Origin of the sequence: Pseudolactococcus reticulitermitis, from assembly GCF_002260845.1 — a bacterium.
In the GTDB taxonomy this organism is placed as follows: Bacteria; Bacillota; Bacilli; order Lactobacillales; family Streptococcaceae; genus Pseudolactococcus; species Pseudolactococcus reticulitermitis.
On sequence record NZ_BEDT01000001.1, the window covers coordinates 634,388 to 692,058 of the forward strand.

Below are 57,671 nucleotides of genomic sequence, written 5' to 3' on the forward strand. Positions count from 1 at the left end.
GTACGTGGCTTTTGTGTTGTCATTGTCGTGGTATGCCGTGTTAAATCTTGTTTCCTGAGATTAACCCGTTCTTCCAATTCACGTGCCGGAATCCGCATCGCACCTTGTGAAAAAATCACCCATTGTTCCGCCAAATCACTGGTTGCGACATAGACGGTTGTGAGGGCGTTAGTACATTTACCAGCCAACTTTTCGATATAACTGTCTGCTGTTTCATCTTCTTTGGTAAAAATCACAAGCACATTATGCACTTGAAACTTACTCGTCACACCTGGGACAAACTGGGCATCAAAAACGCAGATGATTTCCAATCCCTCAAAGCCGGCATAATCTGACAATTTTTTAAGCAACAAATCTCGCGCTTGTTCCAAATCATTGTTTTGAAAAAGCTGATGGGTCTCTTGCCAAGCGCCAATCATGTTATAGCCGTCAACAATTAACAGTTGTTTTTTCATAGCTGTCCGCCTTTAATTAATTTGATTGACCGAAATTCCTGGCCCACTCATACATGAGAATTCCCGCAGCAACACCCGCATTTAAACTCTGAACATGCCCCTTCATCGGAATCGTAATCATCTCATCGACTTGCTTTTTAATGTTTGACGTAATCCCCGCGCCCTCCGCGCCGATAATCAAGGCGATTTTACCTTGCGTCTGCCATTTGGCATGCGGCGTCCCATTCATATCCGTACCAAAGACCCAAAAACCTGCAGTCTTCAGCTTGTCCAAGGTTTGCGACAAATTGGTCACCCGTGCGATTGGCACATGGTTAATGGCGCCAGTGGATGTTTTAACGACAACCGGCGTCACGCCGACCGAGCGATGCTTAGGGATAATAACGCCCGAAACACCAGTCGCGTCAGCCGTTCTAAGAATACTCCCTAAATTATGGGGATCTGTCAGCCCATCAATCACGATGAGCAAGGGATTTTCAGCATCTTCTGTCAGGGCTAGTAAATCCGACAATTCCTTATAAGCATAAGCGCTTGTTTTGAGGACAAAGCCTTGATGAACCCCGCCATCTGCCATCTCTTTCAATTTTTCTTTGCTGACAAAAGAAATGCCGACTTTTTTCTCACTCGCCAGCGCCTTGATTTTATCGACATTCTTACCACGTAAATCATCTTGAATATAGAGTTTATTACCTAAGTTTTCGGTCAATGAATCAACGACAGCATGGACGCCATAAATCGTATCGTTGATGTGTTCTGTCTCATTAAAGTTTTCCTGATTTTTTTTCATAATGCTATTATAGCAAAAAGTAAGAGGTTTTAGGAAATGCTAAACTAGCAACGTTTCCCGACTTTTGACTTTAAAACTTTCAAGTTATCTGATTTCCGTCACAAACTATTATCAAAAAGCACTAACCCAAGTTTGATAATGACCGCATCACCAAGTCAATATCTTGATTTTCTAATTCCTGAATAATATGCAAATAAGTTTTTTGCGTCGTCGTCATACTTGCATGTCCCAATCGTCTTGCAACACTAGCGATTGATACGCCCGCAAATAAAAGCAAAGATGCATGAGTATGCCTCAGACCATGTATGGTAATTATTGGAATCCCCGCTGATTTACAATGTCGCTCTAAATGACTGTTTACGGTAGAATTAAAGATTTTACCTTTTACAAAAATTGGTGCATCTTCTGAGATATTTTTGACTAATTCCGAAAATTGGATAATCAGTTGCCAATCCATCTGAATTTTTCTAATGGAAGAACGATTTTTTGTTGGTAAAAAACCGCCTTTTCCTTTGTAGTTCCATGTTTTATTGATTGATAATGTCTGTCTTGAAAAATCAAAATCTTTCGATGTTAGTGCAAGAGCCTCAGAAAATCGAATCCCTGTCTTAGCAATGAGTAAAATCAGCCAATCCCAACTTATCTCTGCACCTAAATTTAAGTCTGTGATAAGTGCATGTAACTCAAATTGATTCAAAAATTTCTGTTTTTTTAATCGTGGTGTCTTCCCTTTAATAATCGCTTTACGTGTCGGATCGCGGTTGATCATTCCTTCGTCTAAGGCATCTAAAATTGCACCTTTAAGTTGATGATGAAAATCCATCACAGTTTGGCGTTCGTGATAAATAGCATAATCGTTCAATAATTTTTGATATACTAATCTATCCATTTCCTCAACTTTTACAGTTGGAATTATTTTCTTTAGCCACTCCTCAGTCATTTTATACTTTCTCATTGTAACTTCACGAATAGCACCTTCTTTATAGATTTGAACCCACCGACCATAATACACGTGAAAAAGCTCCGTTTTGTCATTAAAATTGTACATACTTGACTCCTTTTTATTTATAAAATATATTTCCTAAATATTGCATTCAGGCATATTTATTTTACAAAAAACCTTACGCTGATGAAGGGTGATGAGGTTATCCAGTTGCGAGAAGAACGCACCGATTTTCTTCTGTTCATCAGATGATGGAGCTAAATATTTGTAATCTCGTATCTTACTAAGTCCCAAAAACTTCTGTGTATTACCTGCATATTCATTCCTAATATATTCGGCAAATATTGGTGACTTTAACAATTGGATTAAAAATGAACTTGGCACTTCGCCATTCTTAATTAGTGCAACATTTTTTATTGCAAAGTCATCTCTATCAAGGACTACTGGATTTCCAATAGTTCCAATCATCCCGAAAATTATATCGCCAACATCAACTTTTGAACGCTTGTTTATTGCTTCAAAATCTTCATCTGAAATCAAAGAAACACCGGTCATATCAAGTCCAGAGTTTGATAAGTTTTTGGATGTTACTAATGGATGACCTACACTATGATACTTAGGAGAATCATGTGTTCCGTCACGTACATCGTTGGTTTCCGAAAGTTTACGCTGTTCCCAAGGATAAGGTATTAAAAATAAATCTGATAGAAACTCACCCTTGGGAACAGCGTAAGGTCAAAGACTTATTCAAAGTTACCCGTGGTTATGTGCTTGCTGCACCCGAAACAAGTGAAAATAGAACGCCTGAACACCCTTATCCAGTCTATTCCTCTCAAACAAAAAACGACGGGCTGATGGGATATTACAAGGAATATCTTTACGCTGATGCAATTACATGGACAACTGATGGTGCGAATGCCGGAACTGTGCGATTGAGACCGGGAAAATTCTATTGTACCAACGTATGTGGGGTTTTGCTGTCCGATGATGGCTACGCCAACAAAGCCGTTACCGAGGCGTTGAACAACATTGCCTGGAAGCATGTCTCTCATGTTGGTAACCCAAAATTGATGAACAACGTCATAAGTGAAATTGCCATTTCAGCGCCACGTAGCCTTGAAGAACAGCAGCGTATTTCTGAACTGCTCGCATCAATAGACAACCTTATCACCCTTCATCAGCGTAAGCAAAAAGAGCCCGAAATCGGACTCTTTCACTCAATTTTTAAATATATCAAGAAATTGTTGTAATTCGGCTTGTGTTTCATCATCAGTACCACTCAAATCAGCCATCATCTCAAATAATTTTTGAGTAGAGGTGTCAATTTCAGTTTGAACTTCTTTAAGCTCTTTCGCCACTTCAGCTAACGAGATAGGTTCTTCTTCCTCGAAAGTATCAACATATCTTGGAATATTTAAGTTATACTCATTTTCCTTTATTTCGTCCAAAGTAGCAACATAAGCAGATTTATCAACATTTTCACGGTTTTTATATTTCTCAACAATATGATTAATTTGCTCATCCGAAAGAATATTTTGATTTTTTCCTTTTTCGAATTCTTTTGATGCGTCAATAAATAAAATATCTTTCGTTTGTCTCGCTTCTCGCCCTTTAAAGACCAATACACATGTTGGTATACTTGTACCATAGAATAAATTAGCAGGTAAGCCAATCACAGCGTCAAGCAAATTATTATCAATGATGTTTTGACGGATTTTGCCTTCTGAACCACCACGGAATAACACACCATGTGGCAGTACAATGGCCATTGTACCCGATTTTTCTAAGTGATACAGGCCATGCAAAATGAATGCATAATCTGCTTTTGAAGCTGGTGCAACACCATAACCCTTGAAGCGATTATCTTTTGTACGATCCATTTCCTTAATATCCCAATTTTGTGAATAGGGCGGATTGGCAACGACGGCATCAAACTTTAAGGGAATTTGAATGCCATCTTTTTCCGCAAAAGGCCAATCTGCATTTAGGGTATTAGCACGTCGCAAATCCATGTTCCGATAATTGACATCATGCATCATCAAGTTCATTCGCGCCATATTGTAGGTCGTTGTATTCAACTCTTGACCGTAAAACCAAACACTCCCTGTTTTATTACCATCCGGCAATTCTTTTTGAACCGTAAGCAATAAAGAACCTGAACCCATTGTCGGGTCATATACACGAAATTGCTCATCACGTTGCGTAACTGATGCTGTAACAATTTTAGATAAAATCTTACTTACTGCATGAGGCGTATAAAATTCTCCACCTTTTTTTCCTGCACTAGCCGCAAATTTCTCAATCAATTCTTGGTAAACATCACCTAAAATATCCCGTCCTGATTCATCTTTAAATTCAAAGTTATTAATCATCAACACAATATCATTTAAAGCTTTGGCACGTTCATTCGTTCCATTTCCAAGTCTTGTATCTCCAAGATTGACATCTGAAAAAACATAGGCGAAATCTTCTGCTGTCGTTGGATTACGTTTACTATTGATACTAAATGAATCAAACATATCTTGAAAATCACTTGCTTTAATCTTATGATTTTCAATTTTTGAAACTAATTTTATCCAAGTGTATTCCGGATCAATCGCATAACCAATACCCTTAGCAATTTCTTCGAGATAATCTTCTTTATCCTCGTTGTCATCTGTCAAATCAAGGAAATCTTCTAAATCATTCTTAATCAAATAATCATTTTGATTTTCTGATAAATAGCGATAGAACATAAAAGGCAAAATATAGTTTTTATACTCATTAGCATCCATCGTGCCACGCAGACGGTTCGCCATTTCCCAAAGTTTACCGCTTATATCATTAACAATACTCATTATGTATCTCCTATTTTATTTATTAATTAACTAAATTTATATTTTCATTAGATAAACATCTTTTGCAACAATGATTTTTTCATGTCTTGCAAAGCCTTTAACTTACGCTGATGAAGGGTGATGGTGTGGTCTAGCTCAATAAAAAATCCACCAATCTCTTGTTGTTCGTCGTTATTAGGTGGAATCAGTAATCCTGTATCAAAGAAATCAACAGCAGTAATATTCAATAATCCATGATTTCTTGCCCCTTCAGCAGCTCGTATAGCAACTTCCTTATGCCATCCATCTGTTTCATAATACGAAACAAGAAAATCGCTATTTACTTTGAAGGGGCGAAAAGCAATATAAAGAGTTGATAGAACGCCTTCATCATACATATCAAGCCGCTTTATAGCTCCCCATGGAAAATCTTTAGAGTAACTTTTATTGTATGCAAATTCCCCTTTTTGGAGTAGATAATATCCAGACACATCCTTACTAGCAATCTGTTTATTAAAAAAAGTTATCTGGTCTACCAGTCCATATTGTGCAGATATTGTTAATGGTAATGTTGACTCCAAATTTTTGTTTTTTCTCGTAACTCGATTCACAATATCTTTCAACTTACGCTGTTCCCATGCGTATGGATTTTCAGAATTTTGTCCTCCGCCATTTTCTTCAAACAATTTTTTAAACTCAGTAAATCGAATTTCAGGATTTTGTTCTCCATTTTTTGGAAATAATTTTTGAAGATACGATTTTTTCATTTTTTCAAGCGTTTTTAACTTACGCTGATGAAGGGTAATGGTGGTATCGAGTAATCTTAAATAGCCTCCAATTTTCTTCTGTTCATCTAAATTTTCAGGATAAGAAACGATAGTTTTCTTTAGATTGATCTTACTAATTGACGATACTTTTGTACCTTGCATTAATTTCAAAAGTTGGCTGTGATAAATATTGGAATTGATATAATAACCAATAAAAAAATCCGCCATCTTTTCCATTGGTCGTGCAACAATTGTATGGAGCCCTGAAACAAGATTTTTATCACTTAACCCATTAACTTCAACTGCTTTACCAACAGTGTCGTCTTCAGCAGCATCTGCAAAAATTACATCACCATTCTTTAATAAATTCGGTTTATACTTATCCAATAGTCCATCAGTTATGAATGGAATTTTATCTGTTTCAACATCAAGAATTGAGCCATAATTTACAAGAATATCACCATAGTGAACATTTTTAATTTCTCCTTTATCATAGTTAAGTTGCGAGCGAGATAAAGAGTTGGTAGAAACCGAAAAATCAAAAACTTCCCCCAGTTTACGCTGTTCCCACGCGTATGGATTTTCAGAATTTTGTTCACCACCATTTTCTTCAAAAGCTTTTTCAAACTCACTAAATCTTATTTTAGGATAATTTTTATTCATTTATTTTCCATTTCTATCACTGTACAAAAAGGGCTCTACAACTGTAGAACCCTTTCCTCATTTGACCCGACTTGGCGCACGCACTTCATCGAGCGGACATTTACGTCCCTTTCATTACCTAATATCTTATCATTTTTTGACACATTTTGTCAAATGAAAGATTTATAGATAGTGTACCAATGCTGAGAAAATATGATAGAGATCTACAAGATTTTGATTTTCTTGATATCTATCTGAATATCGCAAGCAGCGTTGAAGTAACTCATTGCCACGTTCTCTACGATATCCCAAAAGTTCTGCCGAGGCGTACTCTTTTTCCAATGCAAATAGCGAAATTAAATCATTTACCTTTTTAGAAGTTACAAATTTCCGTTCAACCCCAATACTTCTGGCATAATCTTGAACTGCTGCAGATGGATATTTTTTTAGCTGATTTTTTCTGCCAAAGAAATTAATCATTAAGACGTTGTTATGCGCACAAGCATTTCGGATATATTTTGCGCTGATGCAAAGATTATTCATTTTCTTTAAACGTCGATTATCATATTTTTGATAGTAAAATTGCACAAAATCAACGAGTGAGCCAAAATCCATCAACTCAATCAACGTCCATACTGGAATATGCGCATGTCGTTTATCAAACATATCATTTTGATATCGACTTCGCTCAAACTGACCATAAAATTTATTGTAAGAAAACGGATAAGACGCTGAAAACTCTTGGACAAGCGTATAACCATCTTCTTTTTCATTTTCTGTTATCAGTCGCATTAGCTGAGTTTTTATCGAATGCTCAATATCTAAAGAAATTTCCATCAAAAAATATCTGATTTGCATATCTATCGAGGCCAAATCTACTAGATTGGCAAAGTCTAATTGAAAATATCTGCCATCTTTTTTGTAAAAGTTTTTCCGAAAAGCTGAGATTTTATAGTAATAATTCTTGTTCTGCAAAACATAGATTGCCTGAGATTTCGCCATCTCTTCAAACGTCACACCTCGCACATCAAGACTGGCAATTAATTCCGAAAAAGATAATTTACCTTTGCCATCCGTCATCTCTACTCTCCTTTTTTCATCTCATCTGCCATTTCATAAAAAGCTTTACGGAACTCTATGCGATATTTCACCCAAGACAAAGCTGCAACTTCATCAGAGGCAAGCTCTTTATAATCTGATTTGGCTACATTCATCATATCTGTCATTTCATTTTGCTTATCCAAGTCTTCTTGTCCAAATTTATGTTTTTGAATCAACGTTTCAAGATGACGTGGTGTTGCCGTATTGTCAAGCCCCCATTTTTGGATAAATGCTCTTAAAATTTTGATATTGCTATCCTTTTGAGATTTTTCCATCGCTTGATTCATTTCTTCCACATTGGTAGGCGCCGGATATTTTTCAAATTCAAATTCTTTGGCAAAAATTTTCTCAATAAAATCAGATATTTTTGCTTTCTCATGCTCATTTTCAGATTTTGCAATCTCAAAATGAATTTCTTCTCGAGTTTCTTCGGCGTCTACCATCTTATCTTCATGGACTGCATCAGCCATTTTAGCAATCAAATCAACCAAATAATCATAGTCAATCTTAATATCATGAATATGAATCATCTCAAGATTAACTTGTGAAATATCAATATTTTCACTTTTGGCACGACGTTCCTTCAACTCACCAGCAATTACTGTGGTAAGAATGACTTCTTCATCTTCAGTAATCCCAATTCGTTTATAGAAATCCTCAGCATTATCGTAAGCAGAAACCGGATTGTCATCATCATCAACGGCATACTGTTTAAGCTGTGAAAGCAAACGGTTATAGTCCCTTAAAAGCTCAAATGCATCATCCTGCGCTTTTTCACTGTCAGGCACTTTAATAAACTCATCCGTCAAAATTGATAACTTTTCAACAACCTCTTTCACTTCTGCTTGTACTTGACTAAAAGGTTTAGAGATAATGCCTGAATCTTCATTGAGTTCTTTCAACTCATCTAGCGAAAGTTGCTCATCAGCGGAGGCACGGTTAGAATAAATTCCAAACGCCTCATTCATTTCACGTTCATTTTGTTTAGGCCAACGATAATTCACCACATTACCTCTTGGTTTTTCAATCATATTGTGCATGCGATTCGTCCGAGAATAGGCTTGAATTAAACTTCCACCTTTCAAAGTACGGTCAATATAAAGCGTGTTAAGTTCAGGCGCATCAAATCCTGTCAAAAGCTGTTCAACCACAATAACTAAATCTAAATAGTTGCCATCATCAGCAGTTTTATTCAGTCTACTTGTTAAATCCTCTGTGTATGCCTTAACCGTCTTCATATCATATGGCGCATTCGTTTTCCCAAAGAACATTTGATTATAATGTTGAATCGCCCGATGTAAATTTTCATTCGTTTTAAGTTGATTTGCACCATTTGAAGTATCATCTGAAAAACTTACCGCAACTTTTAGCCGGTCCTGTTCAGGGAGTGTTTCGTTTTTCTTTACAAACGCATCAAAATATGCCATCGCTCGTGGTGTACTGGGTTTATTGCCTCCCACATGAACTGTAAACAAGGCGTTATATTTTCGATTATTTGAGCGCTGTTTCCAATTTTCAAAAATATCTTCAACGACAAGCGCCACGTGTTCTTCGCTGGTATCGTAAACACTTCCCTTGATGCTATCATCAATTTCTTCATCTGATGGGTTTTCTGGGGCTTTAATTGTATTTTTAAACTGCACATTAAATCCAAGAACATTTCTATCTGCGATAGCCTCTTTAATCGTATAGGCGTGAAGGATATCCCCAAAAATCTCTCTCGTTTCTGGAAATTTGGGCGTTCCTGTATAACCGACCCAAGCAGAATTAGGAATCGCATCTCGAATGTTTTTCAGCATTGGAACTTTCTCTTTTCCTCCTTTACGGCTCACTGTTTCACTGGTCGAGCGATGCGCCTCATCAACGATAAATAAGATGTTTTGATTGAGCGATTTAAAATCTTCTCGAACAACATAACGAGACATTTTTTGAATGCTTGTTACAATAATATTGTTATCACTTTTTTTCGTCAGTTTTCTATGAAGATCAGAAATATTAGCCGTATCGCTAATCACTCCTGTTTTCCCCTCAAAACCAGCGACTGGATCATATGCTCGATAAGCGTCAGAAGTTTGATTGGTTAAAGCCACGCGGTCAACTAGAAAAACAACTTTATCTACATTAGGTAGCCGGCTTGAAAGCCAAGCAGTCTTAAAACTTGTAATCGTTTTTCCTGAACCCGTCGTATGCCAAATATAGCCTAGTTTCCCATCATCATATTTAAAATCAAACTTTTGAACTTCATCTATGACACGTCTTGTCGCATAAACTTGATAAGGACGCATCACTTTGATACTCTCTTTATTTTTGGTGCCATCAAGAATCATATAGCGTGTTGCCAAATCGTGCGCCATAGGAATTGATAACACTTCATCTGAAAAATTTTTCCATGAACGAACTGGCTTTGCGTCCTTTTCATATTGCCAATTAAATGCAAAAGCACGATTAAAGCCAGTCAAAGGTGTATTCGCCATATATCGAATATCATGTGGCGTCATGGCAACCAAAATTTGAACTGTTGAAAAAATATCCGAATATTGTTTCTCAGCGATATACTGTTCCATTTGGTTAAGGGATTCTGCCGTCGTATGAAGCGCCTTTTTTAACTCAATCTGAACAATCGGAAGACCATTAATCAACAAGGTAATATCAAACCGACGATCCTTTTTACCATCAATAATTTTTGGACGCCGAATTTGATTAGCAATTTGATAAACTGTATCGCCACCCCCAACTTGAGCTTGATCGAAAACAGTCAAAAAAACGTGCTTGCCATTATCTAAATCAACTTCAATTTCAGAAACACCATTGACACCATAAAGAAATTGCCCAGCTTTATAAGGCGTTTGAATACTTGAAATAACTTTTTTAACTTGATTAAATTCAGTAATCGACAGAGGATTATCTAAGCGCGCTTGATTATTTTGCTCTAAAATTCTTTTAAAATTTTCCCAAAGTCGATCTGTCGTTGTAATTTCTGGTCGATATTCCCATTGTTTCACACCTCCGATATTCGCGAGATGATCAATGACTTCCTTTTCAAATGCAAGTTCTGATTTCGTCTTATTTTCACTCATAGCTAAATATCCTTCATATTTTTTTCAAGCATTTCATTTGTAAGTTGGTTGATTAAATTGGATTTTCTTTTCAACGCCATTTGTAACTTTAAAGATTCAATATAAATCCCGCCAATTTGTTTCTGTTTTTCAAGGTTAGGTAATGGTATAACCATGTCATTCAAGGCTTTAATCGGGATTCGTTGAATCGTCAACCCCATTTTTTCTCTCTCTTTTTGCTTTTGAACATCTCGAAAAATATTAAATAGATAGAGAAAATAGTTTTTATCAAGCTTATCACTTATAAATCGAACTTCTGTAAAATTAAGAGAGAGGATTTTCCCTGCATTTAAACTGCCAACTTTAGTCGCGAGTTGAACTGAGTTACTGATGAGAACAGTCCCCTCTACAAGAGAGTTAGCGTTTTGCTTGATATCAGTCATTTCAGTATCTCTGTCATTTACTAAATAGTCACTATCTAAGTTAAAAGCATTTTGATCATAATAATTAATTTCTTGATTTTCATTTTGTTCTTTCGCTCTTGTCGGATTTATCCCGGGAACCAGAAGGACTAAATCACTTAGTTTAATTTTTTTCATCTCTCTCCTTCTTTTATATTTTTATGAAATACATCTATATTTCATATTATATTCTTTCTTTTTCAACAAGTCAAACATTTTTTGAAATATTTTTTTATTTCAAAAAAACGAGATATTCCATCTCGGTTTTTCAATATACATATTTAATATCACATAAAATTCTGCGGTTCATTGTCAATGACGATGCGTAAATTTTTATTGTCAGACACTTGGGTCAAGTCTAGGACTTGGTTGAGTGCCTGTGCTAAATTATCTTCAAAACGGTATTTGATGAGCAGTTGATAGTGATATAAATTATGCGTCCGGGCGATGGGTTTGGGAATGGGTCCCAAAATACGTGCCTGATCTGACAAATTTGCTTTGAGGAGCGACATGATTTCATAGGATTTTTTAACGACTTCATCTTCATCCTGATGAGACATGACGAGCTGCACCGTATAAAAATAAGGCGGATAATTCAACTTTCGTCTAAAGGCCATCTCTAGTTGATAAAAGCCTTCATAATCATGCGCTTGCGCTAAACGAATGGCGTAGTGGTCAGGGTTAAAGGTCTGAATCAAGACTTCGCCTTTTTTATCGGCACGACCAGCACGACCTGCCACCTGTGTCAGGAGTTGAAAAGTGCGTTCTGATGCGCGGAAATCTGGTAAATTCAGCGCCGTATCCGCGTTGATGACGCCAACCAAGGTAACATTTGGAAAATCAAGGCCTTTGGCAATCATCTGCGTGCCCAAAAGAATATCCGCCTCACCAGCCCCAAAACTTGACAAAATGCGCTCATGGGCGCCCTTTTTCTTGGTCGTATCGACATCCATCCGTAAAATTCGCGCATCAGGTATCAACTCTGATAATTCTTCCTCAACCTTTTGCGTGCCGCTACCGTAGTACCTGATTTTTTTGCTTTGACAGTTAGGGCAAGTATGGGGAATCCCTGTCGTGTACCCACAATAATGACAATTCAGCGTTTTCGTGTCCATGTGCAAGGTCAACGAAATGTCGCAGTTGGGACATTCTGGCACGAAACCACAATCCCGACACATGATAAATGAGGAATAACCACGGCGATTGAGCATGAGGACAACTTGCTCTCGTTTAGCTATTTTTTCAGAAATTTTATCCAGCAAACTTTCCGAAAATGAGGCTGATTTATCATTCAAGTGCTTGCGCATATCGAGAATGGTGACCTCAGGAATTTCAGCCTGAGCACTCGCACGCTGGGTCAAACGCAGAATCTGATAAACGTTTTGCTGCGCGCGTGCGCGGGTCTCTAAACTTGGTGTTGCAGAGCCTAGAACCAGCGCAGCCCCATGATATTTTGCCCGCCATATGGCAACATCTCGCGCATGATAGCGCGGATTGCTGTCCTGTTTATAACTGGTTTCGTGCTCTTCATCGATAATAATCGCACCGATATTGTCCAAAGGCGCAAAAATTGCTGACCTCGCCCCGACGACGACTTTAGCTTTCCCAGATTTAATTTTGCGCCATTCATCATACTTTTCACCATCGGACAAACCCGAGTGCATGATGGCCACATGCTCGCCGAAACGGGCGATAAACCGATTGGTCATGAGTGGTGTCAGAGAAATTTCAGGCACCAGCATAATCGCTGTTTTGCCCTGCTCGATAGCATGGGCGATGACTTGCAAGTAGACTTCTGTTTTGCCAGAACCAGTCACCCCTTCGAGAAGAAACGGTTTCTCCTGACTGTCAATAATCGCCTGATAAGCGGTTTCTTGCTCAGCATTTAAAACCTTGTGCTCGTCTGAGACAATGGTGTCAAAATAGGCTTGAGCACGAGAAACCTCGATTTCTGACAAGCTCAAAACACCTTCTGACACGAAAAACTTGACGACATCGCGAGAAAAAAGCTTAACCAACGTCGTGTAATCCCATGCGTTTTCCCCTGCATGGTGCTGTTCTTGTAGAAAGCTTTGTAGCGCCAAGCGCTTTTTAGCACGTGCAGTCATCGACAACTCATCTAACTTGATGTCATCAGCCAACGTTAGCCGTTTCTTAGTCTTGATCGTTGCTTTAGACTGGGCAACATACTGGACTGAAATTTTTCCCTCACGATGGAATTTCATCATCAAGGCTTGTTCTTTTTCGTCCAAAGAAGAGAAATGCAAGGCTTGCGTCTCACCAAAATACTGCTGAGCGATGACTGCATCCTCTGTCGTTAAAATTTTATCGTAAGACGAATTCAGCAAATTAGGCAACATGGCTTTGAGGAGCGAAATTTTATAGGAAAACACCGTTTCTCGCATAGCATCTGCTAACATCAGTTGCTCTGCATTTAACACGGGGTCAAAATCTAAAACTTCCGCAATTGATTTCAAGTTTTGCCCTGCCGTCGCTTGTGACTTAGCATCTCCAAAACCGACAACAAAACCTTGCATCAAGCGGTTGCCCCGTCCAAAAGGCACATGAACACGCATCCCAATTTGAATCAAATCAGCAAGTTCTTCTGGTATGAGGTAAGAAAATGGTTTGTCCGTCTGCATCGTCGGCACATCGACAATGACTTGCGCAATTTTTTGAGACATCGCAACTCCTTTATGGCACAAATACAGGTGAAGTAAAATAAAAAACTGCCAAAGCAGTTTTTATACTCATTTAAGTAAAAATGTTCACTTTATTTGCTTAATTGAGTATCTGTTACTCAGCAGCGTCTGCTTCAACTGCAACAGGCACTTCTGGTGTTTCGACTGCCGCTGCAACTGGCGCTTCAGGCACGCCTTTATCTTTGCGTTGTTTCGCTTCTTCTTCAGCTTGTTCTTTGGCGATTTGTTCTTTGATTTTACGTTCTTCGTCAATTTTACGCAAACGTTCTAATTCGCGTTTTTCTTTCAAAGCTGTGCGTTTAGCTTCTGGTGCTGGATGAATGCTGACGTTCCCATCTGCTAATTCTTCCAAGGCTTGCAAAGTCGGTTTTACAGATGAAAATGATTGCGTCGCTTTTTCGCCATCACGTAATTCATGGGCACGTTTGGCTTCCAAAACAACGAGTGAGTATTTTGAATCGACTTTGTCTAATAAAACATCGATTGACGGTTTTAACATCATATTTTGATAACCTCTTTATCATTTAATTCTAGTTTTTCAGCTGTCTTGATAAGAACAGACAACTGAGTGACATTAGGTACAATAATAGCTTACTTAATCTTTTGCGTTGCGGCATCTAGCATCGATTGATAACGACCAATCACACGATCCACACGGAAATGCTCTGCCTCTACGATTTTTTTCACGCGCGCAACAGCGAGCGGAACTTCATCGTTGACAACAGCATAATCATATTCACTCATGAGCTTGATTTCTTCACGCGCTTTTGCCATGCGCTCATTGATCACTTCAAGACTATCTGTGCCACGCCCGCTGAGACGGTCGCGTAATTCATCTAAATCAGGCGGGGTCAAGAAAATAAAGACACCATCTGGCACTTTTTCCTTGACTTGTAAGGCACCTTGGACTTCAATTTCAAGGAAGACATCCTTGCCTTCATCCAAAGTTTGATTGACATATTCTAGGGGCGTGCCGTAGTAGTTGCCGACATACTCCGCATACTCAAGCATTTGACCCGCCTTGATTCTTTCCTCAAACGCCTCACGCGTGCTGAAAAAATAATCCTTGCCATCGATTTCGCCTGGTCGTTGCTGGCGTGTCGTCATGGACACAGAATATTCAAATTGATGTTGGCTCGACTCAAAAATCGCCGCCCGTACTGTTCCTTTCCCGACCCCAGAAGGCCCAGAAAAAACGATTAGTAGTCCACGTTCTGGCATGTTTGCACTCTTTCTTTCAGAGGACATCGGCAAAAGTTTATTTTCTTTTCCCTACGCCCATTCAGTTATTTTTACATTTTACCATAATTTCTTTACTTTGAAAAGGTGCTTGCAACATCGAAACTGAGTAAAATGTGTTTTTTTGACTGCTAGTTGCTTGATTATTGACAAAATAAAAAAGCGCCACCTCTCAAGAGGTGACACTCATTTTATTTGGCGTAGTCAATCGCCCGTGTTTCACGGATGACGGTTACTTTGATATTTCCTGGGTAGTCCATATCATTTTCGATTTTTTCTTTGATGTCATGGGCGAGCACTGTCATCTTATCATCAGACAATTTCGCTGGATTGACCATGACGCGAATTTCACGACCAGCTTGTAAGGCAAATGATGTCTCAACGCCATCAAAGCCATTTGAAATTTCTTCCAAGTTTTGGAGGCGTTTGATGTAGTTTTCAATCGATTCACGACGGGCACCTGGACGGGCTGCGGATAAAGCATCTGCTGCTGCGACCAAGACTGAGATATTATTCGTCGGCTCAGTATCACCGTGGTGACTGGCAATCGCATTGATCACGACTGGATTTTCCTTATACTTCTTGGCCAATTCAGTTCCGATTTCAACGTGACTCCCTTCAATTTCATGGTCTAGCGCTTTACCGATGTCATGTAGGAAACCGGCACGTTTAGCCAGGGTTACATTTTCACCCATCTCACCGGCAAGATTACCAGCGAGATTAGCGACTTCAATCGAGTGATTGAGGACATTTTGACCATAAGAGGTTCTGAAATGCAAACGACCCATGATTTTCATGAGATCAGGATGCAGGGTGTGCGCGCCAACTTCAAAGGCGGCTTGTTCGCCATATTCACGAATTTTACGATCCAAATCTTTACGATTTTTTTCAACCAATTCTTCGATACGTGCGGGATGGATGCGACCATCTTGAACCAGCTGTTCCAAGGTTAAGCGCGCAATTTCACGGCGAATGGGATCAAAGCCAGACAAGATAACGGCTTCTGGTGTATCGTCGATGATTACGTCAATCCCTGTCAGGGCTTCGAAAGTTCGGATATTCCGACCTTCACGACCGATAATCCGACCTTTCATGCCATCATCAGGCAGTGTGACAACGCTCACCGTCTGCTCGCTGACGAAGTCTCCTGATACCCGTTGCATCGCCAAGGTAATAATATTCTTGGCTTTTTTATCCGCCTCGGCCATCGCTTTGTCTTCGCTCGTGCGAATCAGTTGTGCCATTTCCTTGGACAAAGATTCTTTAGTTTGATTCAGGACAATTTCTTTTGCTTCATCATGGCTGAGGCTTGCAATTCGTGCAAGCTCTGCGGCTTTTTCTGTTTCAACTTGTGACAATGCTTCTTCGCGCTTGTTGAGCGTGTTAGTTTTGTTTGATAGATTTTCTTCTTTCGAATCTAGAGATTGTTCTTTACGCGTTAAAGTATCATCCTTACGGTCAAGGATTTCTTCACGTTGTTTCAGACGTTTCTCAGTTTCTTTTAACTCAGTCCGAGTTTCTGTAAATTCATTTTCTATCGACTCACGACGTTTTTGACCTTCTTCTTTCAGCTCTAAAATCTTTTCTTTTCTCAGATTTTCGGCTTCTTTTTTCAGGTTTTCAGCCTCGACCTTAGCCTGTCTTGTGAGTTCATTCGCCTTGTTTTCAGCAGTTTCAATCAGGCTCTGGCTATCTGCCTGAGCGCTTTTTAATTGAGCATTGCGGAAAACAAAGCCAATTCCTAATCCAATCAACAAGGCAATGATGATGCCAGCAATAAGTGCTCCAATCATTGTTTTCCTCATTTATTCTAATATCAGATCATCGTTAAAATTTCTATCTCAAAACATGTTTAAAATTCAATTTATCCGTCATGCCTATCAGCTGAAGTATCCTTCAAAACCTTGACAGACCTGACTTGTTATCAATTTTTAAACATCTTCGATACCATAGCAATTTTAAGGATGCCTAAAAAATTCGTATGTGGTAAGTCAAAAACTTACCGCATACGAATTTATTATATCATATTATCAAATATTTCACAAAAGCGATTGCAGAATGTCAACTTTATCTAATCTTTCCCATGGCAAATCGACATCAGTTCGACCAAAATGACCATAAGCAGCTGTGGCACGGTAAATTGGGCGTTTAAGGTCTAACATCTTAATAATCCCAGCAGGACGTAAATCGAAATGCTCACGAATGGCTGTGATTAAGCGTTCTGACGAGATTTTCCCAGTACCAAATGTCTCCACATGAATCGAAATCGGATGCGCCACACCAATCGCATAGCTGAGCTGAATCTCAGCTTTATCAGCAAGACCAGCAGCCACAATGTTTTTAGCAATGTAACGCGCCGCATAAGAAGCTGAACGATCAACTTTCGTCGCATCTTTCCCTGAGAAAGCACCGCCACCATGGTGGGCATAGCCACCGTAAGTATCGACGATAATTTTACGACCTGTCAAGCCAGAATCCCCTTGAGGCCCACCGATAACAAAACGGCCTGTTGGATTGATGAAATATTTGGTTTTATCGTCTAATAACTCAGCCGGAATGACTGCTTTGATGACTTTTCCGATGACATCTGCATGAATTTGATCATTGGTCGCCTCAGGTGCATGCTGAGTCGAGATGACAATGGTATCAATGCGTTTAGCGACGTCATTTTCGTCATATTCAACCGTAACTTGACTTTTGGCATCTGGACGTAGGTAAGCAAGCTCGCCTGATTTACGCAAATCAGCTAATTTTTTAACAAGTTGATGCGAGAGTGAAATGGCAAGTGGCATATATTCTGGCGTTTCCTTGCTGGCAAAACCAAACATTAAGCCTTGGTCACCTGCCCCAATCAAATCCAGCTCGTCTTGATTTTCAGTTCCACGAACTTCAATCGCTTCATTAACCCCCTGGGCAATATCTGGCGACTGCTCCACGATAGATGGATGAACACCGACTGTCTTGTAGTCAAAGCCAAAGTTCGCATCGGTATAACCGATTTCTTTAATCGTATTTCTGACAATCTCGTCAATATTGACATAAGCAGTCGTTGAAATTTCACCAAAGACATGGACAGAACCTGTGTAAACCACCGTTTCAGCGGCAACATGGGCATCTGGATCCTGCGCCAAAATGGCATCCAAAATCGCATCCGAAATTTGATCGGCGATTTTATCTGGATGTCCTTCTGAGACGCTTTCGCTGGTAAATAGATTTTTTTCTGACATAATTTTTCCCCTACTTTTCTAGTTTTTCGGTTACAGGAAACGGTTTTTGGAAAAATAAAAACCACCTTCGGAAAGTAACACTCCTATTCTACCACGACCTCACATTTTTCGCCATCATTTCTGACTAATTCCGTGATATAATTTAAGCATGCTAAAAAAAGAAACCATTCTGGCGCAAAATCCTTGGCTGACAGATGTCTCTGTCGTGGCTGAAACCACCTCGACACAACTTGACGCCAAAAACGACCTCGTCGACAAAAAATTGTTCATCGCTGAGATGCAGACCCAAACTCGCGGGCGTTTCGGTCGGCAATATTTTGCCGTCAATAGTGGTGGCATCTATATGTCGCTTGTTCTTAACATATCGGAAGACGTCAAAGACTATACGATATTAACAGCAGCAGCCGTGCTAACAGCGATTGAAAATTTAACGACAAAAAAACCACTGGTCAAGTGGGTCAATGATATTTATCTGGACAATAAAAAAATCTGTGGCATTTTAGTCGAGCATTTGCTATCAAGTAACGCCATTATTATCGGTATCGGTCTGAACTTTAATATCGCCGACTTTCCTATTGAATTAAGAGAAAAAGCAGGCTCACTCTTTACACATGAAACACCAACTATTACACGAGATACCTTGATTGCTGAAATCTGGGCACAATTTAACCGATTAAGCGCCAATCAAGACTTTTTCGACATTTACAAATCACATTCTTTCATCCTCGGTAAAACAGTTGAATTCGAAGAAAATGGTCGTACGATTATCGGTACAGCGACTGATTTGACAGAAACCGGCGAATTAATTGTCAATTCTGACGGCTTAGTCAAGGTGCTATCCTCAGGCGAAATTTCCCTAAAAAAATGGCTCTGATACCGATTAATGGTGTCAGAGCTTTTTTTCAAGGCTTGCTTATTTACGATTTAAACGAATCCATTTGTCGGCGAGGTAGGCAACTCTCAATTTTCGGAATAACAAAAAACTCCAAAATCCCATCAAGAAAACACGACCTGTTAGCAGCGCATCCGCGAAAAACCAGGCGTAAATGATGGTCACAAATATAAACATATAAAATTGTTCTTTTATCATATAATTCTATTCTAACAAATTCCCGCAAAATTTCAATTCTGAAGTATTTTTCTAGCGTTCTTAGCCCGAAACAAACTCCAAAATATCTGAACAAATTGAGTCCAAGACAAAATACTTGCACTATTTTCCAAAAAGGCTTATTATGAACTTATGAATAAAGTTTACAAACGTAAACAAACCAATTATCACTGATTTTTGATTTAATATTTTAAGAAAATAGGAGCTTACCAACATGAAAGATTCAACGATTGAAATTGATCCACGTTACCCACTCGGCGGCATTCACCATGTCACTGCCATTAGTTCCAGCGCCCAACATATTTATGATTTCTTTACCAATATTTTAGGCTTACGTCTCGCCAAATTAACCGTCAACCAAGACGATTACGAAACGTATCACCTTTACTTCACTGATGAAGATGGCAATGCGGGCACTGATATGACCTTCTTCGACTTCCCCGGTATTCCTAAGGGGACCAAAGGCACGAACAATATCGACCGTGCATCATTCCGCGTCCCTACTGATACTTCACTGACCTACTGGTTATCACGTTTCGACCAAGCTGAAGTCACTCACGGCGAGATTGCAACACGTTTTGGTAAGAAATATGTCGAATTCGAAGATTTCGACGGGCAACACTATCAACTCATTTCAGATGAAACAAATGTCGGTGTCCCTGCTGGTCAACCTTGGCAATTGTCAAATGTCCCTGATGAACACGCTATCGTCGGTCTTGGCCCAGTATTTGTCAAAGTTGCCAATTACGAACACATGGACTTAGTACTGGATAAAGTATTAGGTTTTCGTAAAACAGGTGATGAGGGTGCCTTTCATCAATATGAACTTGCTGAAGGTGGCAATGGTGCAACTTTGATTATCGAAGATGCACCAGATGAAGGCGTTGCTTGGCAAGGTTTCGGTAACATTCACCACTTGGCACTTCGGGTGAAAGACCCAGAAAGTCTCAGCTACTGGATTGAGCGCATCAAATCCTTCCGTTTCCCTGATTCTGGATTGGTCGATCGTTTCTACTTCTCAAGCGAATATTTCCGTGTCGCACCACAAGTGCTATTTGAATTGGCAACAGACACACCGGGGATTGGTGCCCTTGATATGGCGAAATCTGGTGCTGGCAAGGTTGATTCCTATGAAGAAGCCTTGATAACAAGCGGTTTCTGGATTGACGAAACCAAAGCAGAAGCCGGTCTTGATCTCAGCTTGCCACCACATCTTTTCCCTGGTGATGAAGCGGTCAAAGCGGCGACTGCTGCTCGTCTTCGCCCACTGGACACATCAGATGCCCACGACAAACGTGATGACAAGGACATCTGGACAATTTCACGAATTTTAGCACATAATCCGCAAGCTGTTCACAACGATAATCAATAATACAAACTTTGAAAATGACGGCTGATGTCGTCGTTTTCGTTAGTAAAGGAAAATTTCATGAAAAATTTCACCACTGATGAATTAAATCAACTCAATCCCTTTCTAGCTTATAAATTGCTTTCAGGTAGTGTCATTCCCCGCCCGATTGCTTGGGTGACCACCCAGTCAGTCGATGGTGTCGTCAATGCTGCACCGTTTAGTTTTTTCAACGTTGTCAGTAGCCAGCCACCATTGGTCAGCATCTCTATGCTAGGGCAAAAAGATTCCGTCAACAACTTACTTGAAACAGGAGAGGCTGTCATTCACTTTATCTCGCCTGATAATGTCGAAGCCATGAATAGGACAGCGGCTAGTTTGCCAAGCCAAATGAGTGAAATTGAGACTTTTGGCATTCCGACTGAGCCGTCTCAAACTGTCAGCGTCCCGTCAATCATTGATGCACCGATTAGATTTGAAGCAAAATTATTTAAACACATTCCAATCGAAACCAATGGTTATGTGGTCAGCAATCTCATGTTGCTTGAAATTACTAATTTTGCCTTTTCAGATACCGTGTTTGATGCTGAGAAATTTTATGTCAAACCTGATGCCTTTCAACCGATTGCAAGATTGGCAGGCAATACCTATGCTGAATTAGGGGATTTGTTTGACTTAGAACGCCCGCAATAATTACAAAAAGCGATGCCAGTTTTTCAACTGACATCGTTTTTTTGATACCTTGATTAAGCCCCAATATGCTCTTTTTCGTCCTCCAACCAGTGTTCCAATAATTCCGCAAAGTTTTCATACATAATGTGTTTGGTTTGGGCAATTTCAGCACGGTGAAATTCTTGATTACCGATAAAAATTTCAGCAATTTTGGCTTGATTATGACCGAGTTGCTTGAGTTTGTAGACCATTTGTTCTTTGTTCATACCTTCTCTCCATTTCTAGTTGCAAATCTTTTTCGTAAGCGTTTTCTTTATGTCTTCATTATAACATAAAAACGCCCAAATGAGCGTTTAAAGTATTGCTTCGATGTCTTGGGCGATATTTTCAGGTTTCTTGGCTGAACCATAGCGTTTCACGACTTTTCCTGTTTTATCGACTAGGAATTTCGTAAAATTCCATTTGATGTCAGAAGTCACAGCACCGCCTTGCTCACCTTTTAAGTAAGTATAAAGTGGCTCAGCGTTTGCACCATTGACCTCAATTTTCGCAAATTGTGGGAAAGTCGTGTGGTAGCGCAATTCACAAAATTCAGCGATTTCTTCGGCACTGCCCGGGGCTTGACCGCCAAACTGATTAGACGGAAAATCTAAAATCGTGAAGCCTTGCGCTTTGTAAGTGTCGTAGAGGGCTTGCAAGCCTTTGTATTGCGGGATAAAACCACAGCCAGTCGCCGTATTGACGATTAAAAGAGTTTGCCCCTCATAGTCAGATAGCGAGACGAGTTCGCCTTTATTGTTTTTTACTTTAAAATCATAGATTGTCATACTTTTATTATACACCTATTTTGTCAAATCTAGGCGTTTCGAAATTTGGGAAATGATGACCGCGCCAATTAAAAGCGAGAGCAACTCTCCCAAGCCAGTCGTCAACCACGTGATGAAAAACGGCGCTTGAAACATGATGTTAAGCTCGGCAGCAATCGTGACCATTGAGAGTGAAAAGAAGATGGCAAAGTAGATAAAAGCTTTGTTGGTGAGACCTTTAAGCACATCTGTGTTCATATATTTTTGGAACAGATACACACCTAGGCTAACAAAAATCAGGGTAGATAGACCACCAACGATGACATCGACAATTCCGAAGACCATATAATTTGAAATCATACAGCCAATGGTGACAGCCCAGATGTATTTTTTATTGTAGAAGGCGAGGAAGTTAAATAACTCAGACAGCCTAAACTGCACGGCGCCAGAACCTAGCGGTCCTAAGACGACTGTGATTACGACGTAGAGGGCGACGACAATGGCGATTTGCACCAAGTCAAGTACTTTAAAGTTTTTCATAAAATCTCCTTTATCGCATCAGCGATTGTAATATGCTCTGTCAAAGCGAGAAAGTACAGAGGGCTTGAAATAGGCAACACATGAGGCTTATTTCAAGCAAGTACAAGTATAGCAAATTTCCCTCAAAAATGATATACTTTCAGGTATGAAAACTACAATTAACAAAATCATAACCAACCAGATTTTTAAATATCTGCTAGCTGGTGTTGCGACAACTATTGTCTTTTTTATCTTTAAAATGCTGAGTTTCTCGGCTTTGCAAAACGGTGTGGCTTCTGAAATCATTGCGCAAGCCATTTCTATCCTATTTGCTTTTGTGACCAATAAATTTTGGGTCTTTGAGCGGACGACAAATTCACTGCTACAAGAATTTATCAAATTTGTCACTAGCCGAATCTTTGTCATGCTTTTGTCTGTTTTGGCTAACTGGTACTTCATTGATACACATCCAAGTATCCTCATGAATGCCTTGCATCTCACGCTTGATCAAAGTGTGTTCTTCCTTACGCTCTTTCTTCAAGTCTTAACCATTGTCTTAAACTATATTTTCTCTAAATTTTTAATTTTCACTAAGAAATAAAGCCAGATCAATTTGATCTGGCTTTTTCTTCTAACTTCTTACTATTCACATTTTTGATGATGGCGACAATTTCGCCTCGTCTGGTTTCGATGTCCCCATGGCGTTTCAGATAGACCGCATTGAGTATGGCGCCGAATATCAGCACTTTGGCGATAAAGATAAACCAAAGCATCAAAGCGAAGACGACCAAACTGCCGACGGTTTTCAAGTCTGCCATCATATCTGTCGTGCGCCCGATATATTTCCCTAGGACATTGGTCAAGAAAACCAAGACGACGGTGGAAAAAACGGTACCCGGTAGCACATACTTCATCTTGCGAATTTTAACATTTGGCATGATGAAGTAGAGCAGGGCTAGGGCGCAAAAAACGGTGATGGCGACCGCTGGAATGGTCATGTTATGCAGGGTCGCATAAAGATGCGGGTCAAACTTGATATGCTTGTAGATATTGGCTAGCACTGCCTGACCAAATGTCGACAGGAGCACGGCAACAAACAAGAAAAGGATAATCGCAAAACTGGCAATGATTGAAAAGAATTGACTGACGAGAAAATCGCGATGATCACTAACTTCATAAGCTTTATTCATCGCCATTTGCAGACTGGTCATGGCTTTGGAAAAGGTCCAAAATCCCGTCAAAACTGAGACAGACAGCAAACCTGTACTGGGTCTAGATAAAATACTATCGACAATATTAGCAATCGTGGCATAGAGTTGGCGTGGCAAATTATCCTTTAAAAAGTCAAGAATCATCGCCGTATCCAGATGGAGAAAGGGCAGGATATTGCCGACAATCATCAGGACTGGAAAGAGAGATAAAAGCAGATAGTATGCCACCGCAATGCTCGACAAATTCATCTCAGCTGATTTGTAAAAGAACAGAAAATCATTGAGACGTCTGGAGGCTAGAATTTTTTCAATTAAATGTTTCATGCCATCCTTTCCTTTATCCTTAACGCTAACTCCGCTTAATACGTCCCTTCTTCACCTTGGCTCGTTAAAATAACTGGTCCATTTTTTGTGACGACAAATTGATGTTCATATTGACAAGAAAGACTGCCATCAAGCGTTGTGTAGCCCCGTTCATTACTTGGATGATCAATTTCCCAATCACCTGTATTAATCATCGGCTCAATCGTCAAGACCATGCCTTCGCGCAAGCGAAGCCCTTTTCCTGGTGTGCCATAATGCGGCACGAGTGGATCTTCGTGCATGGTTGGGCCAACGCCATGACCAACCAAATCACGGACAACACCGTAGCCAAAACTTTCAGCGTAGGATTGGATAGCGTGGCCAATATCGCCAATGCGATTACCAACTTGAGCCGCTTCAATCCCACGGTAGAGGCTTTCTTTCGTGACAGTCATGAGCTGTTTGACCTCGTCAGAGACTTCCCCAACTGCGTAGGCCCAGCACGAATCCGCAACGCCACCGGTGAAATTATCCGCCAGAGCCTTCATCGCCATGCCATCATCAAAATTAGCCTTGCTCATGTCAATACCACCGCCCGTGCCAATGACCATGTCGACCTTAATCAAATCGCCTGATTTTAAGATGTGACCTTTACGCGGAAAACTGTGGGCAACTTCGTCATTAAGGCAGCAGCAAGTCGCATAAGGGTAGGGATTGACATTGCCTTCATCAACGCCGATTTGCAGAGGAATGGCGTTTTTTTCCTTACAGATGCGGCGCACATAGCTTTCGATTTCCCACATGTCAATGCCCGGTTTGATAATATCGCGAAGCCCAATATGGATGCCTGCTAAGACGTCTGAAGCCTCTTGCATCATGGCAATTTCGCGTGGTGATTTAAGTGTAATCATGAATAAAATATCCTTCTCGTTTTTTAGTCTATTTTTAGTCTATGTCTATTTTATCAAATTTCTGCTAGCTTTAGGGAATTTATTGACAGGAGATGTCTTTCTGTCGTTAAAAAGTAGCAACTGCTTGCATTTTTCTAAAAAGTCAAAAAACTTGATTTTTTAACGTATTTTGGTATAATTTTCTTATTATAAAAATGTAAATTGGAGATTATTATGGCTTTGGCTAAGATTGTATATGCTAGCATGACGGGGAATACTGAAGAGATTGCTGACATCGTTGCGGAAAAACTTGAGGCACTTGGTCTCGACGTTGATATTGATGAGTGTACGACCGTTGACGCATCTGACTTTGAAGATGCTGACATCGCTATTGTCGCTTCTTACACCTACGGTGACGGCGAGTTGCCTGACGAAATCGTTGATTTCTACGACGATTTGCAAGATTTAGACCTTTCCGGTAAAATCTTCGGTGTCATTGGTTCTGGCGATACGTTCTACGATGAATTTTGTAAATCGGTTGATGATTTTGAAGCTGCTTTTGAAAAAACATCAGCTGAAAAAGGCGCTGACAGTGTCAAAGTTGACTTGGCTGCTGAAGAAGATGACATCGTGAAACTCGAATCATTCGCTGAAACACTTGCCGCTAAATTTAGCTAATCTAAGCTGAATCAAAAATAAACTGCACGAGAATATCCTCGTGCAGTTTTTATATGTCGATTTGCGATAAATAAGCATAAGAAAAAAGTCCACATCACAGGACTTTTTTGCAACCTATCAACTAGCATCAAACAGTCAAAAGTTCTTCTTCTTTATTGGCAGTGTGCTGGTCGATTTCTTTGACCGCATCATCTGTCACTTTTTGAATGTCTTTTTCAAGTGTTTTCAACTCGTCTTCAGTGATTTCTTTGGCTTTTTCAGATTTTTTAGCGTCATTCATGGCATCTTTACGGATGTTCCGAATAGCGACTTTCCCACCTTCAGCAGTTTTCTTCACTTCTTTTGCCAATTCTTTCCGGCGTTCTTCGGTCAGCGCTGGAATGACCAGACGAATGACATTGCCGTCAGATTGGGGATTAATGCCCAAATCGCTAGCGTTCAAAGCAGCTTCAATGTCTTTAATGACTGTTTTGTCAAAGGGTGTGATCAAAAGCACACGCGCCTCTGGTACAGAAATCCCAGCTAATTGGTTCAAGGGTGTTGGCGCCCCATAATAGTCCACAGTGATGCGGTCAAGCAAGCTCGCATTGGCACGGCCAGCACGAATGCTGCCAAATTCACGTTGCAAGCTGTCAATAGAATTTTTCATACGGTCTTGAGCCGTGGTTACGATGGTATTTGTCATTTGATTCTCTATCTCCTACTTCAATAATGTTAATAATTTTTGAGTCATGTCAGCATTTTGCCCTTGATGATTTAAAATAATCGTCGGATAATGGTAATCTTGCGTTTTGATGAGCAAAAATGGTTTATCATGCGTATGAACGATAAAAAGTCTTTTCTTATCTTTCAAAAAGACACCCGCCAGATAATTCGGCGCATTGACCCCATATAGTTTGGCAAATAAATGAGGCAACTCACTTTTATCCGTCGACAATTCTGCAGAAACGATTTTGTCAAGCGGCACAATAAGTCGACGTCTAAAGCCAGTTGCAAAGACTTCTAATCTCGAAAACGTGATGACTAAGTCATTATCTGCTACCATGATTTTCATGATGGCTACCCCCTAAGTTTGGCTCAATCAGTTGCTGACGGTTGTGCCAATCTGCTCACCCAGAACGACACGTTTGATATTGCCTGTTTCATTGAGATTAAAGACGACGAGGTCGATATTGTTATCCATTGACAAGCTTGATGCCGTCGAATCCATAATTTTCAACCCTTGTTTCAACACTTCGATGTGCGTCAATTCGTCAAATTTAATGGCTGCTGCATTGGTACGTGGGTCGTCGTTATAAACCCCATCAACCCCATTTTTCGCCATGAGAATGGCATCAGCACCAATTTCAGCGGCTCTGAGCGCAGCCGTCGTATCCGTTGAGAAATACGGCGAACCAGTCCCAGCAGCGAAGATGACGATACGTTCTTTTTCAAGATGACGCAAAGCCCGTCCCCGAACATAAGGTTCTGCCAACTGTTGCATGTTAATGGCTGTTTGTACACGCGTCGTCACTCCCGCACGCTCAAGCGCATCTGCCATAACCAACGCATTCATGACCGTCCCTAGCATGCCGGTGTAGTCAGCTGGCACACGCTCCATCCCTGCGGCTGCGGCAGCCTCGCCTCGCCACAAGTTACCACCACCGATGACCAAGGCGATTTCAATCCCTAAATCATGAACTTCTTTTAGTTCACTCGCAATTTCTTCAACCGTCGCAATATCAATGCCGACACCACGTTCGCCAGCCAATGCTTCTCCAGAAAGTTTGATCAGGACGCGTTTATATTTTACTTGAGACATAATTCACCTTTCATACTGTTCGATTCATATTTTATCTTATCCATTTTACCACAAAATTGAAGAATTTTAAAAAATCTCTGTCAGATTTCTTGGTTAATTGAAAGATAGCACTATCAGCCCTATTTAAGCAATCGTAACACACTTAAAACAAGAAAAAATCCCGACACCATAGCATCAAGGAAGTTTTCACGCATATTTAAGCTTGCGCCTTAAATTTTTCAACATCACGCGCGATGACCAATTCTTCATCTGTCGGAATGACAAGGACTTTCACCTTAGCCTCTGGTGTTGAGATGATGCCATCTGCCCCAAAAACGTTTTTACTTTCATCAATGTCCAAACCGAACCATGACAAGCCATCAACGACAGCTTGACGAACGACATCTGAATTTTCACCGATACCTGCAGTAAAGATAAGGGCATCTGCACCATTCAAGACAGCCAAATATTGACCGATAAATTTTTGAATGCGATTCACAAACATATCAAAAGCAAGGCTAGCTTTTTCATCACCGGCGTCGCGAGCAGAAATAATGTCCCGCATATCTGATGACATTTCAGAAACGCCTGCTAAGCCAGATTTTTTGTTAAAGATGTCGATGACTTCAGCCACATCCGTAATCCCCGTTTTGGCCATGATATAAGGAATGATAGAGGCATCTAATTCACCCGTCCGCGTGCCCATCATGACACCAGCGAGCGGTGTGAAGCCCATTGAGGTATCAACGGATTGCCCGCCATCAATGGCAGTCAAGCTCACGCCATTACCGATATGCGCTGTGATCAGTTTAAGGTCTTCTGGTGCCTTACCAAGATAGTCAGCCGCTTTTTGTGCCACATACATGTGACTTGTCCCATGCGCCCCATACTTGCGGACTGCATATTTATCGTAGTAGTCATTTGGCATAGGATAACGGTAAGCAACCGCTGGCATCGTTGCGTGAAAGGCCGTGTCAAAGACAGCGACATGCGTTGCTTCTGGCAATAAAGCACAGAAAGCATAGATACCTGCAACATTGGCAGGGTTATGCAAGGGTGCTAAATCAGATAAATCTTCGATTTGTTTGGCAACCTCATTGGTAATCAAAACTGATGCTTTGAACAGCTCCCCACCAGCAACGACACGGTGACCAGTGCCTGTGATTTCTGAAAAGTGCGCAATAATGTTCAGATTTTTAAGGTCGTTCATCAAAATCGCCACGGCCTCTGTATGGTTGTGAATATTTTTAACGGTCACATGTTTATCACCATCAAAACTAACTGTCGAAACTGACTCCGGCAAGCCAATCCGCTCAATCAGTCCTTTAGCTATCACTGTTTCTTCTGGCATTTGGTAAAGCTGCCATTTAAGACTTGAGCTACCCGCATTAATCGCAATTGTTTTTGACATTTTTTTCCATTCTCCTAGTATAAGATGTTGAGGCGACGGTTTTGAGGCTATGAAAAATAGGAAAAGGCGTAAACGAACGAAGTTCGTGCGCACTTTTATCTATTTTCCTAACACCAAGGAGCCGAAACTCAATTCATTAAGATATTGAGGCGACTGTTCTGCTTGCGATAATTTAAAATCATCTCGCAGACACCCAGTCGCCCAAACGCTTTCAAATCACACATCAGATATCGTTTGTTGCGTAAATACAGACGTTTTGAAAACGTTTTCCTTTAAATTATATCACATTTTCACAAAATTGCGTCATAAAATTTTGCACAATTTCAGGATTGGTCAGGCTGGTCAAAGGAAAAACAAAGGGCGCTTTACCTTGTGCAGACTTCTGTAAAACAAAGATTGCCTTGGCATTGTTTTCAGTGGCAATATCTTCTGGCAAGGTAATCACAGCAGCGATGCGGGCATAATCCTGCAACCATTTTTTTAATAAATCAGCTTGCGGACTGGATAATAAATCACTCGGTGCGACAAAAATGGCATAGCCATCTGCTTTAAGATACTTGAACCCTTGCGCCATCAGCAGGTGATGCGCATAGGTGTGGTCTTGCGGACTGCCGACAACTGACCGGCGTGCAATCGCATCATCAGGATAATAACCGACCGGCAAATCTGACACCAAAATATCTACAGGCTCAATGACTTGCGGGCGCACGGCATCAATCTGCAAAAATTGAGCTGACGTTTGCATGACATCCGCGATACTGGCAGATAAATCAATCATCAAGTCATCGACTTCGAACCCTGTATAAGTCAGCGTTTTATCTGGCATGCCAGTCAATAAAGTCTCGGCAAGATTGCCCGTTCCAGAACCTAATTCCAAAACAGACAAGCTCGTTTCAGGAAACAAGGTCTCAAGCATAAAACTGATGATATAGCCAATCGCATCTGGTGTCAACTGATGATTGGCTTGCAGGTGCATCTCTTTCGCACCTTTGATTAAGGCAAACTGATAGACTTTTTGCCACTCTTTTTTTGTCAGCTTGAGCGCTCGTAATTGGTCATTGCGTTGCTGCAAGTCTTCTGAGACAGCTTTACCGAGATAGCTGACATTTTGCTCAATCAGGGCGTCATAAAAATGCGTTGCCAAACGTGTTTCAAGTTGCTGAACATTAGCCAGTAATAGGCCAAATGCCGTTTCGATTTTTTCCATCTTCATACCTTTTATTATACCATAAACCTATTCTTGAACTTTAAGCATTGGTTTAAGGTTCCTTTAAGCTTGTTTGGTTATACTTGAGTCATTCCTAAAATATTTTTTCATAATAACTCTCTAAAAAAACTCGTTGGCTTGGATAGCCTGCGAGTTTTTTATGTTTTAAGCTTGATTTTCCCAAACCATATCATACCAGACAGCACCACCATGTACCGATTGTGATTTGCCATCATTCATAAAACCATTTTTTTCATAGTAGGGAATCAAATAATCGTGGCAGGTCAGCGTAATCCCCTCACGCTTTTGCGCGCGGGCTAACTCTTTTAAAGCTGCGATTAATTTTACACCAACAGCCTGACCTTGAAAATCATCTGCGACAGACAGACTGGTCACGGCGATATAGCCACCTGTTTCTGGATTTGCCACAACCGTTTGAAATAAGTCATCCGTCAAATGACGCGCTTGTATCACGGGACCTTCGATATAGCCTGCGACTTGACCGTCAATTTCTGCCACTAAAAAAGTATCTGGAATTTGAGCAATGCGAGCCTGTATCGCCTCAAAACTTGCAGCTTCGGCTGGTGAAAAATTGGCGATTTCGATACTGTAAGCGACTTCTAAGTCTGCCGGTGTAACTTGTCTGATTTTCATTTTTTACCTTATTCTATGATGAGACAAACGCCAATTTCAAAATAAAATTGGCGTTTGTCATTATTTTTTATATTTATTGGACATTACTTGTCAGCTGTGACAAGAGTGTCTCGAAGGCGTACTCATATTTTTGAATGTCGCCTGCCCCCATGAAGACATAGACAGCATTATCATGGTCAAGCAAAGGTGAGACATTATCGACAGTGATGACTTTAGCTGGTTTTTCGATTTTGACAGCCAAGTCTTCGACTTTGACATCACCGTGATCGACTTCACGCGCTGAGCCATAAATTTGTGCCAGATACACAGCGTCAGCCTGATTCAAGCTTGTCGCAAATTCATCAATCAGGGCAATCGTCCGTGTGAAAGTATGCGGCTGAAAGACAGCGACAATTTCTTTATCCGGATATTTTTGGCGCGCTGCGTCCACCGTCGCTTCAATTTCGGTCGGATGGTGGGCAAAATCATCAATAATGACTTGATCGCCAATCTGTTTTTCAGTGAAGCGACGTTTAACCCCACCAAACGTTGCCATATATTTGGCCACTTCTTTGGCATCAAAGCCATCTTGATGGGTCACGGCAACAACGGCCAAGGCATTCAAGATATTGTGTTTGCCATAAGTCGGCACAACAAATTCTCCGATTTTTTCATCGTGGAAATAAGCGGTAAATTTCGAACCACTTGTCGTCCGTGTCACGTCTTTGGCGATATAGTCATCGCTATCAGAGAAACCGTAACGGTAAATCGGCACATTGGCTGTCAATTTTTGGAGATATTTATCATCGCCATAAACGAAGATGCCTTTAGTGATTTGATTGGCATAAGTCTGGAAGGCATCGAAAACGTCATCAATGCCTGTAAAATAATCAGGATGGTCAAAATCGACATTGGTGATAATCGTATATTCAGGATGGTAAGGCAAGAAATGACGCTCATACTCGTCAGATTCGAAAACGAAGAATTTAGAATCCGCTGAGCCACGACCCGTTCCGTCCCCAATCAGATAAGACGTATCGGTCACCTGGCGCATCACGTGTGCTAAAAGACCAGTCGTAGAGGTTTTACCATGCGCACCGGCAACACCAATAGAGGTAAAGTTAGTCATAAATTGACCCAAAAACTCATGATAGCGAACGTAATCATAGCCGTTTTTGTTGGCGTAAGCCAGTTCGATATTATTATCATCTCGGAAGGCGTTACCCGCAATGATTGCAACATCTGGTGTGATATTTTTCGTGTCAAATGGCAAGAGCGGAATACCTGCTTGCTCTAGGCCACGCTGGGTAAAGTAGTAATCTGTTGAGTCAGACCCCTGAACCTTATGCCCCATTTGGTGTAGCATGAGGGCAAGGGCTGACATACCTGACCCTTTGATTCCGATAAAATGATAAGTTTTTTGTGACATGTGTCTACTCTTTTTAAGTTGGGTTGGGCAATGGTGCAGATGATGAAACATTTCTTGATATTTTCATCATCTCTAACCTAACGAAACTCTCTTCCTTTCTAAAATTACAACGATTTGTCCTGCCTATGACCGCCTTGATAAACCTGAATTAGTCGACTGTATCAAAACCATCTCGGTGCTGATGTTTACTCACAAAATAGTCTTGTTTTGGTGCGTCAAATAAAGAGCCGTTCGACTGACGCGCCGCTGTTTTATCAAAACCCGAGACTGGTTTACCTAATGAATGCTGCGATTGAACAACTTTTTTATTCGCCAGACCTTTGATACCTAGTTCATCTGATGTTGCCCGTTCCAATGGATTGACATAAGGTTTAACAGGTTTAGGTGCCACTGCATTTTCAAGCGCACGCTTTCTCGCCTCCTCAACCAAGGTTGATTTTTTCTTAGGCGGCGCCACAGTCGAAACCTTAAAATTCTTGCTGAGTGGTCGTTTGCCATTGACCGTCGGCGTTTGACGACGCATCTCAAAAGAGCCAGCTGCTTCATTCGTTGACTCTGACATCACGCCTGATGAACCAGCTGCCTGATTTTTAGTAGATGCACCAAAATGCTCCATGGTCATATCAGGATTTCTGGTTAAAAGTTGTTGATTGGTCATAATCACCCGATTATCTGGTGTCAACACCGCATCGTCGGGCATAATCGGAAAGGTAATTTTATTTTTAGGATACAAATTTTCCATAGGTGGCCTTACTTTCACTTGAGTTAAAAAATGTAGTGATAACAACTGTCGGTTAAACACGTATCCGACAAAAGATACTCTATCCATTGTACCAAAAATTTGAGGAATAGTCTCGGTTTATGCGAAATTCCAGCTATCAAATCCCTAAAATAACCTTCATCTCATCTTTGGAAATGGCGCTATCGTCTGCCCCACCATCTAGCACCGTCGAGACCATATCACGCTTACTATCCTGCAGCGCCATGATTTTCTCCTCAATCGTGCCACGTGTAATCAAACGAATGACTTCCACCGTTTTCGTTTGGCCCATGCGGTGTGCCCGCGAAATGGCTTGTTCTTCGACCGATGGATTCCACCATAAGTCTATCAAAATGACGACATCAGCAGACGTTAAGTTAAGGCCAGTCCCGCCAGCCTTGAGTGAAATCAAAAACGCATCTCGTGAGCCAGCATTAAAGGCCTTAACCATTTTCATTCGATCTCTAATCGGTGTTGACCCTGTCAACTGATAACTCGAAATTCCCGCTTCCTCCAATTGTTTCTCGATATGCGGAAACATTTTTCGGAACTGTGAAAAAATGAGTGGTCTGTGCCCAGCATCTTTGATTTGCTGCAAAAGCTCTGCCAAACTTTTGAGTTTGCCAGAGGTGCCTGTGTAATCCGGCATAAATAAAGCAGGCGTATCACAAATTTGACGTAAGCGTGTAATGCCCGCCAGAATTTCTATCTTCGAGCGTGAAAACTCATAGTCATTCATATTTCTCACGCGATTTTGAATGGCTTCAAGCTGCGCCAGATAGATAATTTTTTGCGACTCCTCAAGTTCACTGTACTGAATCATTTCAAGCTTGTCTGGCAATTCCAGTAGGACATCTTCCTTGCGACGACGCATGACAAAGGGTTGAATCATCCGAGCAATTGCATCGTGTTTCAGTTTACGGAATTTCTTACGCTCGCCTAAAATACCCGGCATGATGATTTGGAAAATCGCCCAAATTTCATCGATCCGATTTTCAATCGGCGTGCCTGATAAGGCAAAAATATGGTCGACTTTAAGCTGAGACAGTGCTTTATTGGTCTTAGAATTAAAGTTTTTAACCGTTTGTGCTTCATCAATCAATAAATAATTCAAATCAAACGATTGATAAGTCGTCACATCTTTCAAAAAGCTACCGTAACTGGTGATAAAAATCTGCGTTTGTGGATTTCTTAACAGGGTAGAACGTTCTTGCTTGGTGCCATCCACGACGACCACTTCAAGGTCTGGCGCAAACTTGGCAAACTCACTCGACCAGTTATAAATCAGACTAGAGGGTGAGACAATCAAAGCAGTATCGCCTTGAACGAGATTGCTTGCCAGATAAGTGATGGACTGCAAAGTCTTGCCTAACCCCATATCATCTGCCAACACACCACCCATGTGATAACTGCTCAGCATATTCATCCAACGCACACCGTCTTCCTGATAGGGGCGCAATGTCGCCTTAATCTGGTCTGGTTTTTGATAGGGAAAAGCGTGTGGATTGGTCAAATTATCATATAAGGCTTCAAATTTTTTGGAAAATGACACCCCATCTTGATCGCCAAAAATTTTAGAAAGTTGGAAAGTTTTAAATGTCGGGACAGCAATTTTACCTGCGCCAACCTGCACAGCATCTGACATATCGGTCAAGACTTGCTTGACTGCATCAAACTGCTCGTCTAGTAAAATGAGCTGACCTGATTCGGTCACATAATAACCCGCATTCTCTTGCAGTCGTGCCACGAGTTTTGAAAATTCTTGCTCAGGGACATGGGGGAGGCTAAAATTAATTTCTAATAAGCCACCATTTTGATTTATGTCAATATCAAAATTCTCTGTGACTTGTAAGTCTTGAATGCTTGGCGAGAGGGTAACAGCACCTAATTTGGCAAATTGCGGGAGAATTTCCGTGAAAAATTCATAGATTGCCTCGCCTTTAGGTGGTACTGTCTGTGTTTCAAAGCCAACTGGAAAACCAGAACGTTTGACCAAATCAAAAATGCGTTTTTCTAACCGTAAATGTCGTGAAAAATCTAGGGTGTCTAAATCTCTAAAACTTGTGATTTGAAAATCGCCATAGTCAAAAGCGATTTGTAAGGTCAAGAAACGATCCAAGTCAAAGCTAAATAGCGGTTTAAATGGTCGAATTTTGAACGCACTAGGCGCATCAACATAACCCAATTTTTCAAATATTTGTAAGGCCTGAGCTAATTTATCCTTGTCATCATAGTCAAAATAAATCATTCTTAATCCGTCAGATGCCATGGGCACCTTGGATAAGAGGTTTAAAATCTCTAACTGCTCAGCGTCCAACTGATAGAAAACATGATCCCGATAGACGATTTCGCCCTCAAAGAAGGACTGATGTGGCATTTCTTTTATCGTGAGCTCAATCACGTCATCCAGAGGTTTGACCTCGAAATGGTACACATCACCCTCATCATCTAAGGGTAAAACACTAAAATATCTAACAGGTTTTTCCGAAATTTTCATCGAAAAATCAAGCGCTGCAGTCAGCGCCAACAATTCTGGGAGCAGACCAGCATGAGGGACAAAATAGCGACCGAGTTTACGAAATAGATTGGTCAGAGCCATTTCTTCCTGGCTCGGCGTGATTTTCAATAGATAGTTTAAAAAATCTTGGCTGGCTTGATCAAAATGTGACAGTATCAGCGTGACATAGTGCGAGCTCCCAAGCAAATAAGTACCACCTTTTCGGAGCAAGGTAATAAAATGTGGCATATCTTTCACGATATAAGCCCGAGACATGGTCGATAAGCGAATTCTGAGCGTAAAGGCCAAGAAGTTGCCACTATAGTAAAAGGATTCGAGTAATTTCGGATCTGAAACTTCGACTTCTAAGGTCAATTTTTCTGACTGATTTGCCCATTTATCATCGTTGACTTTGGCTAGAAAATCAGACGATATTTGCAATTCTTTTGATTTTTCGACCTCGGCTTCGTAGGCTTTTTTTTCTTCCTCAACTGCTTCAGTATCTGCTTTTTTTAGATATTCTTCGACCGCTGCGATATGTTGGCAATAGCGTTTAGTGCGTTGGAAGACATCACAAAAACACAAGTCATTTTGACCGTCTAAGTCATAAACGACTTGCTCCCCATCAACATCAGCCGACAATTTCATGCCATTGATTGACACATCGGTCATCTGGCCTTTATCAAAAAGTTCCGCACCCTCGGCACGGATACGCGCTGGCATCATTCGACTCATATCATTTGTCCCATCTTCAAAGCATTTTCTAAAAGGCTAATACTCAAAATGCCCTATCTTTATTTTTAGTCGGCAATGTCACTTCATCTGCTTGATTTTTCTTCTATTTTCTTTGCCAACTGTGCTTAAATTTTGGCACTATTATACCATATTTTCTGGAAAATTTCAGGAATTTTCTTTTGCTGCCATCATTTTTAAAAAGGCCTGAATTAAAACATCTCGGTCAATCAGCCATTGCTTGCGCTCATCACGCAAATGAACCCGATTGGACAGAAAAATCACGGCTTGCTGTGTTTGTTAGTTCAACAAGATAAAAGTGCCAGTGTAGCCTGTGTGTAGCAACCATTGTCCCATACGGGTTTGCCTGGTGCCTTTAAGTCCAACTAAATCCCAAGCCAGACTGCGAGGCTTATCTGCCTGCGCATAGTCCTGCAATAAAGTGAGATAGGCGGGATTGGCGAAATAGGCTTGTGCAAAGGCAATCAAGTCGTCTAAATCAGAAAACAGCCCTGCTGAACCCGTATGTCGCCCAAAAACCTGTGCTTTGGGATCATGAACAACACCTTTGGGCAGATCCCAAGCTGTCGCGACGGTGCTATCGGGCGCTACAAATCCTGTGTGCTGCATGTTGAATGGCGTAAAGACTTGTACTTGTAAAATATCTGCCAAATCTTGATGATAGATCGCTTCTAACATGAAACCGAGTAAAATAAAATTCACATCTGAATAATGAAAGCTTTTATCTGCCGTCACCGTAACGTGGTTGAGCGCCTCCCGAAGTTCCGTATAGGCTAAACGATTGCGATTTTTGATAAATGGGTCAATCCCTGAGGTATGCGTCAAAAGTTGGCGAATGGTCAGTAGCTCCCTGCCTGGGCCTTGAAACTCTGGATAGTGCATCATTAACAAATCATCCAGCCCGATTTCCCCCGACAGAATTAAATTAATCATCAGGGTGCCCGTCCCAACTACCTTTGAGACACTCGCTAAATCGTAAGCCATATCAGCTTCTAGCAGAACAGGTTCAGGCTTCAAGCGGTTATACCCCTTGACATATTTTTGGATAGCCGAGCCGTTGACAAGCGCAAAAGACGCACCTGGAAAAATGCCAGATGCGACGTATGCTGCCACCAGTTCAAAAGGATTGTCCGGCATCGCGTCAATCATTTCGTGAACCAAATTTCGATATTTTGACCATCTGTTAACGTCAAAATTTTACCTTTTTTATCCACATAATAGCCCAGACCTAAGTCGTCTAATTGTGCCGCGATTTGATGTAAATCAACTTCTGGGCAGACTTCAAATTCAATAATCTCAAGATCCCAGACCTCTTCTGGATTGGTCAATAAATCTGGTCCTTGCGCGTCAAAATACGAGATTTTACCAAATGGCAGTTGAACAACGTGATTGTTTTCAGTTAAACCGAAACCGTCAACATAAAAAGCCAAAACATCCTCTAAATGACTGGCATTGAGCTGAATATCAATAATCTTAATATCCTGTGTCCCAGACTGACTTGGGACAATCTCAAAAACATCGCCTTCTGGTGAGGTCGCTTCAAACCCTTCTGTAAATTCTGGGCTTTCAATCACAATTTTGCGCAATTTTTTAACGCCATCTACCGTCCGTGTCCGCATACTTGGTGATTCTTCCAGAATTAATCGGGTATCTGTGCGTGTTTTAGCAGACTTGCCACCAAGCATCGCCCAAGCATTTTCTTCTGAGATGACTTTCAAACCTAGCGTTTCTTTATAAAACGCCAGATTGAGATCACGATTATTGACACGGATGACGGGTACGGCTCTCTTGATGTTATCAAAAACTGTCTTCATTTTCTCTCTTTTTCTATTTTTTCACGTTGTTAAAATCATTTCAGATCCTAGGTCAGAAGCAATTTTACAATTAAGTCTTTACTAATATCTCTATTATAGTCAACTCTAGCAAATTTTACAAAAATTTATCATTTTTTATGGGAATTTAATGACTGACACGAAACATGACACACCCTAGGATGATTATTTTCAGGTAAATCATTGTGAAAACTTATAAAATATGTTATCTTATAAACATGAATTATTTAGAAATCGCTCAAAAAAATGCGAAGCAACAGCCTATACTGTCTCCTCACGAGCCCTCTCATCAAACTTGGAAGACACGTCTCACTTTCATTTGGGCTTTGGTTTTATGGCAAGTCTCATCAGCCTTACCTGCGATTGCTATGAATCGCCAGGGCCATTTCGAGCTTTGGAAAATCGGCCTCTTTCTCCTACTTTTTGCCGCTTGTGTCTGGCTCTCTTATATCTGGGCACGCAAATATCAGTTAATCCCCCAAATCAACCGGCGCTACTTCCAACTTGGCAAAATCGCTGGTGGCTTTGGTCTGATGTTTGCAGTTGGCATGATTTCAGCTCTGATTATGGCGCTAACTGGGACTAATGGGACTGAAAATCAAGAGATTATTGATACTATCGGTAAAGTACTCCCTCCCCTTGTCTTTGTCATCATGACAACTTCTGCTGGTTTTTTTGAAGAGTTGATCTTTCGTGTGAGTTTGTTTGAACTTCTCTTTACCAAATGGCCTAAACTTGCTACAGTTTTAGCTTGGGCACTTTTTACCGCAGCCCATAGCCCGACAGACTTTGCAAGTTTTATGACTTATGGCCTGATGAGCCTTGTGTTGACGGGGCTATACGCTAAGTATCGTAACTTCTACCTGAATATGTCTGTTCACTTTCTCTGGAATGCCTTAGGCATGATTAGCTTTTTCTTCCTGAGATAATGCTTGATAGCAACAAAAAAACTCCTTGGTCAATTTGTTTGACCAAGGAGTTTTTTAGCATTCATTGTCAATGAAACAAGAATCGCTTATAAGAAAATGATTTTAAACAAGGCGATAGCAGAAAGTGCTGCCAAGATTGGTGCCAAGACCGGAACCCAAGCATACCACCATTTAGAATCAGCCTTGCTTTCGCCAAGGATAGATTTAGGCAGAATAGCGTGGAGGATACGTGGCCCAAGGTCACGTGCTGGGTTAAGACCAGGACCAGTAGGCCCACCGAGTGATGCAACCAGTGTCATCACAAGGAAACCAAGTGCCAAATGCGCAACTGCAAGGGAACCAACATTACCAGTTGTTAAACCAGCAATACCTTGTTGAACTTTAGTTGCAATATCCATATCCGCAACTTTCGTTCCAGCAGCACCTTGCGATGACAACAATTTGTCAATAGCAGGAATAACTTCAGCACCAAAGAAGTTTTTAGTCAAACCAAGTGCGCCGAAGAAAAGGACAAATGACCCGAAGAACTCATTGAGAAAACCATTGATAGTTGCACCACGGCGTGATGCTGCAGTCCCATCATCAACGTTGTCAATCGTTGAGAAAGTCCCAAGAATATGATTTGAGTTTGTCGTTTTCAAGTAGTAAGGGCGGTAAACCATGACGATAACGGCTTGACCAACGATTGCCCCAAGAATTTGTGCCACGATGTATTGTGCCACGTGTGCCCATGGGAAAAGGCCTGAAGCTGCAAGACCAAGTGTGAAGGCTGGGTTGATGTGGTTACCTGAAACATTACCAAACATCAAAGCAGGGATCATCACCCCACAGCCGTAGCCCCAAGCGATAGTCATCCAGCCTGAAGCGAATCCTTTAGTGCCTTTGAGGTCAACGTTTGCGACCGCGCCGTTACCGAGGATAATGAGAATTGCTGTTCCGAGGAATTCAGCAAGATATTTTGTCATCCATGTTACGTCCATTTTTGTGCGTAATCTCCTTTATGTTAAGTGTTTGAGTTAGCTGTTTTGAGGTTTAAAAAAACTCAAAATTCAAAACTCAGTGTTAATGATAAGTACCTTCTAAGTTTATCAGAAAACACAAGGCGTGTAAAGTCTTACTGAACATTTTCATGAAAGTTTAAGGTTTGTTTAAGACCTTTAATTGACCTTTCTGTTATAATTTTGTAGAAGACCGCTAAATTAATCCAAAAGGTGTTAAACCGCGCTTAACGCCGTATGAAGCTAGGCAATCACATGGTTCGGCGTTTACGCCGGTGCTATGATTTATCTTTTTCACTATGGCATTGGCGTTGCCACTTTAGTGGCTTACGGAAAAGTTAGAGACAACGTGCCTTAGCGATTTGACATTGGCACTTAGCGCTTTAGCGCATTACGTGCCACGCTATGTACAGTAGACTTGATTTTCGAAAAAAATCTTAGTCGCTGGACAATCGATTAGGCGTTGACCGGTGTTGCGGTTTATAAACGAGATTAAGGAGACACGATGCAACTCAATCACTTTTCTATTATTAACAAAACATTTGATCAAGAGCTGAGTGATTTAGCTCAGCTTGGTTTCAAATTTGAGCCCTCACTTTCTGCCAAAGCTACCCTTGAAAGTTGGCTCACGACGGCGCCGATTGCAATGACCAGTTTAGCTGCCACTGACCGTGAGACAGTCAGTGATTTTTTGGCGTCTGAGACACCGCTAACTTGGGAGATTTTTTACGCCATTAGTTTACAGTTGCTGGATTTTGTGGCAATTTTCGACTTTCAGCTGACAGAAGCCTTGACTTTTGCCAAAGCGATTAACTTGCCTTTAGTTGACCTGTCAGCTGAGCCATCAGCACAGCATATTATCTCCGCTATCTATCTCGTCATGAATTCCCGTCGTCAAACTGGCATGACCTTAGTCGAACACTGGGTATCCGAAGGTTTGCTGCCACTAGATAACCACTACCATTTTTTCAATGATAAGAGTCTCGTAACCTTTGATACTGGCCAGCTCATCCGCGAGGTGGTCTATGTGGAAAGTCCGGTTGACACGCAAAATCGGGGGCAGTATGATTTGATTAAGGTCGAGATTATTCGCCCGCAATATGACGGGAAACTGCCAGTGATTATGACGGCAAGTCCTTATCATTTCGGCACAAATATCAAGGCAAATGATGATAAGCTCCATGACATGAACGTAGACTTAGTCGAAAAACCGCTTGGTAGGCTTACGATTTCTGAGTCGACCCTCACACTGCCTGATTATCCAGCTACTGAGATACCGCCTGCAGACAATAACCAAGCGATTGAGCACTTCACCCACACTTGGACCTACTCGCTCAACGACTATTTCCTCGCCCGCGGTTTTGCCTCGATTTATGTCGCGAGTGTCGGCACACGTGATTCTGACGGCTTCCAGACCTCTGGTGATGATCAGCAAATTGCTGGCGTGACGGCTGTCATTGACTGGCTGAATGGTCGCGCCCGTGCCTTTACCAATCGCCAAAAAACGCATGTTTTGACCGCTGATTGGGCTAATGGCCATGTCGCCATGACCGGCAAATCTTACCTTGGCACGCTTGCTTATGGTGCCGCAACGACTGGTGTCGCAGGCCTTGACGTCATCTTAGCCGAAGCCGGCATCACGAGTTGGTACGACTACTACCGCGAAAACGGTCTCGTCCGCAGTCCTGGCGGCTATCCCGGCGAAGATCTCGATGTCCTCGCCGAACTCACTTACTCTCGGAACCTTGATGCTGCTGATTTTTTGGCCAATAATCCCGCCTACCAAAAACAGCTCGCTGACATGAGTCAGGCGCTAGACCGAACCTCTGGCGATTATAACGCCTACTGGCACGCTAGAAATTATCTGCCACATGCTGAACAAGTCAAAGCTGACGTCCTCATCGTCCATGGCTTGCAAGATTTCAATGTCACACCCTCTCATGCCTTTCATTTTTGGCAGGCACTGCCAGAACACGTGACCAAACACGCTTTTCTCCATCAAGGCAGCCATATCTACATCAATAACTGGCAATCCCTTGATTTTTCGGAGACGATTAACGCCTATTTTTCAGCCAAATTATTAGACCGTGACTTGACACTCGATTTACCACCTATCATTTGGCAGAAAAATGGTGTGGCGCAGTCATTTGAAAGCCTATCTGAGCTTGGTGGGCACGATTCCATCGAAATGCCACTCGGTCGTTCTGGCGAACTTACACACTTTGACAATCACTATCCTGCTGAGACTTTTGACACATACAGCAAGAGTTTCCAAACCTTTAAAACTGATTTATTTGAGGGCAAGGCGAATGCTGCAATTATCGACCTGCCAGTCTCAGAAAATCTTCGGGTGAATGGGCAGATTGAACTTGATTTATGTCTAAAATTAAATGATACTAAGGGCATTTTATCGGCGCAGATTTTAGATTTCGGTCCTAAGAAACGTCTGACGGATGTCAGCACGCTGCTTGAGTCCAAGACCATTGACCGCGGGCGGAATTTTATGTTGGATGATTTGCGTGATTTGACTTTGGTCGATAAGCCTTATCAGGTGGTGACGAAAGGCTTTATGAATCTGCAAAATCGGAAAAGTCTGACAGAGATTGACGCTGTGCCTGATGATGAGTGGCTACAGGTCAAATTGCATCTGCAACCCACGATTTATAACTTCGTAGCTGGTGATACGCTACGACTTGTCCTTTACAGCACGGACTTTGAGCACACGATTCGTGATAATCGCGAAGTCAGCTATGAACTTGATTTAGGGAAATCTCGACTGCATCTGCCGACAAATTAAACGACAAAAAATGACCTCACTGTCGAGGTCATTTTTTATAGCCGATAGCTCAAAACGCAAACCAAATCGCCGTCAGTAGACATTTTGTTGTCTTCAATGATTTCAAAGCCTAGTCGCTGCCAGAAAGCCAGACCATTGGGATTATTCTCAAGGACAGCTAACCGAACTTTTGCCATCCCGATACTTCGAAAATAGGTCATCTGCTCCGTCACGATCGCACGTCCAATGCCTTGTCCTTGAAAGATTTTATCAACCAAAAACAAGCCAATAAAAACCGTTTGCTCATCTGGATAACCCAAAACGTAGTCCAAAACACCTAGTATTCTATCTTTGTCATCCGTCAACAAAAAATATTTTTTGTTTTCTGGTGTCACCTGCGCCGGTCCAGAATGCACATCTTCAGCAACTTGCGACAAAGTCACCGCACTGTTTTGGCTCAAAGCAAAATAATCCTGATTGCGTTCGTATAACGCCAAAATCTCAGGATATTTTTCGCTAGTCTCAATTAACAGATAATGAAACATGTTTATTTGATAAACTGCGCCAAATGCTTGACAGCTTTTTCCTTGCCTAAGAGATAAATCGTATCAGGTAGCTCAGGCCCGTGCATTTCGCCAGAAACAGCAATTCGGATTGGCATGAAAAGATTTTTACCTTTGATACCTGTCTCTTTTTGCACTGCCTTGATTAATGGGAAGATGTTGTCCTTGACATAGTCCGCATCCGCCAAACCTTCGAGCTTTTCTTTAAAGGCTTTGATCACAATCGGTGCCGTCTCAGTTTCTAACACTTCTTTTGCAGCGTCAGAAAGTGACGGGAACTCAGCATAAAAGAGATCCGTCAACGGTACGATTTCGTCTACTGATTTTAACTGAGGTTGGTAAAGCTCAACCAAATGTTTCGACTTGTCATCCAAACGACCAGCAGCGGCTAAGAAAGGTTTTGCCATCTCGAAAATCTTGTCCAAATCAGCATGTTTGATATAGTCGTTATCCAACCAGTCCAATTTCTTCTGGTCAAATGCCGCAGGTGATTTCGACAAACGATTTTCATCGAAAAGCGCAATTAATTGAGCTTGAGAGAAAATTTCTTCCTCCCCACCAGGATTCCAACCCAACAAAGCGATAAAGTTGAAAACAGCCTCAGGCAAATAACCTTTTTTACGGTAATCTTCGATAAATTGCAAAGTATTGGTATCGCGTTTCGACAGCTTTTTACCCGTTTCAGAGTTGATAATCAAGGTCATATGACCAAATTCAGGCACATCCCAGCCAAGCGCTTCGTAAATCATCAACTGTTTAGGCGTATTGGCAATATGGTCATCGCCACGAATAACGTGAGAAATTTGCATATCATGGTCATCTACAACCACCGCGAAGTTATAAGTGGGGTAGCCATCACGTTTTTGAATGACCCAGTCACCGCCAATGTTCTTACCTTCAAACTCAATATCGCCTTTGACAATATCATGCCACTTGTAGATAGAGCCTTCTGGCACTTTAATTCGAACCGTTGGGACGATACCGTCAGCCTCACGTTGTGCCATATAGTCCGCAATTTCAGACTCAGTTAAACCAGCATATTCGCTGATGTAAACGGGTGGCAGACCTTTAGCTTCCTGTGCTTCACGGTCAGCCGCGATTTCTTCTTCTGTTTTATAAGATTTATAAGCCTTACCTGATGTCAGCAATTCATCAATATACGTTTGATAAAGCGGCAAGCGCTCAGACTGACGGTAGTTGTCATGCGTTTCAGGCGACTCATCCCAGTCAATCCCAAGCCAACGCAAGTTATCGAGCTGTGACCGCTCGCCATCTGCAACGTGACGTTTACGGTCTGTATCTTCAATACGAATGATAAAATCACCACCATGATGACGGGCGTACAAATAGTTAAAAAGTGCCGTCCGAGCATTCCCGATGTGTAGCAAGCCAGTAGGTGACGGTGCATAACGCACACGAATTTTGTTTGTCATTTTTTCTATTCTCCTCATGTCAACAGTCATTCTTATTTTACCAAAATATCAAAAAAAGCGCTAACTTTGATAACGCCTTAATCTTTTTTATCTTTATCATGATAATAATAGTCATATAAACAACCGAACAACAAACCCAAAGAGATTCCCAGAGCTAACTTATCAAATATCAGACCAAAACTAACACCAAAACAGATACCTAATGAGATACCCATACCATCATTTCCTTTTTTCATGCGACTACCAATCTAGATTTGACCAATCAAAACCACAGCTTCACAAGCCATACCCTCACGGCGGCCGACAAAGCCTAGTTTTTCAGTTGTCGTTGCTTTGATATTGATATTAGTAATATCTGTCTGTAAAATCATCGCGATATTTTGCTTCATTTGTTGAAGATGTGGTGCCATTTTGGGTGCCTCTGCCAAAATCGTGGCGTCAATATTGCCAATTTCATAGCCTTTTTCGACCATTTTTTGATAAATATCAGCTAAGATTTGTGTTGAGGCGATACCTTCCGTTTCTGGATTGGTATCGGGAAAGGCATGTCCAATATCGCCCATACCTAGCGCCCCAATAATCGCATCCGTAATCGCATGTAAAAGCACATCTGCATCCGAATGGCCTAAAAGCCCCGTCTCATGCGGGATATTCACACCACCAATAATCAACTGACGACCCTTTACCAACTGATGCACATCGTAGCCGTGGCCGATTTTAAGTGAGGGCATCGAACAGTCCTCCGAGTGGGTTGCCTGATGAGCTTGACTTTCCGTCAGTCACGATGTAGTTTTTCATGATGTTGGCAAAGGTTTCAATGTTAAGGCTTTGGACGTAGATTTCGCCGGTGCCACGGAAGGTGTTGACGACGCCTTCGCCAGTGCCGATAGACTGCACGAAACCATTTTCCAGATGAATATTGTAGTCCAACGTATCTGACCAAGCGACGACATGGGCATTATCAATTGTGATTTCTTGACTCTGGAGTTCAATTTTTTTGATACTACCGAAAGCATTGACGAGGAGTGTGCCAACGCCATTAGTCGTCATGACAAAGAGGCCACCCTGTCCGCCGAAAAAGGCCTTGCCGACGCTTTGACGCTCCATGGTGTACTGGGCGCTACCATCAAGCGCCAGAAAGGCACCATCATTTAGGCGATACTGTTTGCTACCGAGGTCTACGGGCATGACTTGACCGGGTGTTGACGGCGCAAGCGCGATGATGCCATTATCGTTGCTCGACACCGCTTTGGTGATAAAGACACTCTCACCCGATGTCATAGCGCGACCCGCTGCCTTAAAGAGCTTGCCAATCCCATTACCTTTGGCATTCAGCTCAGAGGTCAACGTGACGGCAGCATTGTGATAAATCATACTGCCACGCTGAATATAGGCAAATTCTCCAGTTTCCAGCGCAATTTCAATCATCGGAAACTGCATATTGCTGTCAATCGTGTACTTCATTTTGTTATCAGCCATCTTTTCTACTCCATTCTTTTGGTTGTCATTTATCAAAAATTTAACATACATTTATCACGACAAATATAAGCCTTTTTCAACACTCGCATCAACGAGGCTCTCAACAAGCTGCCAGAGTATCTCAGAGTCTTGCTGAATAAAAGCTTTCTTTTGCAAGACCATCTCTGATGTGATGTTATCAGGATTATAATTATTTTCTGATACAACCAAATGATTAATGAGTGGCGTTATGGCGTCTATAGCTCTTGCATATCTCGCTTCATCACTGTCACCATGCTCAAATTCTTGCCATAACGCTTGAAACGCTTTTGATTGGTCCTGAGGTAATTTTCCTAAGCTCGTCTTGATTGACCGCAACTCTCTTTCCTGAGAACTCGCCTTGCCAGTCTCATCGAAAACCCAAGTATCCCCGGCGTAAATCTCCCCCAAATCATGGAGTAATAACATCGTGATGACTTTTCCCAGGTTAAGCTCACTTGGGTAATATTCTTTCAATAACGTTGCCACAATGGCGACTTGCCAAGAGTGCTCCGCACTATTTTCAAATCGCTTGTCTAATGTTCTGTTAAAACGCGTCACTGCTTTTAATTTCTCGATTTCGCCGATAAAAGATACTTGTTTTGCTAGTCTTTCCAACGATATATCCTTTCAACATAAGGCTAGTTTATCAAAATTTTCAATCAAAGCCATCAGCCATTAGACCGATTCGCCAAAATCGCTCGCCCAAAAATCAAATCTTCTGGTGTCGTGATTTTGATATTATCATAGGAACCCGGGACAATGGTAACAGGCACATCAGAAAAAACTTCTACTAAACTGGCATCGTCAGTTCCCAGAAACGCTTTCGACTGAGCGATGTGATGTACCTTTTGGATAAGACTTGTCTCGAAAAATTGGGGTGTCTGCGCCCCCCAGAGCTTGTCGCGCGGTACAGTCTGACTGATTTGTCCGGCTTGATTGATCTGTTTAATCGTATCCTTGACCGGTACTGCTAAGATTGCATTATCGTGGGCTTTCAGCGCATTTAATTCAGACAAGGTAACAAATGGTCGTGCCCCGTCATGAATCATGACCGCAGTTTCTGAAACCCTCGTAAGCGCATGTCTGACAGAATCTTGACGCTCCGCGCCACCCACAACAAAACAGACCTTATCCGACAAAAAGTCTGTAAAATAGACTTTTTCCTCATCTTTGCCAACCAAAATCACTTGCTTGCAGTCGGCATCCGATAAAAACAAATCGAGTGAATATTGAAAAATCGCCTGATCATTTAGCCTTAAAAAGATTTTATTGCGGTCAGCTGCCATTCGACTCCCCGAACCCGCAGCTAAAAGGATAGCGCTGTAAGCTTTCTGAACCCACCCTGTCATCGTGCCAATTCTCCAAAAATCATGCGACCTGCTGATGTTTGGAGCGACTTGGTCACTTCGATTTTAACCGTTTTGTCAATCATATCAGCCGTTTCTTCGACGACAATCATCGTCCCATCAGGCAGATAGCCAATCCCTTGACGACGTTCTGTTCCTTTTTTCACAATTTGAATGTCGAGTGTATCACCGACAATCAGCTGCGGTTTCACCGCGTTTGCTAAGTCGTTGATATTCAAAACCTGAACACCCTGAATTTCAGCGACTTTATTGAGATTGAAATCGTTTGTCACCAGTGCTGCTCCCGTCTCAGACGCATAGCGCAAGAGCTTGGTATCGACTTCGTGAATATCCGAATAATCCTTGCTTGACACCGTGACCTTGGTGATTTCTTTCATATCATTGACCAAATCAAGTCCTCTGCGACCTTTGGCACGTTTCAAGCTATCATTACTGTCAGACAAGAGTTGCAACTCCAACAAGACAAAGTTAGGGACGATAATTTCGCCGTCCAGAAAACCCGTTTTCAGAATATCGAAAATCCGACCATCAATCAAGACACTCGTGTCCAATAATTTGGCGTAATTTTTATTTTTACGCTTGTCTTTTTTGTCAGGTTTCTCTGGCTTTTCAGTTGGCGCTACTTTTTTGCGACTGAAAAATTTGAAAATATCAGCTTCACGTTTTGACGAAATGCTATAGCCGACATAAATCGTCAACATCATCAGTAAAAATGGAATGATGGTGGATAAAACAGGTGTCCGCAAAATCCAAAGCGGAATACTTGCGATGGCGCCAATGACCAGACCAATCACACCGCCAACAAACCCCCAAGTGATTTTGGGAATATTAATCGTTGCAATCGTTTGGTCAATTTTTTCGACAAAGTTCAACAGTAGTCTGATAAATATAAAAGAAAAAATCAGAAAAATAATTGCGCCAATTAAACTATTGACTACTGCGTTGTTTTCAAATTGCCTTTGATGGATAAGCACCCAAAATTCGGGTAGAAACGTATTGCCAAGCGTTGCGCCGACAATAGCCATCAAGGCGTGAATGATGATTCTTTTCATCCATTCCTCCTCTAAGATGTTGAGGCGACTGCTTTGAGACTATGAAAAATAGGAAAAGACATCAAGACACTATCGTGTCTGCGGACTTTTATCTTTTTTCCTAGTCTCAAGGAGCCGAAACTCAGTTAAATAAGATGTTGAGGTGACTGCTTTGATATGTAGAACATTAAGAAAAGCTATTAAAGTATGTTCTTTTCTGTTTTTCTAGACACAATCAGTCGCCTTGTCATTAAAACATGTAGCGTTATGATTGCGCTACCACACAAGAAAAATAAAGAAGTGTATCCGTTACAGGTACACACTTCCATTTTATCATAATTATCTGAAAAATACCTTGTTCAAGCAAATACCTTTTGCAAAACTTCGGCTAAAGTCGTGACACCAATCACTTCAATAGCTGGTGGTATCTCCAAACCTGCCAAAGCATTTTTAGGGGCATAAAGTTTTTTAAAGCCTAATTTTGCTGCCTCGTTAATCCGACTCTCGATGCGATTGACCCGACGGATTTCGCCTGTCAAGCCAATTTCTCCGATAAAGGCGACATCTGGCGCTGTCGGTTTTTCCTTATAACTTGAGGCAATGGCGACCGCAATCGCCAAATCAATGGCTGGCTCATCTAGTTTGACACCACCTGCTGATTTGAGGTAGGCATCTTGATTTTGGAGCAAGAGATTCGCCCGCTTTTCAAGCACCGCCATAATCAGACTGACACGATTAAAATCAAGGCCTGATGTTGTCCGTCTGGCATTACCAAAAATTGTCGGCGTGACGAGTGCTTGAATCTCAACCAAAATCGGTCTTGTCCCCTCCATCGAGACGACAATGGCCGAGCCAGTTGCACCCTCTAAGCGTTCTTCCAAGAAGATTTCACTGGGATTGGTCACTTCGACAAGTCCTTGAGATTGCATCTCAAAAATCCCGATTTCATTGGTTGAGCCAAAGCGATTTTTCACCGCTCGTAAAATCCGGAAAGTATGCTGGCGCTCCCCTTCAAAATAAAGCACCGTATCCACCATATGCTCTAGCATTCTAGGACCAGCAAGGCTGCCTTCCTTGGTCACATGACCGACGATAAAGGTAGCAATGTTATTGGTTTTGGCGATTTGGAGTAGCTCAGCGGTGACTTCTCGCACTTGACTGACTGAGCCTTGAACGCCTGTGATTTCTGGACTCATCACGGTTTGGATAGAGTCAATCACTAGAAAATCTGGTTGTAATTTTTCAATCTCAGCGCGGATGTTCTGCATATTGTTTTCTGCATAGAGGTAAAAATCAGAATCTAAATCGCCAAGACGTTCAGCCCGCATCTTGATTTGTTGGGCTGATTCTTCGCCTGAGACATAGAGGACACGCCCGAGATTAGCTAACTGTACGGAAACTTGCAAGAGAATGGTTGATTTGCCAATCCCTGGATCGCCACCGATGAGAATTAAACTACCAGGCACAACACCGCCACCGAGAACACGATTAAACTCGCCCATGTCTGTCAAAACACGGGGCGTATCAAGGCTTTCGACCTCACCAAGTTTGACAGGTCGCGTTTTTTCCCCAGTCAGGGTCACGCGCGCATTTTTAACCTCCTTCGCTTCAATTTCTTCGACAAACGAGTTCCATGCGCCACAATTAGGACAGCGACCCAGATATTTGGGCGACTGATAGCCACAGGATTGGCAGACGAATTTTGATTTTGCTTTCGCCATCTTATGCCCCTGTGCTACCAAAGCCACCGATGCGTGTGCCTTCAGCACTATCCGCATCTGCTAAGAGAAATGGGGCAAAAACACCTTGGACGATGCGCTCGCCTTTAGCAACTTCTACGACCTGATCCGTAATATTTTTCATTTGGGCAAAAATATGGCCTTCGTTGTCGGGATTACCATAGTAATCGCCGTCAATCACGCCGACGCTGTTAATCAAGACCAAGCCTTTTTTGCGCGGATTTGATGAGCGATCATAGAGGTAAAGCACTTCTCCTGCCTGCATATAGGCCTTGATGCCTGTCGGAATGAGTTTGATTTCTCCTGGGTTCAGGCTGACGGTTTCTGCTGCGATAAAGTCGTAACCTGCTGCATGCGCAGTACTTCTAACCGGTAAGTCAATACCTGTCTTTTCATAAGCTGTGACCAGTTCAAATCCTCTTGTTTTCATGATTTCTCCTATAATTATAATGTCTATAGCCTATTATACGAAAAAAGTCGAGAAAAATCTCAGACTTGTTTCGGTAGCAACTTTACTCAGCAAACTGAGCTTGTTGCAACTGATAATAATAACCCTCTTGCGCCATCAACTCATCGTGACTACCACTTTCAACGATTTGACCTTGATTGAGAACTAAAATCTTGTCAGCATTTTTAATCGTTGACAAGCGGTGAGCGATGATGAAACTGGTGCGACCCGTCATCATCTTTAAGAAAGCCTGTGCAATTTTTTGCTCCGTTAAGGTATCGACGGAACTTGTCGCCTCGTCCAAAATCAGCATATCAGGTTGGCTGATCATCGTCCGTGCGATGGTTAAAAGCTGGCGCTGACCCTCAGAAATTTTGAGAGCGTGAGCACCGACCTGCGTTTCTAGCTTATCTGGCAAACGCATGACAAAATCATACATATGGGCTTCTTTCAAGGCGGCGTAAATTTCTTCATCTGTCGCATCTTCACGACCATAGCAGAGATTAGCACGTAGAGAACTGCCAAACAGCCACGTTTCTTGCAGCACCATGCCAAAACTTTGGCGCAAACTATCGCGGGTCATGTCACGAATATCAGTGCCGTCTATCAAAATCGCACCCTTATTCACATCGTAAAACCGCATCAACAGATTGATTAAAGTCGACTTCCCAGCACCCGTTTTCCCGACAATGGCAATCATCTGACCAGAGGCGACCTTGAGTGAAAAATCGGTAATCAAGGGTTGCTCTGGACTATAACCAAAACTGATATCTTGAAAGGCAATGTCGCCTTTGGCATGTGCCAAGACACGTGCATCGGGTGCATCAGGTGTTTCAATCGGCTGAGTCATCAGCTCCTGCGTCCGTTTCAAACCAGCAAAGGCTGTCTGAATCTGTGTCGTAATCCCTGAAATTTCGATAAAGGGCTTCGAAAACTGACTGGCATAAATCGTAAAACTCGAAATCACACCGATGGTCACCGTGGTTGAGCCATTGAGTGCCATCAGGCCACCAACACAGCCCACTGACAGATAAGCCAAGTGATCTACAAATCGTGATAGCGGATTAGTTAAAGCAGAAGAAAATTGCGCTTTTTGACCCTTGACATAGAGTTCTTGGTTCAAGCTTTCAAATTGCGCTTGATTGACCCTTTCTCGTTGAAAAGCCTTGACTGTTTTTTGATTGCCAATCATTTCCGTGATATAAGCTGAAATGTCGCCAATAATCTGTTGTTGATTGACGAAGTCTTGCTGTGACGCTCGAGCAACTAGCCAAGAGACCAAGAAAATAATCGGTGTTGAGACAAGGACAACCAAAGTCAAAATTGGACTGAGGTAGAGCATAAAGACTAAAACCACAATGACAACAGTAGTACCAGAGAAAAGTTGATTAAAAACAGCAGCGCAGGCGACTGAAATGTTATCCATATCATTCGTGAAACGGCTAACAATATTACCATGGGCTGTTTGATCATAATAGCGTAGTGGTAATTGATTGAGATGGTCGTAAGCGTCTTTGCGTAGGACAGCGACTGACCGATAGGCTAAGCGATTACTGAGGCGCTGAATGCCCCACTGACTAAGCACCGTCACGATTAAAACACCGACAAGTAGGATTAAAAGGTGTCTCAACATTGGAAAATTAACCTGACCACGTTGTGACATTTGATCAACACTAAGTCCGATGTCATAAGTCATCAAAACAACAGTGATACCACTGACTAATCCGAAAATGATTGACAAAATAAGTTCTAAGCGAAAGGCAAGCAAGTAGGGCAAAAAGAAACGCCCTGAGAAAGATTTTTTATGATTAGATTTAAGCATGCGCCTCCTCTTGTGATGCAACGATAGCTTGGTATTCAGGCGAACTTGCAAGGAGTGCTTCATGGCTCCCTTTGCCAACTAGGCGACCGCTATCTAAAACTAAAATTTCCTTGGCTTGTTGAATGGAGCGAACTCGCTGAGAAATAATCATCATGGCGCTATCCGTGTCCCGCACCAGTGCTTGGCGCAAGTCCAAATCGGTCTGATAGTCTAAAGCAGAAAGCGAATCATCTAAAATCAAAAGGCGTGGCTTGCGAATTAAAGCGCGGGCAATGGTTAAACGTTGGCGTTGCCCACCTGAAAAGTTTTGACCATTTTCCATGATTAGGGTGTCTAGTCCGTCTGGTAATTTTTCGACAAAGTCACGGCATTGAGCTGTCTCTAGGGCTTGGAAACAGGCTACGTCTGTCGCATTCTCTTTCCCCCACTGCAAGTTCTCACGAATTGTGCCATGAAAGAGGACTGCGGTCTGCGGGACGAAAGCGATTTGGTGGCGCAAAGCCGCCAAGTCCCATGCTTGAATATCTAGACCATTGACCGTGATCCGCCCTGCTGCGACATCATAAAAACGTGGGATGAGTTGAGTTAATGTGGACTTACCACTACCTGTTGGACCAGTGATGCCGAGAAATTCGCCCGGTTTAAGGCTAAAGCTGATATCTTGTAGGGCAAGACCACCGTTTGCATCGTAGCGAAAGTCGACGTTTTCAAAGCGGATGAAATCTGGCTGACTAGGTGCGGTTTGCGCTTTTTCTGGTTGAATCAGAGAAGGTGTCGTCTCAAAAACTTGATTGATACGGGCGGCAGAGGCTGCGGCACGTGTGAAGATGACAACCAGATTTGAGACAACGATTAGTGCCAGAAGCATTTGGTTCATATAGTTGATCAGGGCGAGGACTTCACCGGGTGCTAGGCGGCCAGTGTTGACCTTAAAGCCACCGATATAAATCAGGGCAACAATGCCAAGATTCATGACAAGAGTCGTTGCGGGTGACAGCAAGGCTGACAGATTGGTCACGCGCTGGTAGATAGTTGCCAAGTCATCGGTTGCGGTATCGAAACGTTTGACATCCTCTTTGCGGCGAGCAAAGGCACGAATGACGCGCACACCGCTGAGATTTTGATTGACCTTTTCATTAAGATGGTCCAATTTTTCTTGGACGCGTTGATAAAGCGGTACACTGTAACGTACAATGAAAAATAAAATGACACAAAAAATCGGCAGCAAAATGAGATAGAGCAGACCTGTTTGCCAATCAATATAAAAGGCCATGATAACAGAGCCAACGCTCAAAAATGGCGCGCGAATGACCAAACGGATTAGCATGGCCAGAGCGAGCTGGAGTTGGTTGATATCACTGGTCAAGCGGGTGATAAGTGTGTCTGTCCCAAACTGATTTAAGTCTTGGTGAGACAGTTGATTGATTTTTTTCATGAGTTGCGTTCGGAGCTCAGTCCCAAAGCCTTGCGACGCGATTGAGGCATAGTACTGGCAAATCACCGCACAGATCATACCGATAACTGACATGGCAACCATCCAAGCAGTCATTTGCCAAACGGTCGTTTGATGGCCTGCTCTCACGCCTTGGTCAATCAAATGCGCCATAAACAAAGGCAGTACCAATTCAAAAACAGCCTCTAAAAGTTTGAAAAAAGGCCCTAAAATAATCTGCTTTCGGTAGGCCTTGGCATGGCGCAGTAACTGTATCACAAAACTCCCCCTATCCCTTTCTGATTTTACTGAGTTACCTCTATTGTAGCTCAATTACTAGCGGATAGCAAAAAGCCGACGCAAACTGGTCAGCTTTCCACCTTATTTTCAGAGTATAACAGACTATCCTTAAACATCCCATCACCCCAAATCTCACTTTCCGAAAGCGTCGTCTCGATTAGCTCAATCGGCTGCTCATTGACCAAAATCATGGCACAGCGATAGCCTGCAAACGGCTCATATAACGGCATGATAACAGGCACATCCGCAATCGCCTGCGCAATATCAGAACAAGTAAACGCCACGTGCGCCTGCGTTTTGATTTTCTCATCCAAAGTAGACGCCGCTCCAAAAGCATGCAGCTGAACAGGTAATCCAAAGTCATTTTGAATATCCAAGGTATACATGTCAAACAGCGCCGCATAGCGCGTGTCAGGATGATTGATAATCTCGGGCAATGGTACAGGCTTGCCGATATGATGAAATTTTAGATTAACGTTTTTCATGATTTCTCCTCCTACTTTTTTGGATAGCTTTATTATAGCAGATGATTAGTCAAAAAAACTCCTTAGAAACGTTAATTTCTAGGGAGTTTAGGCAGTTGACTTATTTGACTTATTTGACTTATTTTACCTCTTTAAAAATCACGTGTTTACGCAATTTTGGAGAATATTTTTTAAGTTCAAGACGGTCAGGGTTGTTACGTTTGTTTTTTTGAGTCAGGTACAAACGTTCGCCAGATTCTTTGTGTTCAAGAGTAATATTTACGCGCATCTTAGTTTGTCCTTTCTATTATTTTGTCACTTTTTTACCTTTGTAATATCCTTTGAGGGATACACGGTGACCGCGGCTATAATCACCAGTTGTTTCATCAAATGAAACTGTTGGTGCTGTCATTTTGTAGTGCGTACGACGTTTGTTTTTCTTAGATTTCGATGTGTGACGTGCAGGTACTGCCATTGTCTTAAATCTCCTTTGGTTTTATTAGATAACGTTGCCTTGATTTCTCAATACTTATCTATTCTAACAAAGTCTAGTCGAGAAATCAAGCATTTTTGTCAAGTATTTTTACTTGACGCAACATCAGTCTGAGTTTTCATCTTCATCACTTGATTAAAGCATAAAACCAGCAACACCGTCACCACCACCATGACCACGGCAACACCCGTGTGGTGAATATACACGGAAAAACTCACTAGGCTACCGGACAGCACGCTCGCGATCGGGTCTGTAATCGTCACAAATCCCGAATAGGTGCCAATCTTCTCCTCGTTCATCAGATCTGCGCGTAAACTTTGCGAGGATGGCACGAGAATCATCTCACCAATCGTCATGACAATGGAGGCCAGAATAAGCGGTATGAAGCTGTTCATTAAAAAGGCAGCAGCAAATCCTAGCCCTTGTAATAGGGCACCGGTCGTGAGACTTTTTCGTGCCGACCACTTGGTGGTGAGTTGGTTGACAAAGGTCATGCTAAAGATAATGAGCAGGGTATTTAACATGACAAATAGGGTCAGCATTCTCTGCCCATAAATTTCAAAGCCAAAAATCGTTGTTGTTTGAAAGCTATCTGACAAGTGAACAGGTAAATAAAAATCAATATTCCCAAAAATCACCTTGTTTAAAATCACAGCCACGATAAACAAGAGGAAGATTTTATCACGCGCCACGACCCCATAGTTTTGAATGAAACTTTCGCGTTCTTTTTTGGCTTTAGGTGTTGGCACGAAGCTCTCGCTGATGAAAAAATACTTGATACTACCATTAAGCAACTGTGCGACGAGCAAGCCTAAGAGTAATTCAAATAAATAATCTCTGAACAGCCAGCCACTCAGCGCTGCACCAAAGGTAATCGAGACATTGATAATCCAGTAACTCAGACTGTAAACATATTTTCGGTTCGTTTCGTCCGAGACATCAATAATCATGGCATTATCTGCCGCAGATTCAAAAGAAAAACCAAAATTTAAGAGGAAAAAACCAACAAATGTTGTCCAAGGATTTTGGAAGATCGGACTATTTGAGAGCACAGCAATTAAGGCACCCACAATCGAGATTGTCGAACCGATGAGGAGAATTGGTCGTCTACCATGCCGATCTGCTAAATGACCACCATAAAGTCCGATGATAAAACTAGAGACGCTTGAAATAATGAGGAGTACACCCGTAATCGCCGCACCTAGATAGTGATTGTAGTAAATCGTCATACTTGAACCGACAGTGCTGTAGCCCAAAACCCCGATAAAAGTCATGAGAATCCGGAGTTTGAGCGTCCGATTAAGTCGCATAAATGTTGTCATGAAAAACTTCCTATTCCTAAAGTTATTGCTTAATTATAGCAAAAAAAGCCTGTTTTGTCGGCTTTTTCTGGTATCTTATAATTTTTCCAGCTCAGCAATCCGTGCTTGTGTGGTGTCAAATTTTGTTTGATAATCCGCTTGTTTGGCTTGTTCTTTGGCGACGACTTCTGGTTTGGCATTGGCAACGAATTTCTCATTAGAGAGTTTGCGTGAAACCATGTCCAATTCTTTTTGCCATTTGGCTAATTCTTTGGTCAAGCGGGCAATTTCGTCTGAGATATTAAGCAACCCTGCAAGTGGCAAGTAGATGTCAACGTTTGATAGCACCGCAGTCATGGCTTGCGCTGGCGCTGTAATGTCAGCAGAAATCTCTAAGGTTTCCGGATTGGTGAAACGTGTCAAATAGTTGCTATTCTCTTTCAAAAAAGCTTCAATTTCCGCATTTTCTGTCTTGATTAGGATTGGCACTGTTTTGCTCGGTGCTGTATTCACTTCCGCGCGGATATTCCGAACGGACTTGATGATGTCTTTCAAGACTTCTACACCGCGAACGGCTGCATCATCTGTAAATTCTGGGCGAACTTCTGGATAGGCCGCAACGACTAGGCTACCATCAATCAAGCCAAGGTTTTCCGAAATTTCTTCGGTCACAAATGGCATGATGGGGTGAAGTAAACGCAGAATTTGATCTAGGACATACACAAGAACGCTACGTGTCACCTCTTTTTCTGCTTCATCTTCACCGTAAAGGACTTCTTTGGTCAGCTCAACATACCAGTTGGCAAAATCTTCCCATATAAAGTTATAAAGGGCCCGACCCGCCTCACCAAATTCAAACTTATCAAAGTTTTTCGTGACATGGTCAATCGTTTCATTGAGCTTGGTCAAAATCCAGCGATCCGTGACATTTCCAGCTGTTTTTTGGGCCACTTTGTCAATGTTGGCATAGGTATCTGCTGCGCTGAGCGTTTCCTTGTTCATGATGATGTAACGTGAAATATTCCAAATTTTATTAATGAAA

At 41.7% G+C, this 57,671-nt stretch carries 57 protein-coding genes and 1 riboswitch (2 of these 58 running past the window's edge); of the genes, 8 read left to right on the top strand and 49 right to left on the bottom strand.

What is annotated here, in order from left to right:
* The 4 genes from RsY01_RS03040 to RsY01_RS03055 all read right to left on the bottom strand — a co-directional run.
* A protein-coding gene (locus RsY01_RS03040; RefSeq protein ID WP_094784081.1) for an NYN domain-containing protein crosses the window boundary here: on the bottom strand, nucleotides 1-455 show its 5' portion. 58 nt of this gene lie to the left of the window's left edge; 455 of the gene's 513 nt are visible here — the first part of the coding sequence; its start codon is at nucleotides 453-455; its stop codon lies off the left edge, out of view.
* Between the two features lie 16 nt (nucleotides 456-471).
* Nucleotides 472-1,242 (bottom strand): 23S rRNA (guanosine(2251)-2'-O)-methyltransferase RlmB, encoded by a 771-nt coding sequence (gene rlmB, locus RsY01_RS03045; protein ID WP_094784082.1) that lies wholly within the window; start codon nucleotides 1,240-1,242, stop codon nucleotides 472-474.
* A 121-nt stretch (nucleotides 1,243-1,363) separates the two neighbouring features.
* On the bottom strand, nucleotides 1,364-2,290 hold the full coding sequence (locus RsY01_RS03050; RefSeq protein WP_094784083.1) for a site-specific integrase: 927 nt from the start codon (nucleotides 2,288-2,290) through the stop codon (nucleotides 1,364-1,366).
* Between the two features lie 33 nt (nucleotides 2,291-2,323).
* Nucleotides 2,324-2,875: a restriction endonuclease subunit S gene (locus RsY01_RS03055; protein ID WP_094784084.1), complete on the bottom strand. Its 552-nt coding sequence runs from the start codon at nucleotides 2,873-2,875 to the stop codon at nucleotides 2,324-2,326.
* Between RsY01_RS03055 and RsY01_RS03060 the strand changes: the two genes are divergently transcribed.
* Nucleotides 2,815-3,435: a restriction endonuclease subunit S gene (locus tag RsY01_RS03060; protein WP_238594936.1), complete on the top strand. Its 621-nt coding sequence runs from the start codon at nucleotides 2,815-2,817 to the stop codon at nucleotides 3,433-3,435. The two genes, RsY01_RS03055 and RsY01_RS03060, sit on opposite strands and share 61 nt — an antisense overlap.
* On the opposite strand, the gene RsY01_RS03065 is transcribed toward RsY01_RS03060, so the two are convergent.
* From RsY01_RS03065 to metK, 10 genes are all read right to left on the bottom strand, one after another.
* A complete protein-coding gene (locus RsY01_RS03065; RefSeq protein WP_094784085.1) occupies nucleotides 3,403-5,022 on the bottom strand; it encodes a type I restriction-modification system subunit M in 1,620 nt (539 codons plus the stop codon). The two genes, RsY01_RS03060 and RsY01_RS03065, sit on opposite strands and share 33 nt — an antisense overlap.
* Before the next feature lie 47 nt (nucleotides 5,023-5,069).
* A complete protein-coding gene (locus RsY01_RS03070; RefSeq protein ID WP_094784086.1) occupies nucleotides 5,070-6,431 on the bottom strand; it encodes a restriction endonuclease subunit S in 1,362 nt (453 codons plus the stop codon).
* A 162-nt stretch (nucleotides 6,432-6,593) separates the two neighbouring features.
* Entirely contained in the window at nucleotides 6,594-7,490 is an 897-nt protein-coding gene (locus RsY01_RS03075) for an Abi family protein (protein ID WP_094784087.1), read from the bottom strand.
* A gap of 2 nt (nucleotides 7,491-7,492) precedes the next feature.
* The gene (locus RsY01_RS03080; protein WP_094784088.1) at nucleotides 7,493-10,588 is read right to left on the bottom strand and encodes a type I restriction endonuclease subunit R; all 3,096 of its coding nucleotides are present in this window, start codon (nucleotides 10,586-10,588) and stop codon (nucleotides 7,493-7,495) included.
* Between the two features lie 2 nt (nucleotides 10,589-10,590).
* On the bottom strand, nucleotides 10,591-11,166 hold the full coding sequence (locus RsY01_RS03085) for a restriction endonuclease subunit S (protein ID WP_094784089.1): 576 nt from the start codon (nucleotides 11,164-11,166) through the stop codon (nucleotides 10,591-10,593).
* Nucleotides 11,167-11,315: 149 nt separating this feature from the next.
* Nucleotides 11,316-13,712 (bottom strand): primosomal protein N', encoded by a 2,397-nt coding sequence (locus tag RsY01_RS03090; protein ID WP_094784090.1) that lies wholly within the window; start codon nucleotides 13,710-13,712, stop codon nucleotides 11,316-11,318.
* A gap of 112 nt (nucleotides 13,713-13,824) precedes the next feature.
* Entirely contained in the window at nucleotides 13,825-14,232 is a 408-nt protein-coding gene (gene rpoZ, locus RsY01_RS03095) for a DNA-directed RNA polymerase subunit omega (protein ID WP_094784091.1), read from the bottom strand.
* A gap of 89 nt (nucleotides 14,233-14,321) precedes the next feature.
* Complete coding sequence (gene gmk / locus RsY01_RS03100; RefSeq protein WP_094784092.1) at nucleotides 14,322-14,951, bottom strand: guanylate kinase; 630 nt, start codon at nucleotides 14,949-14,951, stop codon at nucleotides 14,322-14,324.
* Nucleotides 14,952-15,160: 209 nt separating this feature from the next.
* Nucleotides 15,161-16,762 carry a ribonuclease Y gene (gene rny, locus RsY01_RS03105; protein ID WP_094784093.1) on the bottom strand — a complete coding sequence of 534 codons (1,602 nt, stop codon included), beginning with the start codon at nucleotides 16,760-16,762 and terminating at the stop codon, nucleotides 15,161-15,163.
* 246 nt (nucleotides 16,763-17,008) lie between these two features.
* A complete protein-coding gene (gene metK, locus RsY01_RS03110) occupies nucleotides 17,009-18,196 on the bottom strand; it encodes a methionine adenosyltransferase (protein WP_094784094.1) in 1,188 nt (395 codons plus the stop codon).
* Between the two features lie 148 nt (nucleotides 18,197-18,344).
* Between metK and RsY01_RS03115 the strand changes: the two genes are divergently transcribed.
* Nucleotides 18,345-19,070, top strand: a complete 726-nt coding sequence (locus RsY01_RS03115; protein ID WP_094784095.1) for a biotin--[acetyl-CoA-carboxylase] ligase — start codon at nucleotides 18,345-18,347, stop codon at nucleotides 19,068-19,070.
* A gap of 39 nt (nucleotides 19,071-19,109) precedes the next feature.
* Here the strand turns inward: RsY01_RS03115 and RsY01_RS11110 are convergent, their stop codons facing one another.
* Complete coding sequence (locus RsY01_RS11110) at nucleotides 19,110-19,286, bottom strand: DUF3272 family protein (RefSeq protein WP_094784096.1); 177 nt, start codon at nucleotides 19,284-19,286, stop codon at nucleotides 19,110-19,112.
* Between the two features lie 232 nt (nucleotides 19,287-19,518).
* Between RsY01_RS11110 and RsY01_RS03125 the strand changes: the two genes are divergently transcribed.
* Together RsY01_RS03125 and RsY01_RS03130 are read left to right on the top strand one after the other, a co-directional pair.
* On the top strand, nucleotides 19,519-20,676 hold the full coding sequence (locus RsY01_RS03125) for a ring-cleaving dioxygenase (protein ID WP_094784097.1): 1,158 nt from the start codon (nucleotides 19,519-19,521) through the stop codon (nucleotides 20,674-20,676).
* Between the two features lie 57 nt (nucleotides 20,677-20,733).
* Nucleotides 20,734-21,345 carry a flavin reductase family protein gene (locus RsY01_RS03130; protein ID WP_094784098.1) on the top strand — a complete coding sequence of 204 codons (612 nt, stop codon included), beginning with the start codon at nucleotides 20,734-20,736 and terminating at the stop codon, nucleotides 21,343-21,345.
* Nucleotides 21,346-21,398: 53 nt separating this feature from the next.
* Here the strand turns inward: RsY01_RS03130 and RsY01_RS03135 are convergent, their stop codons facing one another.
* From RsY01_RS03135 to RsY01_RS03145, 3 genes are all read right to left on the bottom strand, one after another.
* Entirely contained in the window at nucleotides 21,399-21,590 is a 192-nt protein-coding gene (locus tag RsY01_RS03135; RefSeq protein ID WP_031366157.1) for a hypothetical protein, read from the bottom strand.
* Between the two features lie 87 nt (nucleotides 21,591-21,677).
* Complete coding sequence (locus tag RsY01_RS03140) at nucleotides 21,678-22,151, bottom strand: glutathione peroxidase (RefSeq protein WP_094784099.1); 474 nt, start codon at nucleotides 22,149-22,151, stop codon at nucleotides 21,678-21,680.
* 15 nt (nucleotides 22,152-22,166) lie between these two features.
* Nucleotides 22,167-22,670, bottom strand: coding sequence for a QueT transporter family protein (locus RsY01_RS03145; protein ID WP_094784100.1), 504 nt, complete (start codon nucleotides 22,668-22,670; stop codon nucleotides 22,167-22,169).
* A riboswitch (PreQ1 riboswitch) is annotated at nucleotides 22,668-22,786 on the bottom strand. (Overlaps the previous gene by 3 nt.)
* A 29-nt stretch (nucleotides 22,787-22,815) precedes the next feature.
* Here RsY01_RS03145 and RsY01_RS03150 point away from each other — a divergent pair.
* Nucleotides 22,816-23,250 carry a GtrA family protein gene (locus RsY01_RS03150; protein ID WP_094784101.1) on the top strand — a complete coding sequence of 145 codons (435 nt, stop codon included), beginning with the start codon at nucleotides 22,816-22,818 and terminating at the stop codon, nucleotides 23,248-23,250.
* 7 nt (nucleotides 23,251-23,257) lie between these two features.
* On the opposite strand, the gene RsY01_RS03155 is transcribed toward RsY01_RS03150, so the two are convergent.
* Complete coding sequence (locus tag RsY01_RS03155; protein WP_094784102.1) at nucleotides 23,258-24,184, bottom strand: YihY/virulence factor BrkB family protein; 927 nt, start codon at nucleotides 24,182-24,184, stop codon at nucleotides 23,258-23,260.
* Between the two features lie 35 nt (nucleotides 24,185-24,219).
* Nucleotides 24,220-25,074 carry a methionyl aminopeptidase gene (locus RsY01_RS03160; RefSeq protein WP_094784103.1) on the bottom strand — a complete coding sequence of 285 codons (855 nt, stop codon included), beginning with the start codon at nucleotides 25,072-25,074 and terminating at the stop codon, nucleotides 24,220-24,222.
* Between the two features lie 213 nt (nucleotides 25,075-25,287).
* Here RsY01_RS03160 and RsY01_RS03165 point away from each other — a divergent pair, with 213 nt between their 5' ends.
* Complete coding sequence (locus RsY01_RS03165; protein WP_094784104.1) at nucleotides 25,288-25,731, top strand: flavodoxin; 444 nt, start codon at nucleotides 25,288-25,290, stop codon at nucleotides 25,729-25,731.
* A 127-nt stretch (nucleotides 25,732-25,858) separates the two neighbouring features.
* Here RsY01_RS03165 and frr read toward each other — a convergent pair whose 3' ends face one another.
* From frr to RsY01_RS03220, 11 genes are all read right to left on the bottom strand, one after another.
* Nucleotides 25,859-26,416, bottom strand: coding sequence for a ribosome recycling factor (gene frr / locus RsY01_RS03170; protein ID WP_094784105.1), 558 nt, complete (start codon nucleotides 26,414-26,416; stop codon nucleotides 25,859-25,861).
* 15 nt (nucleotides 26,417-26,431) lie between these two features.
* Complete coding sequence (locus RsY01_RS03175; protein WP_094784106.1) at nucleotides 26,432-26,785, bottom strand: hypothetical protein; 354 nt, start codon at nucleotides 26,783-26,785, stop codon at nucleotides 26,432-26,434.
* A 27-nt stretch (nucleotides 26,786-26,812) separates the two neighbouring features.
* Complete coding sequence (gene pyrH, locus RsY01_RS03180) at nucleotides 26,813-27,532, bottom strand: UMP kinase (protein ID WP_094784107.1); 720 nt, start codon at nucleotides 27,530-27,532, stop codon at nucleotides 26,813-26,815.
* A 196-nt stretch (nucleotides 27,533-27,728) separates the two neighbouring features.
* Nucleotides 27,729-28,922 (bottom strand): acetate kinase, encoded by a 1,194-nt coding sequence (locus RsY01_RS03185; RefSeq protein WP_094784108.1) that lies wholly within the window; start codon nucleotides 28,920-28,922, stop codon nucleotides 27,729-27,731.
* Between the two features lie 277 nt (nucleotides 28,923-29,199).
* Nucleotides 29,200-30,135 carry a class I SAM-dependent methyltransferase gene (locus RsY01_RS03190; protein WP_167373211.1) on the bottom strand — a complete coding sequence of 312 codons (936 nt, stop codon included), beginning with the start codon at nucleotides 30,133-30,135 and terminating at the stop codon, nucleotides 29,200-29,202.
* 159 nt (nucleotides 30,136-30,294) lie between these two features.
* Nucleotides 30,295-30,783, bottom strand: a complete 489-nt coding sequence (locus RsY01_RS03195) for a GNAT family N-acetyltransferase (protein WP_094784110.1) — start codon at nucleotides 30,781-30,783, stop codon at nucleotides 30,295-30,297.
* Between the two features lie 73 nt (nucleotides 30,784-30,856).
* Nucleotides 30,857-32,191 carry a UDP-N-acetylmuramate--L-alanine ligase gene (murC, locus tag RsY01_RS03200; protein ID WP_094784111.1) on the bottom strand — a complete coding sequence of 445 codons (1,335 nt, stop codon included), beginning with the start codon at nucleotides 32,189-32,191 and terminating at the stop codon, nucleotides 30,857-30,859.
* Between the two features lie 148 nt (nucleotides 32,192-32,339).
* Nucleotides 32,340-32,933: a hypothetical protein gene (locus tag RsY01_RS03205; RefSeq protein WP_094784112.1), complete on the bottom strand. Its 594-nt coding sequence runs from the start codon at nucleotides 32,931-32,933 to the stop codon at nucleotides 32,340-32,342.
* 136 nt (nucleotides 32,934-33,069) lie between these two features.
* Nucleotides 33,070-36,183 (bottom strand): DEAD/DEAH box helicase, encoded by a 3,114-nt coding sequence (locus RsY01_RS03210; RefSeq protein WP_094784113.1) that lies wholly within the window; start codon nucleotides 36,181-36,183, stop codon nucleotides 33,070-33,072.
* A 297-nt stretch (nucleotides 36,184-36,480) separates the two neighbouring features.
* Nucleotides 36,481-37,350, bottom strand: coding sequence for a serine hydrolase domain-containing protein (locus RsY01_RS03215; protein WP_432205763.1), 870 nt, complete (start codon nucleotides 37,348-37,350; stop codon nucleotides 36,481-36,483).
* Nucleotides 37,347-38,015, bottom strand: a complete 669-nt coding sequence (locus RsY01_RS03220; RefSeq protein ID WP_094784114.1) for a CppA N-terminal domain-containing protein — start codon at nucleotides 38,013-38,015, stop codon at nucleotides 37,347-37,349. The genes RsY01_RS03215 and RsY01_RS03220 overlap by 4 nt, the downstream gene beginning before the upstream one ends.
* 236 nt (nucleotides 38,016-38,251) lie before the next feature.
* Between RsY01_RS03220 and RsY01_RS03225 the strand changes: the two genes are divergently transcribed.
* Nucleotides 38,252-38,962, top strand: a complete 711-nt coding sequence (locus tag RsY01_RS03225; RefSeq protein WP_094784115.1) for a CPBP family intramembrane glutamic endopeptidase — start codon at nucleotides 38,252-38,254, stop codon at nucleotides 38,960-38,962.
* Between the two features lie 86 nt (nucleotides 38,963-39,048).
* Here the strand turns inward: RsY01_RS03225 and gla are convergent, their stop codons facing one another.
* The gene (gla, locus tag RsY01_RS03230; protein WP_094784116.1) at nucleotides 39,049-39,942 is read right to left on the bottom strand and encodes an aquaglyceroporin Gla; all 894 of its coding nucleotides are present in this window, start codon (nucleotides 39,940-39,942) and stop codon (nucleotides 39,049-39,051) included.
* Between the two features lie 523 nt (nucleotides 39,943-40,465).
* Here gla and RsY01_RS03235 point away from each other — a divergent pair.
* Entirely contained in the window at nucleotides 40,466-42,757 is a 2,292-nt protein-coding gene (locus tag RsY01_RS03235; RefSeq protein ID WP_094784117.1) for a Xaa-Pro dipeptidyl-peptidase, read from the top strand.
* A gap of 35 nt (nucleotides 42,758-42,792) precedes the next feature.
* Here the strand turns inward: RsY01_RS03235 and RsY01_RS03240 are convergent, their stop codons facing one another.
* The 17 genes from RsY01_RS03240 to RsY01_RS03315 all read right to left on the bottom strand — a co-directional run.
* Complete coding sequence (locus RsY01_RS03240) at nucleotides 42,793-43,281, bottom strand: GNAT family N-acetyltransferase (protein WP_094784118.1); 489 nt, start codon at nucleotides 43,279-43,281, stop codon at nucleotides 42,793-42,795.
* 2 nt (nucleotides 43,282-43,283) lie between these two features.
* The gene (gene gltX, locus RsY01_RS03245) at nucleotides 43,284-44,732 is read right to left on the bottom strand and encodes a glutamate--tRNA ligase (protein ID WP_094784119.1); all 1,449 of its coding nucleotides are present in this window, start codon (nucleotides 44,730-44,732) and stop codon (nucleotides 43,284-43,286) included.
* 77 nt (nucleotides 44,733-44,809) lie between these two features.
* Nucleotides 44,810-44,968, bottom strand: coding sequence for a glycine zipper domain-containing protein (locus tag RsY01_RS10995; protein WP_167373212.1), 159 nt, complete (start codon nucleotides 44,966-44,968; stop codon nucleotides 44,810-44,812).
* Between the two features lie 12 nt (nucleotides 44,969-44,980).
* The gene (gene ispF, locus RsY01_RS03250; RefSeq protein ID WP_094784120.1) at nucleotides 44,981-45,463 is read right to left on the bottom strand and encodes a 2-C-methyl-D-erythritol 2,4-cyclodiphosphate synthase; all 483 of its coding nucleotides are present in this window, start codon (nucleotides 45,461-45,463) and stop codon (nucleotides 44,981-44,983) included.
* Nucleotides 45,450-46,211 carry a TIGR00266 family protein gene (locus tag RsY01_RS03255; RefSeq protein ID WP_094784121.1) on the bottom strand — a complete coding sequence of 254 codons (762 nt, stop codon included), beginning with the start codon at nucleotides 46,209-46,211 and terminating at the stop codon, nucleotides 45,450-45,452. The genes ispF and RsY01_RS03255 overlap by 14 nt, the downstream gene beginning before the upstream one ends.
* Nucleotides 46,212-46,265: 54 nt before the next feature.
* Nucleotides 46,266-46,847 carry an HD domain-containing protein gene (locus RsY01_RS03260; protein ID WP_094784122.1) on the bottom strand — a complete coding sequence of 194 codons (582 nt, stop codon included), beginning with the start codon at nucleotides 46,845-46,847 and terminating at the stop codon, nucleotides 46,266-46,268.
* A gap of 53 nt (nucleotides 46,848-46,900) precedes the next feature.
* The gene (gene ispD / locus RsY01_RS03265) at nucleotides 46,901-47,581 is read right to left on the bottom strand and encodes a 2-C-methyl-D-erythritol 4-phosphate cytidylyltransferase (RefSeq protein WP_094784123.1); all 681 of its coding nucleotides are present in this window, start codon (nucleotides 47,579-47,581) and stop codon (nucleotides 46,901-46,903) included.
* A complete protein-coding gene (locus RsY01_RS03270; protein ID WP_094784124.1) occupies nucleotides 47,578-48,651 on the bottom strand; it encodes a PIN/TRAM domain-containing protein in 1,074 nt (357 codons plus the stop codon). The genes ispD and RsY01_RS03270 overlap by 4 nt, the downstream gene beginning before the upstream one ends.
* Before the next feature lie 338 nt (nucleotides 48,652-48,989).
* Nucleotides 48,990-50,351 carry a DNA repair protein RadA gene (radA, locus tag RsY01_RS03275; RefSeq protein WP_094784125.1) on the bottom strand — a complete coding sequence of 454 codons (1,362 nt, stop codon included), beginning with the start codon at nucleotides 50,349-50,351 and terminating at the stop codon, nucleotides 48,990-48,992.
* A 1-nt stretch (nucleotide 50,352) separates the two neighbouring features.
* Nucleotides 50,353-50,799 (bottom strand): dUTP diphosphatase, encoded by a 447-nt coding sequence (locus RsY01_RS03280; protein WP_094784126.1) that lies wholly within the window; start codon nucleotides 50,797-50,799, stop codon nucleotides 50,353-50,355.
* An 82-nt stretch (nucleotides 50,800-50,881) separates the two neighbouring features.
* Entirely contained in the window at nucleotides 50,882-52,639 is a 1,758-nt protein-coding gene (locus RsY01_RS03285) for an ABC transporter ATP-binding protein (protein ID WP_094784127.1), read from the bottom strand.
* Nucleotides 52,632-54,350 carry an ABC transporter ATP-binding protein gene (locus RsY01_RS03290; RefSeq protein ID WP_094784128.1) on the bottom strand — a complete coding sequence of 573 codons (1,719 nt, stop codon included), beginning with the start codon at nucleotides 54,348-54,350 and terminating at the stop codon, nucleotides 52,632-52,634. Before RsY01_RS03290 ends, RsY01_RS03285 begins: the two co-directional genes overlap by 8 nt.
* An 89-nt stretch (nucleotides 54,351-54,439) precedes the next feature.
* Complete coding sequence (locus RsY01_RS03295; protein WP_094784129.1) at nucleotides 54,440-54,856, bottom strand: hypothetical protein; 417 nt, start codon at nucleotides 54,854-54,856, stop codon at nucleotides 54,440-54,442.
* Nucleotides 54,857-54,974: 118 nt separating this feature from the next.
* Nucleotides 54,975-55,124 carry a 50S ribosomal protein L33 gene (gene rpmG / locus RsY01_RS03300; RefSeq protein WP_003135293.1) on the bottom strand — a complete coding sequence of 50 codons (150 nt, stop codon included), beginning with the start codon at nucleotides 55,122-55,124 and terminating at the stop codon, nucleotides 54,975-54,977.
* Nucleotides 55,125-55,142: 18 nt separating this feature from the next.
* Nucleotides 55,143-55,310, bottom strand: coding sequence for a 50S ribosomal protein L32 (gene rpmF, locus RsY01_RS03305; RefSeq protein WP_003138753.1), 168 nt, complete (start codon nucleotides 55,308-55,310; stop codon nucleotides 55,143-55,145).
* A gap of 98 nt (nucleotides 55,311-55,408) precedes the next feature.
* Complete coding sequence (locus tag RsY01_RS03310; RefSeq protein WP_094784130.1) at nucleotides 55,409-56,650, bottom strand: MDR family MFS transporter; 1,242 nt, start codon at nucleotides 56,648-56,650, stop codon at nucleotides 55,409-55,411.
* A 75-nt stretch (nucleotides 56,651-56,725) separates the two neighbouring features.
* On the bottom strand, nucleotides 56,726-57,671 hold the end of the coding sequence (locus tag RsY01_RS03315; RefSeq protein WP_094784131.1) for a valine--tRNA ligase. 1,718 nt of this gene lie beyond the right edge of the window; the window shows 946 of its 2,664 coding nt (coding positions 1,719-2,664); the start codon falls outside the window, past its right edge — the gene reads right to left on this strand; it ends in the stop codon at nucleotides 56,726-56,728.

Excerpts from the sequence above, each read along its gene's own strand:
- rlmB (WP_094784082.1), bottom strand. The coding sequence starts at position 1,242 with ATGAAAAAAAATCAGGAAAACTTTAATGAGACAGAACACATCAACGAT.
- RsY01_RS03050 (WP_094784083.1), bottom strand. The coding sequence starts at position 2,290 with ATGTACAATTTTAATGACAAAACGGAGCTTTTTCACGTGTATTATGGT.
- RsY01_RS03065 (WP_094784085.1), bottom strand. The coding sequence starts at position 5,022 with ATGAGTATTGTTAATGATATAAGCGGTAAACTTTGGGAAATGGCGAAC.
- RsY01_RS03070 (WP_094784086.1), bottom strand. The coding sequence starts at position 6,431 with ATGAATAAAAATTATCCTAAAATAAGATTTAGTGAGTTTGAAAAAGCT.
- RsY01_RS03075 (WP_094784087.1), bottom strand. The coding sequence starts at position 7,490 with ATGACGGATGGCAAAGGTAAATTATCTTTTTCGGAATTAATTGCCAGT.
- RsY01_RS03080 (WP_094784088.1), bottom strand. The coding sequence starts at position 10,588 with ATGAGTGAAAATAAGACGAAATCAGAACTTGCATTTGAAAAGGAAGTC.
- RsY01_RS03085 (WP_094784089.1), bottom strand. The coding sequence starts at position 11,166 with ATGAAAAAAATTAAACTAAGTGATTTAGTCCTTCTGGTTCCCGGGATA.
- RsY01_RS03090 (WP_094784090.1), bottom strand. The coding sequence starts at position 13,712 with ATGTCTCAAAAAATTGCGCAAGTCATTGTCGATGTGCCGACGATGCAG.
- rpoZ (WP_094784091.1), bottom strand. The coding sequence starts at position 14,232 with ATGATGTTAAAACCGTCAATCGATGTTTTATTAGACAAAGTCGATTCA.
- gmk (WP_094784092.1), bottom strand. The coding sequence starts at position 14,951 with ATGCCAGAACGTGGACTACTAATCGTTTTTTCTGGGCCTTCTGGGGTC.
- rny (WP_094784093.1), bottom strand. The coding sequence starts at position 16,762 with ATGATTGGAGCACTTATTGCTGGCATCATCATTGCCTTGTTGATTGGA.
- metK (WP_094784094.1), bottom strand. The coding sequence starts at position 18,196 with ATGTCAGAAAAAAATCTATTTACCAGCGAAAGCGTCTCAGAAGGACAT.
- RsY01_RS03115 (WP_094784095.1), top strand. The coding sequence starts at position 18,345 with ATGCTAAAAAAAGAAACCATTCTGGCGCAAAATCCTTGGCTGACAGAT.
- RsY01_RS11110 (WP_094784096.1), bottom strand. The coding sequence starts at position 19,286 with ATGATAAAAGAACAATTTTATATGTTTATATTTGTGACCATCATTTAC.
- RsY01_RS03125 (WP_094784097.1), top strand. The coding sequence starts at position 19,519 with ATGAAAGATTCAACGATTGAAATTGATCCACGTTACCCACTCGGCGGC.
- RsY01_RS03130 (WP_094784098.1), top strand. The coding sequence starts at position 20,734 with ATGAAAAATTTCACCACTGATGAATTAAATCAACTCAATCCCTTTCTA.
- RsY01_RS03135 (WP_031366157.1), bottom strand. The coding sequence starts at position 21,590 with ATGAACAAAGAACAAATGGTCTACAAACTCAAGCAACTCGGTCATAAT.
- RsY01_RS03140 (WP_094784099.1), bottom strand. The coding sequence starts at position 22,151 with ATGACAATCTATGATTTTAAAGTAAAAAACAATAAAGGCGAACTCGTC.
- RsY01_RS03145 (WP_094784100.1), bottom strand. The coding sequence starts at position 22,670 with ATGAAAAACTTTAAAGTACTTGACTTGGTGCAAATCGCCATTGTCGTC.
- RsY01_RS03150 (WP_094784101.1), top strand. The coding sequence starts at position 22,816 with ATGAAAACTACAATTAACAAAATCATAACCAACCAGATTTTTAAATAT.
- RsY01_RS03155 (WP_094784102.1), bottom strand. The coding sequence starts at position 24,184 with ATGAAACATTTAATTGAAAAAATTCTAGCCTCCAGACGTCTCAATGAT.
- RsY01_RS03160 (WP_094784103.1), bottom strand. The coding sequence starts at position 25,074 with ATGATTACACTTAAATCACCACGCGAAATTGCCATGATGCAAGAGGCT.
- RsY01_RS03165 (WP_094784104.1), top strand. The coding sequence starts at position 25,288 with ATGGCTTTGGCTAAGATTGTATATGCTAGCATGACGGGGAATACTGAA.
- frr (WP_094784105.1), bottom strand. The coding sequence starts at position 26,416 with ATGACAAATACCATCGTAACCACGGCTCAAGACCGTATGAAAAATTCT.
- RsY01_RS03175 (WP_094784106.1), bottom strand. The coding sequence starts at position 26,785 with ATGAAAATCATGGTAGCAGATAATGACTTAGTCATCACGTTTTCGAGA.
- pyrH (WP_094784107.1), bottom strand. The coding sequence starts at position 27,532 with ATGTCTCAAGTAAAATATAAACGCGTCCTGATCAAACTTTCTGGAGAA.
- RsY01_RS03185 (WP_094784108.1), bottom strand. The coding sequence starts at position 28,922 with ATGTCAAAAACAATTGCGATTAATGCGGGTAGCTCAAGTCTTAAATGG.
- RsY01_RS03190 (WP_167373211.1), bottom strand. The coding sequence starts at position 30,135 with ATGAAGATGGAAAAAATCGAAACGGCATTTGGCCTATTACTGGCTAAT.
- RsY01_RS03195 (WP_094784110.1), bottom strand. The coding sequence starts at position 30,783 with ATGAAAATCAGACAAGTTACACCGGCAGACTTAGAAGTCGCTTACAGT.
- murC (WP_094784111.1), bottom strand. The coding sequence starts at position 32,191 with ATGTCACAAAAAACTTATCATTTTATCGGAATCAAAGGGTCAGGTATG.
- RsY01_RS03205 (WP_094784112.1), bottom strand. The coding sequence starts at position 32,933 with ATGGAAAATTTGTATCCTAAAAATAAAATTACCTTTCCGATTATGCCC.
- RsY01_RS03210 (WP_094784113.1), bottom strand. The coding sequence starts at position 36,183 with ATGAGTCGAATGATGCCAGCGCGTATCCGTGCCGAGGGTGCGGAACTT.
- RsY01_RS03215 (WP_432205763.1), bottom strand. The coding sequence starts at position 37,350 with ATGATTGACGCGATGCCGGACAATCCTTTTGAACTGGTGGCAGCATAC.
- RsY01_RS03220 (WP_094784114.1), bottom strand. The coding sequence starts at position 38,015 with ATGAAGACAGTTTTTGATAACATCAAGAGAGCCGTACCCGTCATCCGT.
- RsY01_RS03225 (WP_094784115.1), top strand. The coding sequence starts at position 38,252 with ATGAATTATTTAGAAATCGCTCAAAAAAATGCGAAGCAACAGCCTATA.
- gla (WP_094784116.1), bottom strand. The coding sequence starts at position 39,942 with ATGGACGTAACATGGATGACAAAATATCTTGCTGAATTCCTCGGAACA.
- RsY01_RS03235 (WP_094784117.1), top strand. The coding sequence starts at position 40,466 with ATGCAACTCAATCACTTTTCTATTATTAACAAAACATTTGATCAAGAG.
- RsY01_RS03240 (WP_094784118.1), bottom strand. The coding sequence starts at position 43,281 with ATGTTTCATTATCTGTTAATTGAGACTAGCGAAAAATATCCTGAGATT.
- gltX (WP_094784119.1), bottom strand. The coding sequence starts at position 44,732 with ATGACAAACAAAATTCGTGTGCGTTATGCACCGTCACCTACTGGCTTG.
- RsY01_RS10995 (WP_167373212.1), bottom strand. The coding sequence starts at position 44,968 with ATGAAAAAAGGAAATGATGGTATGGGTATCTCATTAGGTATCTGTTTT.
- ispF (WP_094784120.1), bottom strand. The coding sequence starts at position 45,463 with ATGCCCTCACTTAAAATCGGCCACGGCTACGATGTGCATCAGTTGGTA.
- RsY01_RS03255 (WP_094784121.1), bottom strand. The coding sequence starts at position 46,211 with ATGGCTGATAACAAAATGAAGTACACGATTGACAGCAATATGCAGTTT.
- ispD (WP_094784123.1), bottom strand. The coding sequence starts at position 47,581 with ATGACAGGGTGGGTTCAGAAAGCTTACAGCGCTATCCTTTTAGCTGCG.
- RsY01_RS03270 (WP_094784124.1), bottom strand. The coding sequence starts at position 48,651 with ATGAAAAGAATCATCATTCACGCCTTGATGGCTATTGTCGGCGCAACG.
- radA (WP_094784125.1), bottom strand. The coding sequence starts at position 50,351 with ATGGCGAAAGCAAAATCAAAATTCGTCTGCCAATCCTGTGGCTATCAG.
- RsY01_RS03280 (WP_094784126.1), bottom strand. The coding sequence starts at position 50,799 with ATGAAAACAAGAGGATTTGAACTGGTCACAGCTTATGAAAAGACAGGT.
- RsY01_RS03285 (WP_094784127.1), bottom strand. The coding sequence starts at position 52,639 with ATGCTTAAATCTAATCATAAAAAATCTTTCTCAGGGCGTTTCTTTTTG.
- RsY01_RS03295 (WP_094784129.1), bottom strand. The coding sequence starts at position 54,856 with ATGAAAAACGTTAATCTAAAATTTCATCATATCGGCAAGCCTGTACCA.
- rpmG (WP_003135293.1), bottom strand. The coding sequence starts at position 55,124 with ATGCGCGTAAATATTACTCTTGAACACAAAGAATCTGGCGAACGTTTG.
- rpmF (WP_003138753.1), bottom strand. The coding sequence starts at position 55,310 with ATGGCAGTACCTGCACGTCACACATCGAAATCTAAGAAAAACAAACGT.
- RsY01_RS03310 (WP_094784130.1), bottom strand. The coding sequence starts at position 56,650 with ATGACAACATTTATGCGACTTAATCGGACGCTCAAACTCCGGATTCTC.